The following is a 57,671-nucleotide window of genomic DNA, read 5'->3' as shown; positions in this document are numbered from 1 at the left end:
GAGTGGTTGCCGTATTTAAAACAATTAGATTTGCCAGCCGAATGCCTGATTATAGAGATTACGGAAAAGCTCTTATTGGAAATGGGAGAGATTGGTACTAGTAAATTACTGGCTCTCCGCGATGCAGGTATTCAAATTGCGATTGATGACTTTGGGACGGGTTATTTTTCGCTGTCTTATTTTAAAAAATTTGATATTAATTTTCTGAAAATAGATCAATCTTTTGTGCAGAATTCAGTCGATTGCTTAAATGATATGGTGCTATGCGAAGCCATTATTACCCTAGCTCATAAGTTAGGTCTAAAAGTAATTGCGGAAGGAGTGGAAACGATAGAACAACATAAGTTGCTAAGCGCAGCCGGTTGTGATTATGGACAGGGGCATTTTTTCTCGCAACCCGTAACGGCTGATATTCTGAGAAGAATGTAAACTTATTGTTATTTCAGCTTTATAAGTGATTGTGGCGTGAAATGAGTGTGCGTTTGAAAACAATTCCGGAGCCATTTCTCAAGTTGCCATGTGGCTGTGACATCATCACGGTTATAGTCCAGGATTTCCGTCTTCAACTTGCCCTTTTTTTTAGGGTCGGTTTCGATTAGAAAGCGATTGAATTGTACTACAGACCACTGCGATCCTGAATGCTTGTTCTTCCACTGAAAATTCACCAAATCCTTATGTTTGCAGATATCTTTCAGACCATAGCCCTGTAAGGGCAAGATCAGTTGCTCTTGTACGGGTTTTTGTAGGTCAAACAAAGGACTGTTATCTCCCAGTAACCATAAAACAGTTGTATGATCTTCCATATCGTAACGTTCGGCATATTTCCTGATGGTCGCTTTTTCGTGATTGGAATAATGAGCCAATATCAAAGATGAATATTGTTTACGATATTGTTCAATTTTCTCCAGAAAATGGATCCAGCCTGTGTAGTCTTGAGTCTCGTCATCAGTCCAGATATATTCAAAATCTTTACTGGAGTAGGAGGGTGTGAGTAATCCCCAGAGATAGACATGGCGCCTGCGAGAGGATGTCAGAGGGTTGTCTTCAATGTCAAAATGTACCCAAGTGCCCTTAGGTAAGGTAATGGAATCAAGCTGAAATACTTGGCCTGTCAGAAAGGATCTGGCCTGTAGAATGGCTCGCTGCTTTCTTTTGTGTCCTTTGAGATAAGGTGTATCTGGTATCGTTTCAGCACTGCTGTTCGAGAACTGGGTAATAGTCGAGATGCCGGCCGCTGCAAGGTTGCTCGCTGTGCGACCATGAATCCCATGCAGCAGCGACAGGTCTTCTTTTGCCTCAAACTCGGGGCGACAGTGAGTATAGTAGGGGCAGATACGACATTTGCTATGACTATAATGCGCCATTGGTTGTTCATGCATGGTGAATAGCTGCTTCATATTCATGACGAAGGTGTCTACCAATGGATTGATTTCATCGCCGAGGGTAGCTGTTCTGCCATTGCCGAGAAATACCATCGCAGGCAGATGATTAGCGAGTATACGTCGATATAAGCCCAGCTGTATCTGGATTCCTTTTTTGTTTTCACTATGCGATAGCTTGGCATCCGCTGGCTGATATTGGCCACTTTCATGCCGGATGAGAAAATCAGGATATCCGATAATGCCTTCTTGTTCATCCAGGAGTTGACCTTGATAAATGACTGGAGTACCTCGCTGCATGAGTGTGCGTGTATGTTTTACTGAATCGGCCTGATGTACCTCGTATTGTTGTTGTAGTTTGGTGAGTATGGCTATTTTGTGTGCCAGCCCGATATCGAGTAAAAGTTTTTCGAAGCCGCCGATCTCAATCTCGATATTTTTGCTTTGATGTTTATTGAGCCAGGTACGACGGATACATGAGATCCAGGATGTGGCATCGCTGGGTTTAATGAGATTCTGAGCAGATTTATTGAGGATCACCGGTTTTCTTATCCTTGTTCTAAGCGTATAAGCATCACAGCGTATACTATCAGACACGATAACTGAGAATGATGTTCTGGTGGGCTGTATTCAAGCGCTTATTACGTATTGGCTCCATATCGGATAAAGTTATAGAAAAAATTTGTTTTTTTGTGGAGACTAATGGCAGAGAATAATCTCATAATCGTAGACTTCACAGGAAAAGCCTTCTATTCTATGGATAGTCAAATAACTATTTAGTTAGAAACGGTATCGATTAATTAGTGCAATAGGTTCAATACCTAATAGCTATTTGTATTAGAAACCTGGAGAATTGGTATGTCAGGACAAAACTCTAGCGGAAACGTACTCGCAGCAATTTGTAGTTTTTTTATCCCTGGCCTAGGTCAATTAGTTCAGGGTCGTATATTAGCTGCTTTGCTATTTTTTGTAATGGTGGGGATTAATTATTTTTTTGCGGTATTAATTATTCCTGCGATTATCGGGGGTATTTTTCATCTTTGGTCTATTATTGATGCAGCTCGGTTTGATTCATCAGTTTGATAAACAGGAGAAGATATCATGCTTTCAATGAATGAGAATATTACGCTATATGATTCTGAGATACGAAAAATAAAGGTCATTTTACAGAAGAGTGTGATACTGGCAGTGTACTTGATGCTAGTGGCTTGCGGATCGACACCAGTCAGCGAGAATTTCTATTCAAGTGTACAAGTACGGATTGATGATGCCAAAAAGATAAAGGCTGATGAGTTGGCGGGCGCGGAGCTTTATGCGGCCCAGAAAAAATTCGAGGATGCCCGCAGGGCGGATAAAGCTGGCGATCGTGAAAAGGCGTTGCGGTTACTTAAAGAAGCAGAACTGCATGCGCAGCTAGCAGAATCTCGCGCACTAAGCGCGCGTTCACAAAAAGCGCTTGATGCAATTAATGCGGGGCTGAATACATTACAAGAAGAATTAGATCATTAGTGCTTCGGTACGGGCATTTGAATCAACTATTTTATGAAAGAACCGGATGCAACAGTGTCAACATATGTAATGTCAGGAGGTTACCATGAAGATCAAGTCTATTATCATTATTTCATTGCTATTTTTACTGATTTCCTGTGCCAGTAATCAACCCAGTCTGATATTAAATGAAGCTGAGAATCAATATGAATCGGCACGCATGATCAAGGGTATTTTTAACACGGACGCTCAAAAAATGGGCGAGGCAAAAGAGGCGCTTGGTAAAGCAAAGCAGTTGCAGGAAAATAATAAGGATAAATATCTGGTTGATCATTACGCAACTATTTCAATTAAAAATACGGAGATAGCACAAGAGCGTCACCGTTTGAAGCAAACAGAACTAGAAATTGAGGAGGCAAATAAAAAACGCCAACAGTTACTTTTGCAAGCCAGATCGCAAGAAGTAAAATCGGCCAGAATGGAGGCAATGAAACTGGCTGCTGAGCTGGATGCACTTCAGGCCGAGCAAACTGAACGAGGGATTATTCTGACGTTGGAGAATATTGTTTTTGCGTTTAACAGCGCGATGCTACAACCTAACGGAGATAGAACGGTTGCACGGATTGCTCAGTATCTGAACGATTATCCTCAGCGCCATATATTGGTTGAAGGCTTTACGGATAATATTGGAAGCGAAGCATATAATCTTGAGCTATCTAGGCAGCGTGCTGAAGCGGTTGAGCAATCTCTGATTAGGCATGGCGTTGATTCCAGACGGGTTGGTATAGTTGGTTTGGGAGAGGCTTATCCAATTGCTTCGAATGAAACGAATGCGGGTAGGCAGAAAAACCGGCGTGTGGAGATAGTTATTGCTAATCAGGATGGTAGAAATATATTAGGGCGATAGCTGTGTTATCTGATGGTCATCGCATAATTGATGTTTATTGAATCTACAGGGCATGGCGATGTCGGCTTTTAAATTCCGACTGGCAAGCGGGAGATAAATGCTATAGCCGGCCTTGGAGTTATTGACGATGTGCTGGTATACTGCACGTATGCTTTCTGCTATAAGATTTTTGTATGGTATCGTGGCATTAATGAAATAGATTGTTGATGGCGCTGGACGTTGATACCAACTCAGTGCACAATAAGGCCTGTATCAGTGAATAGCAGAAACCGGGTTTTATTGATATCGAATTAGTAGATTGATTTGTAATAGTTTTTATGGCGGGCCTCCCCGCATTGTAAGATAGTGAATCTGGTCAGATCCGGAAGGAAGCAGCCACAGCTGTTTTTACAAGTGCCGGGGGTCTGGCTCGCCACCCTACTTCTTTCTTTGCATCTATTGGGTTTCAGTAGTATTTGCTGGCTTGAAATATTCTTATTTGTTTTTCCTACTTATTCAAGAAATATCGTGCTCCAAATCCAAGCCCTTGCTCGCAAATGGCGTCCCAAAAACTTTTCAGAGCTCTCTGGACAAGATCATGTAGTTAGGGCGCTTACTAATGCGCTTGAACAAAACAGGCTGCATCATGCCTATTTGCTCACTGGTACACGGGGTGTAGGCAAAACAACAATTGCACGTATTCTGGCCAAGGCGCTTAATTGCGAAGCAGGTATTACGTCTATGCCATGTGGAATATGCACGGCCTGCACTAGCATAGATGGTGGCCATTTTGTTGATATGATCGAGCTGGACGCGGCTTCCAATACCCAGGTGGACAGTATGCGGGAGCTGCTTGAAAATGCACTTTATGCACCGACCAGCTCTCGCTATAAGATTTATATTATTGATGAAGTACATATGCTTTCCAAGTCAGCTTTTAATGCAATGCTGAAAACTTTGGAAGAACCACCTGCACATGTTAAATTTGTACTGGCCACAACTGACCCGCAGAAGATCCCCATCACCGTCTTGTCTCGTTGTTTACAATTTAATCTGAAACAAATCCCGGTCACGCAGATTGTTACTCATCTTAAATATATACTGACACAAGAGGGGATTAGCTGTGATGATGAGGCATCATTGCAGTTATTGGCGCGCGCGGCACAGGGTAGTATGAGAGATGCCTTAAGTATGCTTGATCAAGCAATTGCTTTTGGTCAGGGAAAAGTTGGAGAGGCTATTGTACGCGAGATGCTCGGTATTATTGATCAGCATTATCTCTATGATTTACTGGATGCGCTGGCACAAAAGAGCGGTTCCCAAATAATACGTTTGGCGGATGAAATGGAAGCGTGCTGTCTTTCATTCGATAATGCTTTACAGGAGTTAGCTGCATTGCTGCATCGCATCACTCTGGCTCAGACGGTGCCAGAAGCGATTGATGAAAGTATTCCAGATCATAAGCGTCTTTTTACGCTTGCGAAAACTTTTACTCCAGACGACATTCAGTTATTTTATCAGATTTGTTTACATGGGCGCACCGATTTGAGTCTAGCGCCTGATGAGTATGCGGGCTTTACCATGACATTAATGCGCATGCTGATCTTTATGCCGGAAAGTATGTCACAACATAGTCATTCACCTGTGACTGACAGGGGCGTAGAACATAGGGTAGCACCTGTGAACTTAACAACAAAGCCGGATGCAGATGCAGGTAGGTCAGTAAACAAAAGTGTTGATGATTGGCCGACGTTGGCAAATCAATTGAAACTGACGGGCATGACAAAAATGTTGGCACAACATAGTGAAGCAAAGTTTTTTTCTGCGAATAGAATTGAATTATGCGTACCGGAAATACATAAATATCTACTGGAGAAAGCATACCAGGATAAAATCCAGGCGGCGCTGGACACATACTTTGGCCAATCCGTCGCATTACAGTTTTCTGTGGGAAATATCACAGGCATGACACCCGCAGCATTACAAGATCGTGAGAAGGAAACAAAACAGCTGCAAGCTGTCGCAGCGATTGAGCAAGACCCCATTGTGCAGGAGCTAATGGAAGATTTTGATGCACGATTAATTGTTTCTTCAATCAAACCTATTCAATAGTGGAGGTAATATAATGAGAGGCAACTTGGGTAACCTGATGAAACAGGCGCAACAGATGCAAGAAAATATGAAGGAAATGCAGGATAAATTAGCAACAGTAGAAATTGAAGGCCAATCCGGAGCAGGGATGGTCAAAGTTGTCATGACTTGCCGTCACGATGTGAAAAACATCAGTATTGACGACAGTTTGATTGGTGATGATAAGGATATGCTGGAAGATCTGATTGCGGCGGCTGTCAATGATGCGGTACGGCGCGTTGAGTCGACGACACAGGAAAAGATGGCAGAGATTACCACTGGATTGGGTTTGCCACCAGGAATGAAATTACCATTTTAAATTCGTATAAGTGGTTACTATACTAATAGTTAACTGTAGTAAGACAGCACCATCGTTTTTCAGATCAGGAGATTAATCAATAGATGAGCGCAAGCAGACCGATCAGACCGGTAAAAAAGAAATCGCCGGCATCATCGGGCGCCAATGCGGCAGATGTATCGGTACTCGCTATTACCCATAAGCTGCATAAGTTACTGGCACAGAAAGGACTCGGTTCGCGACGCGAAATGGAGGCATTGATTGCTGCTGGCCAAGTGAGCATCAATGGGAAAGTGGCAGTGACTGGTGATCGGGTTGGGCCAGAAGATATTGTGCGACTTGGCAAACGTATCATTCGTTTCAGTTTAAGTGAACCATCGCTTCCGCGGGTAATGTTATATCACAAGCCAGAAGGCGAGATTGTGAGTCGCAATGATCCGGAAGGACGTCCGTCGGTATTTGATAAACTGCCACATCTTAAATCATCTAAATGGATAGCGATTGGCCGATTGGACTTTAATACTAGCGGACTATTGATATTTACTACGGATGGCGTTTTGGCAAACCGATTAATGCATCCCCGGTTTGAAGTAGAAAGAGAATATGCGGTGCGCTTGATTGGGAGGTTGACGGCAGAACAGATCTTGCTATTGACTACTGGTATCGAGTTAGAGGATGGCTTTGCAAAATTCAATCGCTTATCAGATCAGGGTGGTGAAGGCTCTAATCATTGGTATCACGTCGTCTTAAAAGAAGGAAAGAACCGTGAGGTGCGTCGTATGTTTGCAGCCGTGGGTTTGTCAGTGAGTCGTTTGATGCGTGTACGTTTTGGTCCCATTAACTTACCGCCGCGTATCAAGCGAGGAAAGTGGCTAGAGCTGGATGAAAAAGAGACGAGGCGTTTATTAAATCTGGTGGCGTAGTCGTATAAATATTTCGATAAGAAACATTGTTTTATAAACCACGAGACCTTTGCAAAACCCCAATAATTGAAAAATTAACCCTTTATAATCAATAGCCAGAAAACTTCTGACGAGGGCTTTTGCAAAAGCCTCTGCCTATATCATTGTTTATGCGTCAGCTATTGATCTATTAATCTACCTTATGCGTGCACTAGTTTACTTAATTTAAGGGGGATGTTCGATAATTCATAAAAACTGCTTTTAAATCGACGCTCTGAATTATGGTGTTATCTTTGATTGATTTCTAATAGTTTTTATGGAATTTGATCGCGTTTTAACAAGAAAACGAATTCATCACCCGCGTTGGTTTCAAGCCAGGTAAAGGGCACCCTGGGAAAGATTTGTTCCAGGGCGGATCGGTTATGACCAATTTCAACGATTAATAATCCTTCTTCGGTTAGATAATCTGTTGCCTGCTGGAGTATTGTCCGGATTGCATCCAGTCCGTCTTCGCCACTTGCGAGCGCGTGGCGTGGTTCATGGCGATATTCCTCAGGCAATCTCGCCATAGATTCAGCGTTGACATAAGGCGGATTACTGATGATAAGATCATAGCGGCGTTTCGGTAACTGGTTCAATAAATCGGATTGAATGAGATGAATTTTTTCTGCTAAGTCATAATCCGTTACATTTTTACGTGCAACTTCCAATGCATCCGCCGAGATATCTGAGGCATCTATGATGGCATTGTTAAAACTGTGTGCCAATAATATGGCAAGACAGCCTGATCCGGTACAAAGATCCAATGCTGAATAGATGTTATCTGGATCGATTATCCAGGGAGCAAGCTGTGTTTGTAATAACTCTGCGATAAATGAGCGCGGTACGATGACACGCTGGTCGACATAAAAACGATAGTCTCCGAGCCAGGCCTCATTGGTAAGATAAGCGGCAGGAATTTTCTCGATTACCCGGCGTTTAATCAGATTCAATACTTGTTCTCGTTCGTTGTCGATGAGGCGTGCATCCAGGAATGGTTCGAGTTGATCAAGTGGCAAATGTAATGCACTCAGAATAAGATAGGCCGCTTCATCATAGGCGGTAGCAGATCCATGACCAAAAAAAATATCTGATTTATTAAATTGACTGACTGCGAAGCGTAATAGATCACGAATTGTGTAAAGCTGAGACTGAGCCTGGGTAATCATGAGATTTTGAGGAGTCAATAATAATTTAGGGTTTGAAAAAGAGTATCCACCTGTTTTATACAAAAGACCTCTGCATAACTATGTTTTTGAGCTTTTCTGATTACTTGCAGCATTGATAAATCAAACACTTAAAAACCTTGCCAGCCCGAGATAACCAGTTATGCAGCGGTCTTTACAATGTAGTTAAAACAAATTGGAATCGATATAGCTTTAATGGATAACGCTGTAGTTGGAATGTAGCATAAAAATCTATACCCTATCGATCTACGATTATAGATAAAAATAAAAGAAAGGTGATCTGACAATTAATCCGAATAAATTAGAAGAAAGCACGCCATGCTGTGATATTGATTTTATGTATGCAGCATTCGAACTGGCGCAACAAGCACAGCATATGGATGAAGTGCCTGTTGGTGCAGTGGTAGTGAAAGATGGGGCGATAATCGGACGTGGTTACAATCATTCCATTACGGCTGCTGATCCTACCGCTCACGCCGAAGTGATGGCATTGCGGGATGCTGGGTGTAATTTAACCAACTATCGTTTAATGGGTTGTACACTTTATGTAACACTGGAGCCATGTGCCATGTGCATGGGAGCACTTTTTCATGCACGAATTGCGCATTTAGTCTATGCTGCGCCAGATCCTAAAACAGGTGCTTGCGGTAGTGTGATTGATTTATCTTCGGAAACACGGCTGAATCACCATATGCGGATAACCCGAGGTATTCTGGCAGAAGAATCCAGTGCGTTGCTGAAACAATTTTTTTCAGAACGACGCAAGATGGCAGCAAAAAAGAGAGCGTCATGAAAATTAATATTAATATTGCTTCGCAACAACTCGACTTGCTGGATGATAACGGAAACATCATTAGACAGTGCCTGATTTCTTCAGCCAGGAATGGGGTAGGGCAGAAGAAGGACAGTTTTTGTACACCGTTGGGAATGCATGTGATACGCGCCAAGGTTGGTCAGGATCAGCCGATCAATACGGTATTTATCAGGCGACGGCCAACGGGCGAAATCTACACATCTGAACTGGGTGAACGTTATCCCAAGCGTGACTGGATTTTGACTCGTATTTTATGGCTTTCTGGTTGTGAGCACGGTTTTAATCGATTAGGTTTGGTTGATACCATGCGGCGATATATTTATATCCATGGTAGTCCAGATAGTGTAAAGATGGGCAAGCCTGGCTCTATTGGGTGTATACGTATGCACAATCATGATTTGTTAACTTTGTTTGATGAGGTCGATGTAGGTACGCGCGTGGAAATTAGATGTTAGACTAATAGCTAATAGGGTGGTGGTTTTTTGTGTCAAATGATTTGCTTTTATTGGCGCGAAATTAATTAAGCCAATTTAGTTTGGAACTTTTTCCTGTGATTTAAGGTCTTTTATCGATAAATAATTAGCCTGATTAATTATATTCGTTGTTGTATTCTGGCTTTGAATTCATGTGTCATTCTTCTTTAGCTCTATCTGAATAGCTTAAGCCTTCATGGTTTTTATTTGTTTGTAGAGGTGATACAGTTCGATCATAGAGATGATGAAGGTAATTGCTAACATCGCTTGAATTGTAATGGTAAATTCAGTGAGATAATATCTCATCAATAGGAGAGTGCATCAATGACTAGTTTTGCAAGAATGCTGAAGCGTACAGGATATGCTATGTTGGTTTTGACGTTACTGTTTCCTACGCTGATTATGGCGGAGGAAATTGGCAGTGTCTCAACGAAATTCAAAATGTTGGGAGCTAATGACAAGATTATTATTGAAGCTTTTGATGATCCGGATATCCGCGGGGCGACCTGTTATTTAAGTCGAGCCAAGACAGGGGGAGTCAGTGGGGCTGTGGGCATTGCTGAAGATACTTCTGATGCTTCCATTGCATGCCGTCAGGTTGGGCCTATTACGTTACCGAAGAACATTAAAAATGGCAAAGCGGATGGTGAAGAGGTATTTAAGAAAAGCACCTCACTGTTATTCAAATCGCTACAGGTCGTTCGTTTTTATGATCCCAAGCGTAATGTGCTGATTTATTTAACGTATAGCGATAGAATTATTGAAGGATCACCAAAAAACAGTATCTCAACGATTCCGATTATGCCATGGCCCTGATGTATCAAAAATAAATAAGTGAAAAACGGAGGGCATGGATTTTCAAGTAGAAATTATTTATTGATTAGTAAATAGTTTCTTTGTTTAATCCCGCCTGTCAGAAAACGTGATATAAAATTGCTTACATTGATGGTATTTGAATTCTTAAAGTATTATAATCACAGGCTTTTCTGATCTCTTACCAATTGCCTACATTATCTTCCATGCAGCTATTTGCCTTTGGTATCAACCATCATACTGCGCCGTTGGGTGTGCGTGAGTTGGTTACATTTCCTGAAAATACAATGGAACATGCTCTGCATGATCTGGTTGGACGTAATCCAATAAAAGAAGCAGCGATTGTTTCTACTTGTAATCGTACAGAAGTTTACTGTAGTACCGACAAACCTGAAATAGCAATGCATTGGTTGGCAGATTTTCATCATATGCCTGTGCATGAGCTGGATCCGTATCTTTATAAATTGTCGCGGGAGCAAGCTGTTAAACATGCTTTTCGGGTAGCGAGCGGGCTGGATTCCATGGTGCTGGGTGAGCCACAAATCCTGGGACAATTAAAAAATGCGGTGAAATCGGCGGAACATGCGGGCACGCTTGGTCTGTTATTGCACAAATTGTTCCAGCGTACTTTTTTTGTTGCCAAGGAAGTGCGCACTTCTACTGAGATCGGTACCAATTCGATTTCTATGGCTGCAGCTGCAGCCCGTTTGGCAGAACGGATTTTTGGTGATATTGGTGAGCAACGTGTATTATTCATTGGTGCGGGTGAAATGATTGAACTATGTGCCAGTCATTTTGCGGCACGACACCCAAAGTGCATTACAGTTGCGAACCGTACGGCTGAGCGCGCAGAATTACTGTCTAATCGTTTTAATGCACGAGCAATTACATTGGGCGATTTGCCAGAAGAATTAGCATTGCATGATATTGTGGTGACATGTACTGCAAGCCCGCTTCCGATACTTGGGAAAGGTATGGTGGAACGTGCTATCAAAATACGTAAACATCGCCCTATTTTTATTGTTGATTTGGCTGTGCCGCGCGATGTTGAATTAGAAGTGGCAGAATTGGATGATGTGTTTCTTTATTATGTAGATGATCTGGCCGATATTGTTAAAGAGGGATTGGATTCGCGTCAGAGTGCCGTGGCGCAGGCAGAAACAATTATTGACTCCAATGTGGTCAATTTTATGCGTTGGATGGCGTCGCGCGAGTTAGTTCCTACTATCCGTGCACTGCGTGACCAGGCCGAGCGCTATCGTCGCCATGAATTGGCGCGTGCTGGCAAGTTGCTGGCGCAGGGTAAGGATCCACAAGAAGTCATTGAATCACTGAGTAATGGTCTAACCAATAAGTTTTTGCACGCACCCTCTAGTGCATTGAATCATGCGCCTGCTGAGGAACGTGATGATTTGGTGGAGTTAGTGAATCGATTGTATCAGTTGCATCGTCCGCAATGAATAAGAGTATTGCCAGCAGGCTCACGCAGTTAAGTGTGCGTTTGGAGGAATTAAACCAATTGCTGAGCAGTGAGGCGGCGACAGTTGATCTCGATAAGTATCGTAAGCTGACGCGAGAACATGCGGAAATCATTCCCATTGTTGAGCTTTACCATGCTTATCAGCAAAGTGAGCGTGATATCCAGACAGCTCGGGAGATGAGTGCTGATCTGGAGATGCGTGAATTTGCCGAAGCTGAGATACAGGCGGGGAAAGAGAAACTCATACGGATTGAAGCAGATTTACAAAAGCAGCTATTACCCAAGGATCCGAATGATGAACGTAATATTTTCCTGGAGATTCGTGCAGGCACGGGCGGAGATGAGTCTGCATTATTCGCAGGCAACCTGTTTCGTATGTATTCTCGTTTTGCTGAACGACAGCACTGGCAAGTAGAGATTATTTCACAAAGTCTATCAGATATCGGTGGTTTCAAGGAGATTATCGTCAAAATAATTGGTCATGGTGCTTATTCGCGACTTAAATTTGAATCTGGTGGGCATCGAGTTCAACGTGTACCCGTTACCGAGACACAGGGGCGTGTTCATACTTCTACCTGTACTGTGGCCGTTATCCCGGAAGCTGATGAAATTAGTGATGTGGTGCTGAATCCGGCCGAATTACGAATTGATACCTATCGGGCTTCTGGTGCCGGTGGTCAGCATATCAACAAAACTGATTCGGCAGTACGCATTACCCATTTGCCAACAGGGATAGTGGTCGAATGTCAAGATGGCCGTTCGCAACATAAAAATAAAGCACAAGCAATGAGTGTTCTGGCTGCGCGTATCCATGATAAACAAATGAGAGCACAGCAGGCTGAACAAGCGGCAACTCGAAAATCTCTTGTAGGTACCGGTGAGCGATCAGAACGTATTCGTACTTATAATTTCCCACAAGGGCGTGTTACGGACCATCGTATTAATTTGACACTCTATAAAATGGATCAAATTATGGATGGTGATATTGATGATCTTTGCTCTGCATTGATAGCCGAGCATCAGGCTGAGCTATTGGCCGCGACGATGGCGGAATAATTAGAGTGAGATACATTGTTTGGTAATGATAAATTGCAGCTCGTTACGATCGCGCAGATACTGCGATGGGCATATCAGAATATCGATAGAATAGATGCCCGTATACTGCTAGAGTATGTGTTGCAGGTGAACCATGCTTTTTTATTGACACATCCTGATCAAGTGCTCTCGTCGACGGAATCAGAGTGTTTCTACCAGTTGGTGATACAACGTATTGAGGGCATGCCTGTTGCTTATCTGACTAATGAGCGTGCGTTTTATGATCTAGTCTTTAATGTAACAACCGCTGTTTTAATTCCTCGCCCGGAGACCGAGTTATTGGTTGATTTAGCATTAGCGAGAATTCCTATCAATGAGACCTGTAGGGTCCTGGATCTTGGAACGGGTAGCGGTATAATCGCAGTTACCATTGCTAAACATCGTCCGTGCGCGAATGTGGTTGCGATTGATTTATCAGTTGATGCGGTTTCTATAGCCAGAATAAATGCTAATAAGCTGGATATAAATAATATTAGTATTATTCAGGGGGATTGGTTTAATGGCCTTATTGGTGAAAAGTTTGATCTGGTTGTTTCTAATCCACCTTATATTGCAGTACATGATCCTCATCTTGAACAGGGCGATTTGCGTTTTGAACCGCGGATAGCGCTGACATCGGATGATGATGGCTTGGCCTGTATTCGCGATATTATTAGAGCTGCGCCGATCCATCTGCACCCGGATGCCTGGTTGTTATTAGAACATGGATACAATCAAGCGGCGGCATGCAGGCAATTGTTAATCGATGAGAGTTTTAGTAATATATTTTCCCAACCAGATTTGGCAGGCATAATACGGGTTAGTGGCGGACAATATAATTGTTCTCCATAGGAAGGTTGTTGGGATACAACGACTAAGAATGAATAATTTCCATACAACAAAAAGATTTTGGGGTTATTTTTATTTTAAGGGGGTTTAGATATGAGTGTAGAAGATACAATCGAGCAACAGATTACCACCCATCCGGTAGTGCTTTATATGAAAGGGACATTACAGCAGCCACAATGTGGTTTCTCTGCTAATACCGTAAATATTCTTAATGCGTGTGGTATAGAGAATATTTTTTCTGTGGATGTGCTGGTTGATCCAGAGATTCGGCAAGGTATTAAGGATTATTCAAACTGGCCAACAATTCCGCAGCTCTATGTTAATGGTGAATTTGTTGGTGGTTCTGATATTGTCACAGAAATGTATGAGAGCGGTGAACTACAGAAATTAATAAAGGAATAACAAGGTATATTAGTTATTACCTGCGGATAATTTCTGAGTCTAAGTGATTGATTTAATTAATTACGATGGCGACAACCCAGTAACGTGCAAGTTTTCCGGCAGCCATGAATAACATGGTCCAGAACCAATTAATCCGGAGCCACCCTGCTGCAACGCACAGCGCATCGCCGATTAGCGGTGTCCACGATAATAATAATATCGGGGCACCATGACGGCTAACCCATTCCAGTTCGCGTATACGATTACCCGATATTTTGAGAAGTGCTCGCTCATTAGGTAGAAATCGACCAATAAGGTAAGAGCTCATGCCACCTAGCGTGTTTCCCACTGTGGCCAGCACAAGTGCAGACCATTGAAGTTCAGGATAGGCTATTAAAACGGCTATCAAGACTGCCTCAGAACCGCCAGGTAATAAGGTTGCGGCCAAAAAACTACTGATAAATAATGCCAACAGGCTTGATTGTTCATCCATATAACGAAGTTGCTTAGAATCTAAAGTGCGCTAGTTTAACCCGGATGTTTTATGATTTTGTGCATGCTTGCGAGTAATTTTTTGAAATATTGAGATAAATTGTTTTTTTAGGGTTGGATGTGAGCAGTTCTATCAATACCGATCGTGTCCGAAAATATTTTTAAGTAATTAATTAGTTTGGTATTTAGATGGGTATATGAATGGATTTCATGCGTTGAAATTTGACTTGGGAACGTTATTTAGCGATGATAGCCGAGCTTTTTATCCATCTCTGCTTAAGAGGAAAGAATGATGACAATGAACATAACACTTAAACAAAAAATTAACGCCATTATTGGTGCCAGAAGTTTACTCAAGCACCCTTTTTATGTTGCGTGGACGGAAGGCAAGCTGTCCAAAGAACAATTACGGTATTATGCAGAACAATATTTTCATAATGTATTGGCTGAGCCAACTTACTTGAGTGCGGTACATTTCAATACACCCCACATGCACTCTGAAACTGATAGCGGTAATATCAGTGTACGACAAGAAGTACTGCAGAATCTGATTGACGAAGAACATGGTGAAAAGAATCACCCTGCCTTATGGAAAGCCTTTGCTTTTGCTTTAGGTTCAAATGATAAGAGTCTGGCTAATGCGACTGCATTGCCAGATACCCAGAATTTGGTTGAAACATTCCGGGATATTTGCCTGAATCAGCCATTTTATGCGGGTCTGGCGGCATTGCATGCTTTTGAGTCTCAAGTTCCTGAGATTGCAGCAGTTAAAATTGATGGCTTGGCGAAATTCTATGGTATGCATAATCCAAATGATTATGAATTCTTTACGGTTCACCAGAAGGCGGATGTGTATCATTCTCAAACAGAATGGGCGCTCATAGAACGCTTTGCTGATACACCAGAAAAGCAAGAAGAAGTGCTGGCTGCTACCCAAAAGGCATGTGATGCACTTTGGGGTTTCCTGGATGGCATTCACAATAAATATTGTCAGAATCTTATTTGTGAGCAGGAGACTGCCGCTACATTACATTAGCATTTGATATTGACTAGTGGCAGATAAGCGAAATCCCGCTTATTTGCCACTAGTCTCAGAGACTGAACAGTACTGAGCTATATGAGCATGACTTTTATCATCTCAACTCCCGGCAAATTTCGGCCTTTAGGCCGGAGATGGATAGGGAGTCAGCTTCGCTGATACTAAAGCCTGTGTTTTCACCTGTTTCTGTTAAAGCGTGTGAATATAAATTAAGCGCGCATACAAATTCAGGTTTTACCCAACTTTTGGGCAAGAAACTATTCTGGCTCAAACATTCGGGTGCACTAGATCTGTCTATAATCGCAGGTTGCGCGTTCGCTCTGATGCTGGGTATAGCGAGAAAAAAGGAATCGGGTATCATGCTAGCTCCTATTTGTTGATTGCGTTAAAAAAAGAGCCCGAATTTGAATGGCTGAACAAAGTTTCCAGTGTTTCTGTGCTGCAATCTCTCCGCCACCTGCAAACGACATTCGACAATTTCTTTGCCAAACGAATCCAATATCCGTCATTCAAGCGTAAGAAGCATGACAGGCAATCGGCTGAATACACATCCAGCGCCTTCAAGTGGGGCGGCAAGTCTCTGAAGCTGGCAAAGATGAAAGATCCGCTGAATATCAGATAGTTACGCACCCTTCCTAAGGCAACAAAACTAACCACTGCGACGGTCTCTAAAGACTCAGCGGATCGATACCACATTTCCATGCTTTGCGACGACTCTATTGCGTTAAAGTCAAAGGTTAGCGGTAAAGTCGGCATTGACTTAGGATTGACGCATTTCACCGTTCTTTCTACGGGTGAGAGCTTGTGGGGGTATTGAGCGATGGTATCCAAGCGGCAAATGCTGTTTAGGATGTGGGCATACCGTAAACAAGATGCCTTTGAATGTGCGCGAATGGACTTGTCTGGAATGCGGATTAATCCATGATCGAGGCATCAACGCAGCGCGTAATGTTTTGTCCGCTGGACTGGCGGTGCCAGCCCTTGGAGAATCTGTAAGTCCTGTTTACATCTAGGTGCGTCCGGATTGGATTCGTTGAATTGGGAATCCCCTTCGTTTGCGGAGGGGAGCAGTCAATTGAATTCGCTAATTTTCTCTCGGCAAATGTGGATAAGACCTTTGCACAACTGCGTAAATTTACTGTGACAATGGAAAAAATGCCCAAATGACATTTTTTATGCGTGCTATCTTGGAAAAAAATGAGGTTTTTCCTCTTTTTAAAGGGAGTTTTCCCCTTTATGTAGCATTTGGACGGACTACTCCCCTTGGTGGCTTGTCCACGAAAATTTTGTTGGCAGCTTTTTTTAGATTCATGCAGATGCTTTTCAGCATAACTTGGGCGTTGACTTTCGCCGTGCCGAAGTAACTGGCGCGGCCCATTCCGAATAGGCGTTTGGCCGTGCCGAAACACTGTTCAACAATATAGCGTTTTTTGCTGATCAATTTATTCGCCAGCTTCTGGCGTGCCGAGAGCGGTTTGTTCTTGTACGCGCGATGCATGATTGCGCTCTTGATTTTGTGATTTCTTAGAAACTGCCGATTGGCGTTGCTGGCTGATCCTTTGTCGGCATATACCCGATTCGCCTCGATGTGCGCACCCTTGATAGCTGCTTCGAAATGTATCATTTCGCTCTGGTTGGCAGGGGCCGTGTGAACCCCGCGCACATAGCCGTTTTGCGCGTCTACTACCAGGTAACTGCGGTAGCCAAATTGCGACTTCTTGCCTTTTTTTAGCCAGGTCGCATCTAGATCCGCGCTTTGTTCTTCAATACAGGTGATTCCTGGTTGGCTGCCATCCTCAAATTGAACAGCCTTACCTTCGGTATCCACCTCAAGCAGGATAGCCTTTTTAGGGCGTGCCGCTGACTCAATCAGCGTGGCATCAATTACCGCTCCCGTTGCGCCCTTGATCATCAATCCGTGTGATTGAAGCTGTTCATTGATCGAAGCTAGCAGATCGTCTAACCGATTGCCGGACACCAATCGATTGCGAAACCGACACAGAGTGGTTTCGTCCGGTATCGCATCCGACAAGGACAAACCACAAAATTGTAGAAAATCAATCCGAACATACAGTGCTTGCTCCAACGCAGCATCCGACAAACTATGCCACTGTCCCAGCAGGATCGCCTTGAACATCATCAACCTATCAAATGGTTCCTGTCCTCCACCATGTGATAACTCGCGCTTGTATAAGCCTGTAAGCTTCGAACGTAACTCCTCCCAGTCAATCAGGACATCAATCTTCATTAGCACACTGTCTCGTCTCAATCGCTGTGCCAATTCCAGTGTTCCAAAACTCATCTGCATCTCTTGCTCCAAATGTCTTCTGCTTGTCACTATTTTAGTCGGTTATTGCGCTGACGGGGGAGTTGTGCAGTAGTCTTTGGATTGGAACTGTTGATTGATCGTAGATTAGCGAATAATCTCTTATTGTTGATCTAAAATGAGCCATTATTCATGTATCGTAAGATGCTGCATTACCTTTTTATCATAATAAGTTTTGTTTTGATTAATTTCAGTGCGTATGCCGAAATAACTTATCCGCTTAATACAGACCGGGGAATTGGTTCTTTAGGGCGTATTGAGCCGCGCTCTCGAGTTATTAAGGTTTCCCATAACGCCGGTCCGGAAGGCGCTAGAGTGGCTCAGTTATTTTTTCGGGAAGCAGATCTGGTGAAATCAGGTGGAAAATTAGCCGTCCTTTCGGACTATGTTAAGAGAAAGGCAGAGGTTGAAGCTGCTAAGGCACGTGTTAATGTGTTGAAAGCACAGCGGGTCGTGGAACAGGTGACTCTGGCTTTTAATAAGAAAGAACATCTCCGTTTTGAATCCTTAAAACAGAATTCTGTCGCCAGTATTTCATTGGCCGATACGAAACGTTTAGCGTTTGAGCAATCTGAGGCAAATTTGAAACGCTTATCTGCCGAAATAGCCAGCGCTGAATTGGAACTGCGAATATCAGAAGCGGAATTGGAGAATACGTTCATTTATGCACCGATTACAGGCACCATTCTGAAAATATTAGCCTGGCCAGGAGAGCGGATCCGAGATAGTGGTCTTTTAGAAATGGCTGACCTAACGCAACTTGATGTCGTCGCAGAGATCTATGAATCTGATTTGCCACGAGTCAAGGTAGGACAGAAAGCCTACATCACTGCTCCGGGTTTCAGACACCCTTATCATGCTCGAGTCAGAGAATTAGGGTTTCAGGTCAGGAAGAATGATTTAAATGATACCGATCCGTTGGCAGATAGGGATAATCGCATCATAGAAGTCCGCCTGACTCTAGAACCTAAAGCAGTTGTTGATCTGCGACACCAGATTTTTCGGCAGGTCCAGGTACGAATTGAGCCATGAATATAATTACTTGGTTCTATTTTCCAGCACGGCTTGCCTGGCGACAACTGATTGATGATCGGGCCAAATTGATTGCGGCTATTTGTGGTGTTTTATTTGCTTGTGTACTGGTATTCATGCAGTTAGGGTTTAAAGATTCACTTTATGCCAGTGCTGCTTCTGCGCCTTTAAAACTGGATGGTGATCTATTCCTGATGCATAAACAAAGTGAAGCGATGTGGCGTTCGACTCACTTTGAACGCAATGAACTGATGCGCGCATTAGGGCACCCGGCTGTTGCTGAAGTTGCACCGCTTTATTTGGCCCTGGCTTCCTTTAAAAACATAAAAACCAAAGTCAAAAGAACATTAATGGTTTATGGCTTTGATCCGGATGTTCAATTATTCGATATCACGGCTGTTAAAAACAAACGGCGTGAGCTGCGACAAAAAGATACGGTTTTGTTCGATGAAGCTTCCCGTCCAGAATTTGGACAGATGCCTCAGTTGCTAGCAACAGGTCGCAATACCACTGAGATTAATGATTATACGGTGACAATTCTGGATCTTTTTCGACTGGGCGTCTCATTTGCAGCTGATGGCAATGTGGTGACAAGTGATTTAAATTTTATGCGGATATTCCCAGATAGAAATCGGAATGGGATTGATTTAGGTGTGATTAGACTGTATCCCGGCGCAGCCATTGAGCAGGTACAAGCTGATCTAGCCAGTCAGTTAAATGAATTTGTCAATATTTTTACTTATGAAGAGCTGCTTCAATATGAGAAGCGCTATTGGGAAAATACGGCACCAATCGGTTTTATCTTTGGCTTTGGTACAGTAATGGGATTAGTGGTTGGATTGGTTATTGTATATCAGATCCTTTTTACGGATATTGCGAATCATCGTTATGAATTTGCGACACTGAAAGCCATGGGCTATCAGCATGACTACTTTATTCGCGTGGTATTTGCATCGGCTTTTTTTCTAGCACTTCTGGGTTTTATTCCCGGCTATATACTTTCAATTGGTTTATATCATTTAGCAGAATCCCAGATATTTATGCCGATGCCCATGTCGCTTAGTAAGGCCGTCACTGTTTTCTTTTTTATTCTGTTCATGTGCGCTATGGCAGGGTTTTTGGCTATACATAAATTAAAATCGGCCAACCCGGCAGATATGTTTTGATGTCGATATTAATTGATGTGTCTAATCTAAGCTTTAGCTTTGGCAAGGGAGAACTGACCCAGTCTGTTCTGAAGAATATTACGATCTCCATCTATAAAGGTGAAATCGTCTTGATGACGGGACCTTCCGGTTCGGGTAAAACTACCTTTCTAACCATTATTGGTGGTTTGCGTCAGGCCTCTACAGGTAGTGTTAAAGTGCTTGACGAACAATTGATCAATAGCAGCGAACAAGTTAAAGTTAAAGTGCGTAAGCAGATTGGTTATATTTTCCAGCAACATAACCTGATTAGATCACTGACCGCCTTACAGAATGTCAGCATGACCCTGGAAATGCATCAGGGACTGTCTGAGCGGGAAAGACTGAACCGTGCAGCGAAGATGCTGCAGGATGTGAAGCTTGGTGACAGATTACACTATAAACCGGAACAACTTTCAGGCGGGCAGCGTCAGCGTGTCTCGATTGCCCGCGCTTTAGTAGGGCAACCGAAGATTATTTTAGCTGATGAGCCAACTGCTTCGCTAGACAAACAAAGTGGACAAGAGGCGGTCAATATTCTTAAACAATTAGCTAAAGAATCCGGAGTGACGATACTTCTGGTGACGCATGACTATCGTATTCTGGATATTGCTGACCGAATCGTGGCATTAGAAGATGGTGTCATCAAGCCTGCATGATGCTGTTTTAATACGCTATTTTATGGTGTAGCAAGGCCAGCTGAATATAATCATTTTCTTCGTGTTGCACAGAGCCTGTTGAGTAGTGTTATAGCAGAAAATTGTGGTGCTTCTTTACGTCCTTTTCCTGCTTGATCATAAATCTCATTGATCTGTAATCTATCTGTCCGTATGTTTGCCTGCACAGTGTAGGCATCGTAACCGAAGTTATGATTGAAATTGATCCAATTGAGCGGTATTGAGAACTCGATTCCGTGATGTACACGCCTGGCACTAAAACCTGCCTGCTGATCTAATGGTCTAAATATTTGAGGTGAAGCGATGAGCAGATCGTGTGCAGATTGCAGATCGCGGGTATAAATCAGCAGCTGATCTTCGTTTGTCTTATTCATAGGAACCAGGAGAATATAAGATTTCTCATGGAGAATATGCAAGAGCAGGTAATCATTGGTGTTGTCTGAGCGGATCTCACCTCTGGTTTTAACTTCAAACACCAGGTTATTATTCGGTGAGGCATTTGCCGTGATGCGTAAGATATCATATTCAGGCGTGAGAAACTTATCCATGTAAGACGGCAGCATACGTGGATCATGATAAATATTCATGGCAAGGACAGGCGACAGGTTGCCTGTCAGCAAGAAAAATATGAGGCACGTAATTCTATTCATGACCTAAAGAATGCCGGATTTTCATGTAACATTTTTGCGATATCATCGGCATCTTCCAATGCGTCGAACAATATTCTGATTTTTCCTTCAGGATCAACTAAGAAGGCGGTGCTGCTGTGATCAACCTGGTAGTTTTTCATATTGCCTGTATTTTTAGTATAGAAGTTGGCTTCTACGCCAAATGCGGACTTAAAGCGTTCCAGTGTTTCGTCTTCCAGACGCAGATGGGCGATATCTGTGCCAAAATTTTCCGTATAACTGGTTAAGGCGGCATCGCTGTCTCTATCGGGGTCGACGGTAACAAAAATACCTTTAAGCTTAATTTGTTTCGCGGCGCCTGCTGCCATGAGAAGGGAAAAATTAGCCAGTGACAGAGGGCAAACATCCTTGCAATGGGTGAACCCAAAGACAATTAGCTGCCATGATTCACTATCGTTCGCATGAGCCTGTCTTAAGTATCCCAGTGATTCTTTTTCTAGAATGACCGGTTGTGTCAGTACCAGAGTCAGGGCAGAGGCATGTGTTTGGGTAAATAGAAGAAGAATCATGATTACAGTCAGGATGTGACGATTACGCAACAGACTGCGCTTCATTTTTATATATTCCTTTCTTTTCAATGTATGTCGTTGTGTTACCTGGTTTCAGGCAACCGGCCAGATTACCCATTTGCGGGTATGAATTGTGATGCACAGAAAGCTACCCGGCCGGTTATATAGCAAAAATACGATGATAATTAAAAATTACCGCAGGCCACCTGCTGCATGGATGCCATGTGGCTTGACGAGACCTTCGTTGGGTCCGAATACCTTCACAACGGTGTCGGTTAAGGTATCGATTTTAATCACGTATCCTGAAGCCCAGCTAGCCAGCATCAGATACCGGTTGTCAGGGGTGGGGCTGAGGGTATGTGCAACAGCAAAGCCTTGAGGCAGTTCGACACCCGGTTTGAGTCTTTTTATGAAGCGTGGTTTATAACGATCGCTGATATCGAAAATGGAAATATACCCGTCATCCGCAAAGGTATGATCAATCGTATCCTCTTCTGCAATATAGAGTTTATCTCCGATAACAGCCAGATCGGATGCGGAACGAAAGATACCTTTACCATTAACCTTTTTGGTATCTTTGATAATCTGCGTAGCTGTTCCTTCCCAGGCATCAATGAGCCAAACGCTCGGTGGAATGATTTTATGTGTCGTAGGTGGCGTTAAGGAGGTTTTATCAAATTGCATTGTCGCGGTGAGCGCATAGCGTTCATCCAGCCAGGATATGAAATGAGAAAATGCGGCATGTTTCTTCTCGTTACCGAGCATGATTTGACTCAGTGTTTCCAATTGACCGGTGACTCTATCTACTTTATATAGATCGATGATACTGTTATCAAAGAAATAGCCGGTTCCCAGTCCAAGCGTTCCCGATTTGTTGAACATGATACCGTGTGTTTGCTCTGTATAACCGGGTATGCTGATTGGATCAACCGAAGCAAACTGATTTGTTTTGGTATTGATCACCCGAACTCTGTCGTTGGTCCATTCGGTGAAATAAATAAAATCAGAATAAGGCAGTATCGTGGGGCCGTGAATCTGGGTTGCGCCTGCCAGGATCCAATTTGGTACAGCCTGCTTGCCATTAATTGATTCTACAAAAGGCAGTTCGGCCGGTGTACCTGGAACATCTACAGCTAATACATTATCCAGAACGAGTTCTGCTGCGCCTGTATCCCAATTAATATTGTTGACACTCAAGGCAATCACATAAGCAGGATGATCAGCTGTATTGTCTGTCGTTATATAAAGCCGGTTGCCCTCCGGTAGAGTCAGAGTATGCTGCAATGGAACGTCGCCGGGCCAGCCGCTGATATTAAAAGGATCAATAGTAATTACCTTGTCTTCTTCGTGGTTGAAGAGATAAATCATGCGAGTGTGATAATCAATGGCCGTTGCTAGAGGCTGCAGGTATTGATTATAAGTATTTGCATTTACCGAGCTTAGCGGCAATATGAACAGGCATATTAAGGTTAATAGATAAATATGGACGCGTTTATTCATTGAAAAAAAGATCTCCTATTTGGGTTGTTGATACTAATGCGCTGAAAAAATTGATTTTCTCAGCTTGTAAGAACCTCGGTTAAAAATACCGATTACTTTAGTTTTGATCGATAGTTGGATTGGAATGTCTGATTGAACTTGTATTGCTTTATGCTCAATCCTGAATTACAACGCAACGATCAAGCTGTTGTTTTATAGTAAATGATGTGAATGATGGTTTTCTGTGAGAAAACACACACATTCATCTCGATAAAAAAATCGGAAGACTCTATAACAATTAAAGACTATATTCAAGGAATAAATACATCGCGGTACATTACAATAAGATTGATGCTTTGAAGAGAACATCGGCAGATGGCCGGGTTTGTTCTGCATTCAATGATTAAACTGTTTGTTTGGAGAAGGTAAGGAAAACAGACTGCAGCTATTCATCTGCTTAACTTCATGGATGTGTCTGGATGGATGGACGTGTCCGTGCAATCAGGATGTATCCGGTACATTGGGTGTGATTTGATAAATCCGGAGTGAATTTATTATAAGCAATCAAAAAATATTTTGACGGGATGTGAATACACTGCAATGGGGTTTTTTTGTTTTAGATGAGCACTTGTGTGGAGGTAAAGCTTTATGACGGAACCACTGCGAGAGAGAAGCTATGTGCCCGCATTGGGATATCATTGGCTAACACCCTATTATGATCGCGTAGTTAACTTAACTACCCGTGATAGCGTTATTAAGCAAGCATTGATTCAGCAAGCCCGTTTCGAAGCAGGACAGAACGTTTTGGATCTCGCATGCGGGACGGGTACACTGGCTATTCTTATCAAGCGTGATGTATCCGATATCAGTGTAACTGCGGTTGATTGTGATCGAACTGTTTTATCGCTTGCTGAGCATAAGGCCAACCGAGCCGGGGTTGAGATCCAGTTTGATTGTGCGTTTTCGGATCATTTACCCTATATTGATGCGTACTATGATCGGGTTGTATCCAGTTTATTTTTTCACCATTTAACGTGGGAAGATAAAAGACGTGCCGTGAGCGAGGTTTATCGAGTGTTGAAACCCGGTGGCGAATTTCATATTGCGGATTGGGGGCGCGCTGATAATGGGTTAATGCGGAGTGTGTTTCTTGCTGTACAGTTATTCGATGGCTTCAAAAATACACAAGACAATGTTACCGGAAAGCTGGTGGACTTATTGGAACAAGCGAGCTTCAGCCAGGTTGAAACGTCACGATCTTTTAATACAATTTTGGGCACAATGGCGCTCTATCGCGCAGTTAAGAACCATTAGAACAGCCTTTGAATACGGCAGTCTTTTAGCTATCCTAATGGAAAACGGGGATGTAATGCTTCTGTTTACTGAATCATCTCTTTTTGGGCTGTTTCGAAATTATTGACAATGATTTTACCGCCCGAAATAACCAGGTCGGGATACTCCAGGTTTTTTAATTGGTGGTGAAGGTCGCCCTGCACGGCAATGATATCGGCCGGTGCGCCGGGTTGTAAGGTGCCCAGTAACGGAATATCCAGTTGTTGACCGGCTTTAGATGTGGCCGCACGCAAAACTGCTGCCAGCTCCATTCCTGCCATTTTCATCATATAGATCAGTTCCTGAGCGTCGATTCCTCGCGGGATGTCAGGATGTGCAATTTCAGCACCGTATAGCAATTCCCCACCCAAAGCTGACCAGGTGCGGGTATTATGTTCGATACCCGTGCATTTGGATAACGTATCCAGTGTAGTAACGATTTTTACATGCTGTGATACGGCTTTTTCTAATAATTGCCTGGGGATCTGGTTACAAGGCATGTGTGCCCACTCATCAACCCCTGCGTTAATTGCAATCTGTGCGCCCCTGACTTCTGCAATATGTGCGGTTACTTTCCGGTTATGCTGATGCGCTTCACTCACAATCGCTCTGACTATTTCTTCTGATAATAGCGGCCATTCCTGCTTGACGTTGGAAGCAGGATGATCAGTGAGTGCTTGATGTGAATGAATTTGTTTCTTATCCGAGTGCGCAGGATGTTGATGCCCATGATGTGGATGATCATGATGAGCAGACCAGGGTGCACCAATCTCGCCCCCGGGTTCCAAGGCGATTTTGATGATGACGGCACCCTGATTAATGAGGTTGCGAACAGTACGTCGCGCTTCTTCTTCAGTTGAAACAGCGATGGCAATATCGCTAGCACCAAGGATGGGAATGGGGTAGCCATGGGCTGCCGTGATAATCGGTCCGGAGGTGAGAACGCGCAGGCTACCATTACCGCCATATGGCTGATGTACGGGACCACCTAAATCTCGAATGGTTGTGATGCCGTGTTTTAAAACAGTGTCTGCTGGCACATTTTGAAATGAAAGGTGTGCATGTAGTTCGATCAAGCCGGGCAGTATGGTTGCTTCACCCAGATCGATAATTTTTACGGCAGCCGTGGTTTTAAATGACTCGCGTGTGCCTATGCGTGAAATCTGTCCATTTTCTATCAGTACTGAGGTGTTCGTTTTGATTTGCTCTCCATCAAAAATACGGGCAGCATGCAGCAGAATGGGTATGGATTTTATGTCCTGCGCCACGGCAAAGATGGGAAAAAAGACGAGCAAAATCAGTATCCAACCAGATCTAATTTGTTTGAGCAGTATTAAAATTTTTATAAAAATATGTTTGATCATTTAATTCTCCATAGGTTAATAAAAGCGTCACAGGGATTGATTCGAATTGGCCTGGAATCTTAAGTAATGGTTTGCCTGTTTTTAAATCTGGCCGATGATTTTTAGAGCGGGCGTAAGCCCAAGTATGCCCGGGCTTATTTCCCGTTATATCTGATCAGGTTCAATGCGATGAACCAAAATGCAAAGTGCTGCCATCAGAAGAAAGCTACCCCAAGTTGTTTCAACCAATGCTTCCTTATCTGGATGAGTTTTGTAGCAGCTTCCCCAGAATATTCCGGAATCCATGTTAGCTTTATGTTTTTTTGAATGATTGCTGGATCGGATACCCGTAAAGTATTGACTACGTATGATCGCGGTAATCTGTTGATGCGCGTATCTATGCCATTGCTGGCCATTCGGTACGAGATTGGCCAGGGAAAGCATGGCAAGAGACGCAATGACAGAGGCGGAGGGATCGTAGAGTCCATTGGGATTATCCAGTCTGTTCAGTGGCAGGAGTTCGGAGCGTGAATTTTTCCAGTATTCACAAGCAGACTGAGCATATGTAAGGTAAGGTTCTCCCCATTGTATGGCTGCTCGACTCAGTCCCAACATGCCCCAGGCTTGACCGCGAGACCATGCACCCGCTTGACCAATCGGTTGAAAGCTTCCGTGGTTAAAATGAGCGGTTGCGTGGAATGCACCCTGGGTATCGCAGCAGGCCGCTATTAAGGTATCGGTGTGAGATCGCAGGATATCTTCATATTCCCTGGATTTGTCTTGCCTGAAAAGTTGTATTAACGCGGCAAGGCTGTCTATCGAGATCAGTTGCTTTCCTTTTTCTCCACCTCCCATATCTATACCGAGAGGGATGCAATGCGTTTTCGGGTCATAGGCAGCTGCGAGTGCGATCATCGATTGCTGTGCAAGCCTGCGTGCAGGTACATCCTGAAACCAGATATTTCCAAGCGAAGCGCCATACCAGAAAACAAGGCTACGATTAACAGAATCCGTATCTATTTTGGGTAATAAGCGTTGACAGAGTTCCGATGCCTTACACTGGTCAGATACTGACTTTGTGATGTGTGCCCGCAGCCACCACCATGCACTCCAGAATCCGCCAACCCAGGAACCACCGGGTGAAATGGTCCACTGATTACTTGTGCTCGGTGAGTAAAGTGGAAAACCATCGGTACAGAGGCTGTCAATATGTATCATATGGCAAATCATGACTTCAATCGCTGATTCTATTTCTGCATGGCTTGATTGCTGCTGATTAGTTTTATGAATCGTATGCATAAGAAATATCCTTTTCAGAAAACCAGATTAAAATCTGCCCAGAATGAATGCGCGTGCTTATTCCCCTGGAAATTATTTTTAATCACACTGCCAGCGAAAGCATGACCATAGTAAAGTCGCCATGAGAAATGTTTGCTGACAGCATGCGTGAAACTGATATCAATTAACTGACCCACATTTTTACTCCCACCAGAAGATTTGCCTGAATAGCCAAATGCGCCTGAGTTTGTGGTTGCGCCCAGGCCTCGGTAAGCAAGGTCATTTGAGTTAGTGAGCGACAGGTGATGAAAATTTATGTTTATCTGAGTCTTTGGGGTAGGCGATACAATCATTTCTATGAAAGAATCCCGAATATTCATTTGATTGTAAAATGGAAATTTGGAATAGAGCCGTCCGCTCGGAAGCAGTGTGAGAAAGGTTTGATGTTTATTGTCCTGGGCGTTGTTGTCGCCTGAACTTTGATAATAAATAGCGCGTAACCATGGTTTGAAACGTATCTGAGTCCATTGATAACCTAATTCAGCTGAGATCGCCCAGGCCTGGTGCTTCTGATCAGTCCAATCACCGAACTGATAGGCTCCCCACAATAAACTATCGATACTGCCTGATTTCAATGGGTGCAAGGATAAGAAATGGGCGCCCAGTGTATGAATAGCCAGATTCTGGTTGTTTAGCCGTGGTCTTGCATCCGGTGGGCGGTTATCGATAATCTGTGTATCGCGTTTGTCATTGTAATGTATATAGAAAAGACGGCTCTCTGTTCCAGGTAGCCAGGTATTCTGCTTACTGGTGAGCGCGGTATAAAGTAGATTGATATCGCTGATTTGTTTTTGCCCCTGAACTGTAAAACCTCCTTGTGTTGGGCGCATGCCACTGATAGTCAAATTAAGCTCTGGTCGGTCGTAGACAGCGGAAAAACCATCAAAACTTCGCCCGATATAAATGACATTAAATCCGCCGATGAGGCGTTGTGAAATGCGTCTTTTCTTTAATGTGTCGAGTTTGGTAATGCCGGTACGATATTCCATTCCATCCATGAATTCGAAACGGCCTGCTTTTAAAGACAGCCCGGGTATACCTAATGAGTTGAATTTGAAATCAAGATAGCCTTGTTTTAGAAAAATGTTGGCGGAATTAGTAGACTGATTAGCCAGAAAATAACCGCCTCCCAAACCCAAAGGTCCGCCGGGAACAGCAACCGAATTATCCGGGAGTCCAAAGAGGCCGATATATTGTCCCTGTATGTAACCATCGACATAGGGAGTTGTCAGCTGTGCACCGAGCCTGGCACGTAATACTGATAAATCATAGGTATGGTTATTATTGATGGCAGGTTCAGGCCGGAAAAAATGCCATCGCTCGTAACTACCCATTAATTCGCCGTTAATTCGCAGATATTGATTAATCTGACCCACATCTTTGGCTTCCTTTGCGCTGAGCGCGCCACTGATGAGTAGGAGAGTACTTATAACACTCAAAATGATTAAGCATTTCAGGTTTCGGATTACAAATAAAAGGATGCCTCTGGGGATGGGTATGGTTAAAAAAGTCATTGCAATTTCATGCCTTTACTTCATATAAATAGTCGTTCAGTGATGCCTGACAGGTAACCTGATTGTTCACAGGGTTGTACTTGAGTTTTTTTATTCGTATGATTTTGTTTTTAACTCAGTAAACTGAAATACATAGAATCATGGAGTTGATAACATCAAGGGATGGCACGCCGATTGCCAGCTGGCAGCGTGGGGCGGGAGATCCCTTATTACTTGTGCACGGTACGACCAGTGATCATCTTGTCTGGACATCGGTGCTGGCTGCGCTGGAACACCATTTTAGTGTATGGACCCTGGATCGCAGGGGACGGGGCTATAGCGGTGATTCCGGCAGCTATGCGTTTGAGCGTGAGTGTGAAGATATCGCGACTATCATTGATGTGATTGGCGGTCGCGTACATCTTCTGGGACATTCCTTTGGAGGGCTCTGTGCCCTGGAGGCAATATTGCTAACTTCAAACATCGGCAAACTCATGCTTTATGAGGCTCCTATTTCTCTGGCCGGCAGCGGTTGGTCGGAAATGCGTGAAGCGACCTTGCAGAACCTGCTGATCTCTGGAAATTGGGAAGAAGCAGTGCTTCTTTTCTTTCGTGACATTCTCAAAGCAGCGCCTCATGAGATTGCGGCCATGCAAGCCGGATCGAACTGGCCAGGGCGTGTTGCAACTGCGCATACTATTTTGAGAGAATTGCAATCCGTTGATAAATATGATTTTAATCCACATCGATTTGATTCCCTTCGAATTCCGATCATGCTCCTGTTGGGAGAGGATAGTCCCGCGCGTCGCTATCAGGCTGCTGAAGTATTGTGTCGGAGTCTTTGTGGTAGCCAAATCAAAATTCTCCCAGGACAACAACATGGTGCGATGAGGACAGCACCTGATTTGTTCGCTCATGAAGTGATCGAATTTTTTCGATAGTCAGCATCGTGATAGGTTAACTAGAGTGGCTTATTCTTGCTGATAATTGCGCCGTCTCTTGTTGGCGGCGCGCTGATGCCAAAGCCCATGTCAAGATACAGGCGGTCATCAATATGCCTATTAAGGTGCTCCAGCCGAGTAGAAAACTGCCAGAATAATTAGCAAGGGAAGCATAGAGCGGCGGACCTAACGCGAAACCGGCAAAAAAAGAGACTGAAACAAAGCCGGATGTGGTGGTTACAGGACCGAAAGCTGAATCACGTATGAGCATGCTCATTGCGATTGCATTGGTGCCCACTGCGCTCAGTCCAACACCGATGGCACCGACCCATAGACACCAATGATGCTCTGGATCTGCAAACATTGTGAAGGCGATTGCGCCAGCGGCAATAGCCGAAAGAATAAATAAAAGCCGGGATTCATCTGCAAGTTTTGATCCCAGTGGGGTTAATACGATTCTGGAGAGCATGCCCGTGATGCCAAAGATGCCAATTAAGCTGTCGGCCAGAGAGAGTGACATGCCTTGCTGCATTGCAAAAGTGGGTAGAAAAGTGACAAATGCAGAAAGTGATAGGCCCACACAAAATTGAATACTCATCAGCCACTGTGTCAGTGAATTAGGAAAAGACCGGGTGGGTGCCTGGCTGCTTTTGGTTGGTTGTTTCGGCGTAACATAAAGGGTTGCGATGCAAAATAACAGGGCGACAGGAACAATTACGCCGAATGCCACGCGCCAGCCATATTGAAAGGCGATACCGGGGAGCACTAGACCTGCGAAAAGTGCTGCCAGCTGAACGCCGGATTGTTTGAGCCCCACCATAAAGGCTCTTTTTTCTGCTGGAATTTGCTGTGTGATTAATAAGTTTGTAACCGGATTTGCAAGGGCTTGTGCAATGCCGCAAATGGCAGCAGCAATCATCAAACCATAAAAATCCTGAGTATTTGCAATGAGTGTAAAAGCAAGGGTGATAGCAAAGAAAATGATGAGCAGTGCGTATCGTGTTCCAATGGTGTTCACGATAGCACCGGCCCACAGCGACAAAATGGCGGCCAGACCGAAAGCACTCATGATGAGATAACCCAACCATGTAATATCAAATTTTAAATCCAGACTAAGAACGGGTCCAAGTGTGCTGGTTGCATATAAAATCAGCATGGGTAAGGTCATTGCAAATACCAGAACAATTCGGAGCAGATTGTTAACCATAGCCGTATGGTAAGCGGGACTAGTTAATGTCGACATAATTAAGACACCCGATTGATAAGAAATCGTCGTATGGACTGTAATGGATAGAAATAAAACACACGCATAAAGCCGAATGGATAAGAATTTGATTAATCAAAGGAGTAGGTGCTTTTTTGTTGATAAAAATGGATCAATTGGCGACCTATCGAACTGATCAATGAATCTTCCGTGCCGTCGAGGATGCGTGATGCTCGCGCAATTTTACTGATACCGGAAAGGGGAGTGAGATCACTGATGCCTTCGGCACCATAAAGTTGTATGGCTGAGTCAGAGGCGATACATAAAGCCCGAGATGCCGCCATCTTGGCAGTATTGATTTCAATATGGCTAGAACACTGGGTATCGACGCCGCGTGCAGCAATACGGATGAGTGCGCGCGCGCTTGCGATTGCTTGATAGGTATTGCCAATGTGCTGGCGTACCAGTTGCTTTTCAGGCAATCGTGCTGATCTTCCATGTGCTGAATTAATGCGTGCACCCATTAAATCCAGACATCTTTGGGCTAATCCCACCCAGCTCATGGCGCGCAATAATCGACCGATTCCGAGCCGTTGATTCATTAACTCGAGACCTTTCCCACAGCCGCCTAACAGGTAATGTTCAGGTACTTGCACGGCATTGAATGAAATTTCACTCTGATCAAGAGAGCTGCCTGCGATCGGGATAGGTCGCTCCACTTTGAGCCCTGTCGTATTGGCTGGAACAATGATCATTGAGAGTGCGCTGCTGAGGAGAGCATCTTTTTCCCCAGTGCGGGCTAAAACAGTAATAAAGGTTGCTTTGTGTGCATTCGAGACGAACCATTTTCTTCCGTTGATATGCCAGTTCCCATTGGATAAATGAGCTGAGGTGGTGATTAAATCAGGAATTGAGCCACTGTGTTCCGGTTCGGTCATGCCATAGCTGGGAATGGTTTTTCCGGAAATCATGGGCTCTAGAAATTGCTTGCGAATCTCATGATTACCAAATTTAAGCAGCATATGTGCATCCAGCGCTGAATGACTGCCGAAGATATCTGATGAAAATTCGGTGCGCGCCTCTTGCTCAGCAACTAATAGATAATCCTCCAGAGCGGTTATTTTTCCACCATAAGAGGCAGGGTAAAATAAGCCCCATAGTCCTGCCGAGCGTGCCTTTTCAGCCAGTTCGGATTGTAATTGGGCTGATTGATTCTCCTTACACGCTAATTGTGGCTCGTTTGGGATAATCAGCTCATCAACAAATCTTCTAACCTCGTTTGCAAGCGATTGGGCCAGAATGGTGTGTGTTGATCTTCTATTGATTGTTAACATAAGGAAAAGCTGGGTCTCGGATTAATTACTAATGTGCATGGGAATGGCTAATTCGGCTGCGAGCTTTTTTTTGTCTATTTTTCCTGCTGGACTCAGTGGTAATTGCCGGAAATGGCGTAGATATTCGGGCAGTTTGTTGATTTCCAAGCCTTGTTCATGCAAGTAGCGGGTCATTTGAGATAATGATGGATGTTCAACACCCTCCCGTAGAACCAGACACAGACAAATCCGATGCCCTAGATCGGGGTCGGCAATCGGTATGCAGGCGGCGCTGACGACAGCCGGATGCGAGACTGCAATACTTTCTATTTGTGCGGGGCTAATGTTGACACCACCGCGAATAATGATTTCTTTCTTGCGCCCGGTTAGTATTAGATAGCCATCATTATCGATGTATCCCAGATCTCCAGTGTAGACCCAGCCATTCTGATCCCGGTACAGTTCGTCCAGATCGGGTGCATTAACATATTGCATAGGACTCATGGGACCTCTTGCGGCGATTTCACCGATTTGACCCGGTGTTATTTCCTGCTTTCGGTCATCAACAATTTTAATGCTGCAAATATCCGGGTTAGGCCGTCCGGCTGTATGTAAAATGGTCTCTGGACTGTCATCGAGTGAAGTATGGCAATTCACACCGTCTGCGGAACCGTATAAGCTGATAAAACCGCAGCGAAATGCGTGGGTGCATCGTTGTATGGACGCGACATCAATTTTGGCTCCTCCGTTGATGATTGCGATCAGACTGCTGGTGTCAATCTGCGATAAAGCCGGGTCAGCGGCAATGCGCTGGAACATGGTAGGGACACCAAAAATATAATTCGGTTGGTGTTCGTTAATAGCCTGAATGGCTGCTGTAACATCGAATTGTCGTAAAATGAGAACTGATCCACCCAGCCAGGATAAAACACCGAATGTTGCCGTTGAACCAAAGGCTGTGCCAAGTGGCATCAGATAAAGTCCTTTAAAGGTGTGGCCATCTGGATGTATGTGTTGTAGAAAACGTCCTCGTCCACCTATCAGTGCATTGTGAGAATAGGCAACCCATTTTGGATCAGATTCTGTTCCCGACGAAATGAGGAAACGAACGGGTGCGTTGGGACAAATTGTCATTAACTGGCCAGGTTCAATTGGCCGGGCTTGGGATAAATTATCCAGTGTGTGCCAGTTATCTCGTGCTGTCCCGTTCACAATCAATATACGAAGTGACAGCAGAGTGGGCCTTATGGATTCGATGAGCTCGCACTGATCAATGCCCATCGATTCCTGTTCCACAATGATGACACGCGCGTCACATTTTCTTAGCAAGGATTGAATATCCAGTCGTCCACGTCCGGGCGGAAAAGGAGCCACAATAGCGCCCAGTGCAGCAGTCGCAAGATCAATAGCACAGCTCCTCCAGCTATTATGGAGTTGATATGCAATCACATCACCTGGGACAACGCCTAATGCGCTGAAGCTGGCCGCCAGGCGCTGCACTTTATCGAATAAATCCGCATAGGTCATTGTTTCATCCAGAGCGATCACGGCTGGCTTGTCCGGTGTTTTCTGCACATGCTCGTGGAATAGCGTATAAACAGATTTATTCGGATAGATGCCATTTTGAATCCACTGATTTCGGATTTCAGGCGGGACTAAATCGATAATGCCTGCATGATTCATTTAAAACTCCAGGGAGATTTAACCCGGGTATAAGAACCCGGATTGAAATGTGATTTCAGTCGAGCTTGGGTTTGCAGTTCTGTCAGGTCTTCAATGACAACAGCAGCGGGTATGCCGGCTTGTTCGAAGATTGTGACCCATTCATCCGCTGTTTTAGAAAAAAGGTATTTTGTCAGGGATTGTTGAAAATCAATTTCTTCAGTATCGATTGCAATATCGAGTGCCTGGATTAATCGTGTCGTTGTGGGATAATCACGACACTCAATGGCAATTTTTCCGTGCCGGGTAGGATAAATGTTATTAATGACAGGCTTCGAGCTTGAACGTGTATCAGGTAATTGTTTTGGGTCCTGAAAATCATCGTTACATAATAACGTTGCACTACTCATGAGTGATGAAGTCACCCTTACACCCATATTGTTAAGGTGGCGACTGAGTAATGCGATTGTGATTCCTTGTGCTGCGACCACGCCGCCTAATATATCCAGTACTGTAAATAACGAACCGCCATTGGTGCCAGATGAATGGGCAATTTTTTTTGCAACTCCGGAATAAGCCTGCGCCATAAAATCTGTCCCCGGTGTTGCATGCAGGGCGGCAGGCGTTTTTTCATGGGTTGACCAGCCAGCAGCATAGCCGTAGACCAAGGCCGGATTCAAATCGGTAAGATCGCTGTAGTCAAGACCGAGTTGGGCTGCTTTGCCGGGTGCCCAATTATGTAAGAAGACATCTGCTGTTCGAACTATATTTTTTATCTCGGCTTTACCCGCCGAAGATTTGATATCGATCTCTCGAATAATTTTGCCTTGATTGAGTGCATCAAAGCGCGCAGAACAGCCGTCTGCCATGGGCGGCATTCCACGTAGAGGATCTCCGCCAGGCGGCTCTATCCTGATTACCCTAGCACCCAGAAATGTAAGTAAATGTCCGGCTAGCGGTCCTTGAATGCGTCGACAAGACTCAATGACGGTAAGGCCGCTCAGTGGCAGAGTATGCCTGCCTTGTTTGGGGAAAGCCGGACTACTAAGGCCAGGGCCAGCTTGAAATGCCCAGGGACCTTGCCGCCATTCCTGTGCGAAGTGTTTGTCCAGGATTCTTTCATCAATAGTGCGTATGGAACAAATGGACATCCCTGTATTGATGGCTATTTCTGAAATCTGACGAAAAGTATGTTTTGAAAGTGCACTGATGAGTGCATCGGGAATAGGCGCGATGGCTTTGGCATAACGCAACAGGAAAGCGGTCCACCCATTGCCGGCCAGCGTTGGGTGGATGCCAATCTGGGCCCAGAACTGTTGCCAGGGTTCGACATTTAACGTTTCGAGTTCAAAAATAATGCCATCGGATGAAATAAAAGGCGGCGCGGCTGGATGTGATATGCTGCCCGGAAACAAAGTTTCTGGTGATTCTGTTGCGGTTGCGCCGGCGATATATTGCCCCATACTTAATAGAGCGGCGGCGGCCATTGAAACATGGTTGCTGGTTGCTGAAAGGCCTCGCAGTTGTCCTAACGCGGTCGCGGCACCCCCTTGCAAAGCAAGCGTTGCAGTTAAAGTCGACACATAATCTAATCCGAGCGACTGAGGTTTCCCGCTAACGCGTCCATGTACTGACATCAATCCACAAGCGGCCTGAATAATGTTTTCAGTCACGGCCGTCTGCTTGGCAGATTTATCCCATTTGGTTATCTTGCAGATAACGGGTTTGGTATGGGGCGTTTTAAATTCAAAGGACAAGGATGCAGTAGCGGAATCATCGTTATCTTCAGTTGACTGGATCATCGCACCCAATGCCCTGGATTGGTAGCGTAGTGAAGAGGCGACTGCTGAGAAATCCGGAATGGAATTTCTCAGAGAACCAGTGATCGTGCATCCAGCCAATGGTTGATGGATATTCATATTTTTCATATATAAAAAAAGATTGAGTCGGGGCTATCCTCCAGCAACGGCAGGTAAAATGGTTAATAAATCACCGTCCTGAAGGCTTGTTGAAAGGCCATCATGAAAGCGAATATCGTTATCATTAATATATATATTGATAAAACGGTGAGCTTGTTCCTTGGAGATCAATTTTTCTTTAATACCAGGATATGCTTGTTCCATCTGATTGATCGCATCCAGCACATTGATGCCATGCGTTTCAACCCTCTTTTGGTTATTCGTTAAGGGTCTTAAAATAGTTGGAATACTGACGGTGATTGGCATGCTTGCTCCTTTTTCAAAAAATAGGCGTAATGTAGCGTTTTAATAAAACAAAAAGAGTGGTGTGGAATGGCCTGTTTAGTCTGTCGTAAGCATCAGGCCAACATCAATTCCAGATCAGACTGATATGTTTTGACTATTCTGACCCGTTCTTCAATCACCATTTTCTCTACAATACGAAAACTGCGTATTTCGTCTTCATAAGTTTGATCAGTCGAAATAATGATGTAGTGGGCTTGAGGCTCAGTGGCATATTGAACATCGGTATGACTGGGGTATGCCTGTGAATGCGTATGGGAATGGTAGATAACGATTGGCTCTTCATCGCGCTGTTCCATTTCTCTCCAGACTTGTAGCTGCTGCTGCGAATCGAATTCAAAGAAATCTTCCGATTGTGCAATATTGCGCATGGGAATCAGTCGTAGTGGAAGATTGGATTTGACGGGACCGGCAATAATCCCGCAGGTTTCGATGGGATGATCCTGCCGTGCCTGAGCGATCATTGCATTCACTAGTTTCGTATGTATTGTCAGCATATTTCTGATCTCCTGGAAGTTAAATAGCTAAAGATTTTCTTACTCAAACAAACCATTGCTATTGGTTTAAAAGGGCGCATTCAAAAGTGTCGTTTTAAAAAATTCAAGAACCTGATGAAACATAAATGCGGGTTATAAGAATCAATCGGCCGCATTATTCGTTCAGTAGCTGGGCAGTGAGGGATCAACGTCTTTTATCCATGCCAGAATTCCGCCTTCCAGGCTTTTGACATTCGTAAAGCCTTGTTTTTGCATTTCGATCAGAACATCTCGAGAGCGTGCCCCCATTTTGCATTGGAGGACAATGAGACCTTCCTGATTCATATTCGCTAATATTGCTTCAGACATTATTTTATGCTTTGGAATATGGGTGGCGCCTTCGATATGGACGATGTTCCATTCTTCGATTCCGCGTACATCAATAAGCTGTAGATTCGTGCCGCTTTCTTGCATAGTCTTAAGTTCTCGCGCACTAATCACCGGCACATCAGAGTGGGGTGGTGATGGCTGTAATCCACAGAATGCTTGATAGTCAATTAATTGAGTGATAGGCGTTCTCACCGGTGCCGGACGAAGCGGAATAAATCGGTAGTTCATATCAAGCGCGTCATAGACAGCCAGTCGACCCAGCAGTGTTTCGCCTAATCCGGTGATTAATTTGATAGCTTCTGTTGCCATCATGGCTCCGATTGAAGCGCAAAGAATGCCCAGTACACCGCCTTCCGCACAAGAAGGGGCCATTCCTGCTGGAGGGGGCTCAGGATATAAATCGCGATAATTCAATCCCACGCCACCTGGCGCATTCTCCCAGAAGACAGAAACCTGTCCCTCGAACCGGAAAATAGAACCCCAGACATAAGGTTTTCCTGCTAATACACAGGCATCATTAACAAGATAACGTGTTGCAAAATTATCTGTTCCATCCACTATCAGGTCATAGCCCGATATGATGGCTGCGGCATTGGCCGCTTCAAGTCGCTCACTGTGTAGTTGTACGAGAACATAGGGATTTAATGCCTTAATCGTATCCCGTGCACTTTCTGACTTTAATCTGCCAATATCGGATTGCCCGTGAATAATCTGTCTTTGCAGATTTGATTCATCGACCCTATCGAAATCAATAATTCCCAGCGTACCGACACCGGCCGCAGCCAGATATAAGAGGGCTGGCGAGCCCAGGCCACCGGCACCGATGACTAGAACCTTACTGTTCTTAAGACGCTTCTGTCCTTCCAGACCGACTTCAGGAATCAATAAATGGCGACTGTACCGTACAATTTCATTTTTACTTAAATCTGCTGCTGGATCGACTAATGGGGGTAATTGCATCAGATACTCCATTTTTAAATTAAATGATTACTTCACTTCAATTGGCAACTTGACTTGCGAGTGATGCTGGGACTGACAAAACAAACAGGATAAATCCTATGTGTATCGAAATACATGCGAAGAGAATCAGGCATCATGTCCGTATCAATTCCGCTTTTTATATAAGATTCAAACTGACAGAGAAGCCGATTTGACCCCAGCGTCCGGGCATGGGATATCCGGAACGATAAGCATAGTGCTCGTTAAGCAGGTTTTCCGCGGCCACAAAGACTTCTCCCTGTTTGCCTAGCATGGCTAATGGGTAAGCAACCCGTGCATTCATGATGACGAATGAATCTACCTTTTCTGTATTGGAAAAGGCCGGATTGCGTGCGCGACTCAATGCCAATACGCTGGATTGATATTGTGTGTCTACTGTCAAGCGAAGGGGGCCAACCTGGCCATTAATCCCCGCTGTAACCGCTCTACTTGGCGCATAAGGTAAATTATCGATACTGGGGTCAAGCAAGGTCAGGCTGCCAAACAGGGACCAGTTCCGGGTAATATCCTGTCTGAGTGAGAACTCGGCACCCCGAACGGTATAAGCGCCCAGATTTAAGAATTGAGGTGGCGGTGGAATATTCGGAGGAAAACCAAAAATATATCGATTTTTCACATGATCAATAAATAGACTCACATCAATTTGCGTTGTATTAAAAGGCGTCAGCTTTATGCCGACTTCGGCATGACTGAGCTCTTCTGCGGAAAGCTGTTTCCACGTATCCCTCAGTGGCGGCATTAAATGTGCAAGCAGCGGTGCTTCGAGTCCTGGATAGTGAATGCCGCGCGATACATTACTGAATAGTGTGATGTGTTCGGAAATCAATGACAGGCCAAAATGGGGTGCAGTCTTGGTTGCGAACTCACTGTGATTGTAGACGCGGACACCGAACGAAGGCACCAGCAGCCAATCCTCATGGACGGCGTACTGCTGGCTCAAAGAAAAATAGGGTGACGTTACCCGAAAAGTAGGCAGATTAACCTTATCCTGCGGAGCCGGCGCGATACGGTTAAATCGCGAATCACCGGAAACCCGATCACTGTCCAGTCCGGCAGTAATGGTGCCACCTTGCCAGGGCGAGAATACTTCTTTCCAGCGCACGCCGGTTGTTTGAAAATTGTTGAAGTGATTGCCTTCGATGCCGCCTTGTCTTAACCAGTTACCTTCACCTCGATTATGGTAGACACGTAGATCACCCTGCCACCGGTCGTGGTTATGTGATACAAAAGCGTATGACATACCGGATTGTGTTTCATATTTCGGGGCAACCGCTACGCTGGGTAGTCGATTATCACCTGGATCAAGAGCTTTGTTGTCGACAAAAATAAAACCGGTGCCAATTGACCAATGCGGGTCTAATTGCATGCTGACACGCCCCATTACATTATTCAATTCACCATCCGCATTCCGCCGATGTCCATTCGATTGCGCATGACCCTGTGCCAGCATATACGATATATTTCCGCTGCGGCCGACCAAGTCTGCTTGTTCGATAAAGGTTCCGAAATAGCCACCTGAGACTCTGGCATTGATCAGTGTGCCCTCTTGATAAGCCTGTTTTGTTTCGAGATTAATTGAAGCAAAATTATTGCCATTAATATGAGGCTGTGGGCTTTTGTATACAGTGATGGATTGCATGCCGTTAACAGGCAGTAAATCCAGTAAGGGGTGATTCCACACACCCATAAAGATGGGAATACCATCTACATAAGTCATAATTTCGCTGCCTGGCCGACCTGCGCCCATGCCACGAATATAAACAGCCCCACCTTGATCACCGCCAAAGCCGCCAACTGGGTTGTAACGGGATATCTGCACACCAGGCGTGCGCCGCAGTGCGGTAGCCAGATCAAATGCATTCTGATCGCGTAGTTGATCTGCCTTGACCACTGCTGATGTAGCTGAGAACGGATCAACCTGAATTTGATCGATAATGGGATTGGCTGTTATCTCCATCGGAGCGAGGTGAATCGACGGGGTTGTTGGTGACTGCTTGCTCTTTATAACGGATTCGCTGGTAGCCGTGTTGCCCTCTTCAATAGTTGAACGAGGTGTTGTTGTTGGAGGTAACTCAGTAGCAAGCAAAGGAGACGTAGTCGCAGCGATTATTGTCAATACTACATATTCTTTTACACTGTATCTTCTTACGTTCATTTCAATACTATGTGCCTTATTCTCAAGCTTTAGATCGTTTGCTGACTTTGATAGAACAGGGTGGGTATGTTCTTCCATCAGATTCGGACGTACATAAAACTTGTATCGTTATTGGATGGCGTGAAATTTAAATCAAATTAACCTGATTGGGAATGTGACAAATTGTCGCGCGACAAATTGTCGCAGGGGCATGCGCATGGGCTGACAGCGCATTGGATCATGAAATATTGAATGAGGCAGGGAAGAAAAAACTGGTTGATGTAATGTGAGCTGGAATGGGTGGACAAGCTGGGAAAATGCAGGCTGCCGTTCAGAAGGGGTGACAGGCTATTACCTTATTTCTGTTGCCTGACTCATTCATTTTTGGCGGAAAAGGTATCCATACACTGAGGAGAAAATGGAAATATGAAATTTGATAGCGAAGCTGAAGACAGCGTCTTTGACATCCTCCCTCGCCTAAAGACAGCGGTGCGTTCCTGTTGCTAACGACATTGTTGCATCGTTCACTTGGCAGGCGAGCTGGGCATGCCCTGCCCTTGGAATATTGATGGCCGCGTTGAGGTCTGCATTTTCTGCGTACCCACATTCGATACACGCGAATTTGAATTGCGTTGTGCGATTCTTGGCGGATACATGGTCGTGAGAATAATGGGGTCAAGTCTTGTCTTTTGATAGTAAAACACAAGACCTTACCCTAATGTTCGCGCATCCTGCCCCCGCCAAGCGAAACCTTGGTTAATAGATAAATACCCTGCTATGACTGGGAATTGTCTCTTTTGTTCAGAGGGTCTTCATGAATTCAATAATTGCCATTGCGCCCTCTTTATCGTTAGACCAATCTAGTTTATAGGTAACCCCTTTAATAGTGATGTCCTTATCATGACCTGCATTCGAGAATACTTTAACGGCCCTGGTATCATATCGATAACCCTCTTCTTCCGTCTGCGCTGCTTCGCTGTTAATTCTCCAGGAGAAGCCGAGTAATTCCTGGTCATAATCCAGGCGACTTTTCATGAAAGCAGCCGGGCGCTCATTTGGAACCAGCAAGTGATACATGGTGGGAACTGATCCATTGTGTAAATAGGGTGCCTGAGCCCAGATACCGCCCAAGGGCAGGGCATTATAACCATCATGCAGCGCCGGATCCATCATGGCAAATTCTGCTTTACCAACTAAAGATACCCCCTCAAACTCGGCACAAGGCGTGACTGTACCCTGTGGCATGTCGATAGCTGTGTCTGGCGAACAGATTGCCGTAAATCCCTCTCGACCGCTGGCAGTAATAGCTTCACTGGCAACTTGAGCCCGGCCTTTATCTGTGCCCAATGTTTCATAGACCGTGCCATTATGTGATCGGTGACAGTCAGCGCAGTGCTGTTGATACAAGCCTTTGCCTTTTTCGGCTTGATTCATATCGACCGCGAAAGGATAAGCCGGCGCAGGTAAGTTTTCCAATAATTCTTGAGCGAAAGCTGCTACGCGCACATCCGTTTCTGGGCCAAAACCCATTGTTAATTCAGCCGCCAGGTTTCTGAACATGGGAATGGGTATATTGCCGTTCCATTGTCCACCACCATTGATTAATTGCTTGTGATCATCGGACCAGCTAACTTTGCGTTTACCTTGCTCCCAAACCGCCATGAAATCAGTTATGCCTTGCGTTGGGGGAAGATCGGTTTCGGGGTTGGCAGCAGGATCTTTTTTAACATCACGCTTAACCACATAGCCAAAAGAAGTGCTAATACCGGTTGCATCAGCCATCCCGCCAAAACCATTCAGCATTTCTGCTTCAAACCCGTTGTAATTCTTCTCCAGTAAGGCCGCAAATGCCTGAAATTCCAGTTCAGTGCGCCCCATGAATTTCGCAATGATGGCGGGGGCATTTTGTTTGAATAATGCGACCTGGTTGGCTTCGTATTCTGCATCAAATACTTTGTCACCTAATTGATAATTTCGATAAAAATAGTTTTTATCATTCGTGTGAACTTGATCTAATGCGGCAATAACCGCTTTGGTCATGCGCTTAATCTTTTCTTCCTGGTCATTCGCATCGCCGACAATTTTTGCTATCGTCTCACTGGCTCTAACCCGATATTGTGGCAAATTAAAATGTGCGTTCACGCCGCCATCGATATAAGCCATGCCTTCGTCCGTTCTTACTCTGCCAATGTGACATGCGCCGCAGGTAAACGAAGCATAGTCAACAGCCCCATTGGGTTCGTCGCGCGCCAGGCCGCTCCAACCAATGCCGCGGGCAATTGGGTAATCCGGTATACGTTCATCCAGATGCAGACCGATAACATCCAGAAAATTTTCGTTACTGCCCCATAATTCGGGTGCTATCTTGGGTAAGAGTTTAAGGATGATAAAAGGAACGCCATCGTTAATTCCAAGTGGAAAATCAGCAAACCAGCGGTAGGCCACCTGCTGTTGTACCAGGTATTGATCGAGTTGTTGTTGCCGCTGTTGCTGCAACTTATGCCAGGCATTTTCTGATGCCACCGGCGTCGTTACGACGGTGGTTTTAGATGAGGATTCCTTTTCGGCTTTGTCCCCATCGCAGGCACTAATCATCAGCACCAGGACTATAAGAATACCGTGTAATTTATTCATGATTAAACCCTACGATTTGTTTTTATTCAGGAAAAACAAATGGTGACTTTAGTCATCACCATTTGTTCTCAACAGCAAAATTTATAGCGTTTTCATATACTCGATTAGCTGATAGCGCTCCTCACTCGTATAATCCCGCCATTCACCACCTTCCTGAGTTTGGGTATAATTTGGTCCGCTATGGCCTAGATTACTATTACCGGGAATTGGTTTACCCTGTTTGTCAACGGTATTAAACAAGAAGCTGTTGCCGTCTTGATTTGGCTCAAACCCCACTTGTTTGGTATCTAGTTCTCTACTACCGACATAAAAGGATTTTTCACGTTCAGTATCTGACAATAGCAGTTGATATAAACTGGATACGGATCCATTATGCAAATAAGGTGCTGTCGCCCAAACGCCGTTTAATGGCCTTGCTTTATAAGCTAGCAATTCTTCTGGTTTAATAGTTTCAGTATAAAAGCCGCCCAGTTCGAGGATCAGACTCATTATCTCAGCGTGGCTAAGTTTCGGATTAGACGCGGCCAATCTATTATAGATAACATTACCGACAACGGCTGATAGCACTTTAGCTCGCGCTACCTTGGGTTTATCCTGATCTTCAGGGGGGAGATACTCGCGCATAACACCTGGATCAACATTAAAAACCGGATTTACAAAGTTCCCCGCCATCAGCGGATCAGTACCAATTTTAGGCAGGCCCACTCTGGTTATCTTGATGAACTGTTTATCATACTGGTTAGGAGCAGTCATCGGGAATTCGCCATTTTTATCACGGATGCTATGACACATCACACAATTCGCCGCAAATAATGCCTCACCTTTTGCTGCCTTGGTAGCATCAATTGCAGGGAGTGGCGCGCCCCATTTTGGCGAATCCAGTTTGCTCATTAACTGTTCTAACTGATCCAGATTAACGATCTTTGCGGAGGAATAAAAGCGTTCGTCATCATTAGGGGTATCCACAATCGTATGAGCAAAAACACCGGAAACCTCACCGACATTACGGCTAATATGATTATTGGCTGATCCGTTCCATTGCACCCAACTGAGTTGGGAAGTATTCCATAGGAAAGGGTAGCTGACTGGTGCATTGGACGGTGTGGCATTGTCCTCAATGCCGGTAAAGCTTGCTGTCACGCGATTTAAGATAGCCCCAAATGCGTCTAGTCGCCCATAGCCATAAGGCATTGCGCCGTGGTAATTGATCTGAATATAATTGTTTAACCAGGCAGTGTAAGCGATAACTTCCGCTTTTAAGCGTTGCTGCTCGGTTTCGTTATAGCCTCCGTCAGCCAGTACATTCTTTGCGAACCGAGCTAGTTTATCGCCATCAGAGGTTGTTGCGGTCAATGCCTTGGACATCATTTTAATCATGGTCTGAAAATCCGCCATTGGCGGTCCACCATCAATTCTCAGCGTTTGCTTATTATGGGTAATTTCGGAAGTATGGCAAGCTGCGCAAGTCAGACCCAGCCACTCTCTGTATTCTTTATAAATAGCTTCGTCACTGGATGACAAGCGAGATGCGTATAAGGCAGAAGAAAGGAAATCCTCCTTAATGTCATCTTTAACAAACCCAATAGGCAGTCCGTCTGGATTTCTACCCGGAATTTTTTGTTGAGGGATATAACCCAGCTGTTCAATATTTTCTTTGGCACGGAACAAATTTTCAGTATCTGATTGTTCCAGAGCCATAAACCAGGAATAGGGAATTAATTGCGAACCTTGTGACGTATTGTAAAAATCCAACCTTTGATCCTGGGTCCAACCTTGTTCAAAAGTAATCACATCAACCTGCTGAGAAGCTTCTTTTTCAGGGGCTATTTCCTTCTCACCTTCGCAACCTATTAAGAGCAAAAGGGGTAGTATGTAAAATATAGATGACCTTTTAATAAAATTAGACGTATTTTGGTATCTTATGCCTTTATTTAAGTTTAATTTTTTCATGACATTAACTTCCTTTTTAAAGTCAATGTGGTGTCTGCTTCCTCAACCACCTGATTCTTTTCTGTGGTTCCGGTTCTGTCGTCGCTACCTGTCTGATAGATCGATACAATCTTGTCTGCCCCGCTGGAGTTGATATTGGCGGCGTTACCGGTGCTGTTATTGGTTGTGGCAGCGTCAAAGATGACCGCGTTATCGGCTGCGCTTGCACTGCCGTAAGCCAGTGTCAGCACGATGGTAGTTGTAATCGTGACTATTTTCTTAAATGGTGTTTGCATTCCTGCTCTCCAAATATGTTGTTAACCCATCTTATTATGGTCTTGCTCGCGAATTGTGGGGTTAGCACACTTCATCTTCATATAAGCAAATATCGCGCCACATAATCTGATCGCAGGATGTTAATATATAACATATTGTTTATTATGAAAGTTTTATCCTAGCTGAGATATCGGTGAAGACTTGAAAAGAATCTAGGTGGGTAACTGTGATGAAATGATTCCCTGTCTATGGAATGTATGCAATAGGGTGTCAAGGCTGCCAGATGTCCGCATTATCTTCTCAGCTGGCAGACTAAGTGTTGAGGAAAGGTGGCAATCAGTATTGAAAAACGGGAGCAGTCTATAGGGAAAATGACAGTATGGGTTTGTCGTTTAATTTAATAAAAAATTCTCAGGTCGCTGCGTGACCATAAATCAGAGTATGAACTTGGCTCACATGAATGCGTCCTGAGAATAATGAATTTTGCGTTACACAGCGTTATTCAAGGGCGGCTTACGATAGGCATTTTGGCGTTCATTTTGGAAAGCCAGAAGGCTCGTTTGCCTGAGCCCGATATTGCGCCGAAGCGTTGTAAACCCCAAGGCGCAATCGATTGATGCCGCCCAGCGGTTGATGTTCGGCCAATCCGTGCCACGGAGTGAACACCAAATGTTCGCATTCTGTTATGCGTAACGGGTTATCGAAATCCTGTTTGTCGATAGTGATCGTGGCAACATTTTGGAATGGAGCAATATCTTCTCCCCAGTGCGAAGATGCGTTTTCGATAGGTAACGAATCAGTGGTTCTAATCTGCACCTGGAAGTCAAAAATAGCCTGCTTGCCGTTAGTTGGATCTAGGCTCTTCTTAAGCGCTTCGCGCAAATAATCAGATGAGGGATTGGATGGCATCGAAGTATTGACAGGGTCTCTGGGGGTGACAGCAAACTTGGCAACGGTATCCTTGCCGAACAAGAAGGGTGAAGCAGAGAAATAACGACCTTCGAGTGGGTTGCTCAATTGAGTTTTTCTGATTTCTTGAATGATATCTAAAGATTCCTTTTTTCTCGCGGTCAAAGGAGGCGCGAAAAACGAATCGACAGCGTCTTGGTTGGCTAACTGAATCTTAGTTAATTCCAAATATTCCGTCACATTGGCAAAGGCAAACCTGGCTTGATTAATTAACAGGAAATCCTGGGTTTTGGCTCCGGGTTTGCCGAGTAGTGTGGTGCCGTCCACCCCCATCAATTTAATCGCCATGCCTCTACTTTCATTTGCACCATCTTTAGCAATGTCAGGGCTAACCGTGGCTGTAGCATTGGAGAAACGAATCCATGTTTCATAGGTTTTTCCCGCAGAAGCCAGCACTCCGGCCTGGAGTTCTTTTGGTAGATCAGGATTGACTGTAAACTTCGCTTGTACGCAACCATGATCTTTGGGATGCACCCCTCTCCTGGCCATGCTACCGGGATAACGTTGTTGTTGTAGTTGGGTGATGAGAGTGATAATTTCTGCGATTTGTTCTGCCTCACCTTCGGGAACCATTTCGAATTTCGTAGGGGAAATCGAGGAATTTGCTTTCGCAGCGCTTCCGCTATATTTTTTAAGTACTTCCGGCGACTGCTTGATGTTCTCTGCGAGAAACATTTCGTCCTGGGCATGGACGGTCAATGAGATTAAGAACAAAATGGAAAATATAGATAATCTTTTCATGATATTAACTTTCTTCTAATAATTAATTTTTTGATAAAATACCAAAGCTACTATGCATATTCGTGCGAAAACACTCGCTAAAATATGTCACAGGTGTTTTTCTGAGTGAAACCACTTTCTTTTTCTGTATTTCTCTGCGTCACGATTTTACAAGCTTTGTTAAAAAAATGGTTTTAGACAAAATAATATTAAAAAACCGAAGCTTATAGAAGTGAAGGGGATTGTTTTTTGAAGCATAAATATTATATTTCTATATAGGTTAAATTCCAACAATTTGAAATCAAGCTGAATTTGCCAATAGGTTTTTCAGTGTGAGCTGATAAATTTCTGATAATCGTTCAATATCCTTTACTTCAATGTTCTCATTGAGTTTATGAATTGTGGCGTTGCACGGGCCGAATTCTATGACTTGTGAACAGATATCGGCAATAAAGCGCCCATCCGAGGTTCCACCGGATGTGGATAGTTGTGCTTCGATTTTCGTCACCTGTTTGATTGCGTCACATACGGCATTGGCTAATTCTGCTCTGGGTGTCAGAAAGGGCTTACCGGAGAGTGTCCATTCCAGATCGTAATCAAGCCCATACTGGTCAAGAATTTCATGCATGCGCGTTTGTAATGATTCGACTGTGCTGGCGGTAGAGAAACGAAAGTTAAACAGTAAATTGATTTCACCTGGAATAACATTACTAGCGCCGGTTCCTCCTTTGATGTTAGAGATGTGCCAGGTAGTAGGTGGAAAATATTCATTTCCCTGATCCCATTCGGTTTGAGCGAGTACAGCAATAACCGGCGCGGCCAGGTGTATAGGATTTTTTGCCAGATGGGGATAGGCGATGTGTCCTTGCACGCCTTTAATGGTAAGGTCTCCGGACAGAGAGCCCCGTCGGCCATTTTTAATGGTATCACCGAGCTGATTTGTACAAGTAGGTTCGCCTACAATACAGTAATCAATCAATTCACCGCGTGATTTAAGGGTTTCCACAACTTTTGTTGTGCCTGCGACGGCAACGCCTTCTTCGTCTGAAGTAATCAACAGTGCAATGGAGCCACTGTGTTCTTGATGTGCTGTGACGAAGGCTTCGATCGCAGTAATAAAAGCCGCCAGTGAAGTTTTCATATCCGCTGCGCCGCGGCCGTAAAGTCGATTATCGCGGATAACAGGAGTAAAAGGTTCACTGTCCCACTGTGTGAGCGGACCGGCAGGGACCACATCGGTATGGCCGGCAAAACAAAGTATGGGTGCCGTCGTACCACGTCGTGCCCATAGATTATCCACCTCGCCAAAGCGCATTCTTTCAATATTGAATCCCAGTTTTTCTAAGCGCTCAATCAGGATTTCCTGGCAGCCGTCATCATCAGGCGTTATTGAGCGGCGTGCGATCAGTGTTTGAGCGAGAGTCAGCGTGTCATGAGGCATGTGCAATTCCTATATAAGTCAGGTTGATCAAGTGGATAAATAAAAGATAAGCTTGAGATATGGCGATTCGAGATAAACTGAAGTAAGCTGTTGATATCGCTGCTCAGCGCAGAAAAATACGTGGATCTTACTATGGCAGATCAACAAAATCTTACCGTTTGAGTAGGGATTTACGTAATATTGATGTAAATTTACGTTATGCCCAGTTTTATCGTTGGTAATGAATTCTACCTATTCAAATGAGATCTTGCACTGTAGTTTTATTATATTTGAAATCGTTGGGTGCCTAGTTGAGGCTGATAGATGAGCAATCTAGATTGTTGTGATCTGGTTATTTCAATGTATACGGAGAAAATATGATGCTCCTGTCTTTCTTTTATGTGTTTTTGTCACTGATTGCCATTGTTAGTGTAATTCTGGTGGTGCCTTTTCTGCGACGTTTTATTATTTCTAATTCGATACTTCGAATTTTTCGCAAAATGCTGCCGCAGATTTCAAAGACCGAACAGGAGGCGCTGGATGCAGGCACCGTTTGGTGGGATGGCGATCTGTTCAGTGGCAGGCCGGACTGGAATAAATTACTGGCCTATTCGAAACCAGAGCTGAGTACGGAGGAAGCTGCTTTTCTCGCCGGGCCTGTTGAAGAGTTATGTGCCATGCTGGATGAATGGACAATTACACACGAATTACGAGATCTGCCGCCGGATGCTTGGCAATTCATCAAGGATAAGGGTTTTTTTGGGCTTATTATCCCTAAACAGTATGGTGGCTATGGTTTCTCAGCATTAGCGCACTCTGAAGTGGTCATGAAGATTGGCTCGCGTAGCGGTACTGCAGCGGTGACAGTTATGGTTCCCAATTCATTGGGGCCGGCAGAATTACTCTTGCATTACGGTACCGATGAACAAAAAAATTACTATCTGCCTCGTCTTGCCAAGGGTATGGAAGTGCCTTGCTTTGCTCTGACCTCGCCAGATGCAGGATCGGATGCGGGCGCAATGCCTGATTTTGGTATTGTATGCCGTGCTGAGCACGATGGTAAGCAAGATGTATTGGGCATGCGGGTTACCTGGGAAAAGCGTTATATTACCTTGGGTCCGGTTGCAACTTTACTGGGGTTGGCATTCAAGCTTCGTGATCCGGATAAGATATTAGGTGATGTAGTGGATCTGGGAATTACCCTGGCATTAATTCCCACGAATACGCCCGGTGTTCATATTGGACGCCGCCATTTTCCACTTAATGCGGTATTTCAGAACGGCCCTAATTCCGGTACCGACGTATTTATTCCGATGGAATGGGTAATCGGTGGACAGGAAGGCGTTGGAAACGGCTGGCCTATGCTGATGAATTGTCTTGCTGCCGGGCGTTCCATATCGTTACCGGCAACCAGTTTGGGCGCAGCTAAGCTGGCCGCACGTACTGTTGGTGCTTATAGTAGAGTACGGGTACAGTTCAAGACACCAATTGGCTATTTTGAAGGTGTCGAAGAAGCATTGGCGCGTATCGGTGGCAATACCTATATGATGGATGCTGCCCGCGTGATGACGGCGGGTGCAGTTGATTTGGGTGAGAAACCGGCGGTGATTTCAGCGATTGTAAAATACCATTTGACTGAACGCGCTCGACAGGTAGTAAACGATGGGATGGATATACAAGGTGGTAAGGGCATTTGTCTCGGTCCGAGTAATTATCTGGGACGAACTTATCAACATATGCCCGTGAGTATTACGGTAGAAGGTGCGAATATTCTGACGCGTAGCATGATTATTTTTGGCCAGGGCGCGATCCGGAGTCATCCTTATATCCTGCAAGAAATTAATGCGGTACAGGATGAAAATAAAGCACATGCTTCCCGGGCGTTTGATCAAGCGCTGGTTGGGCATGTTGCTTTTAGTATGCGTAACAGTATGATGAGTCTGATCTATGGTTTGTTTGGTAAGTATATGAATGGCTGTGTTCCTGCTGGAATAATGCCTGAAACAGCCCATTACTATCGTCAGTTGACACGATTTTCGGCCAGCTTTGCAATGCTGGCAGATGTGGCGCTTTTAAAACTGGGTGGATCGCTGAAACGTAAAGAACGTCTTTCTGCCAGGCTGGGTGATATCCTCAGTATGCTTTATTTATGTTCAGCGACACTCAAGCGTTTTGAAGGCGATCATCGGCCGGAAGCAGATTTGCCGTTATTACATTGGTCCATGCAGGATGCGATTTACCGTATGCAGCAAGCCTTTGATGAACTCTTAAATAATTTTCCGGGTAATGCCGCATTATCATGGTGGCTGCGATTACTTGTTTTTCCGCTGGGCAAATGTCACGTGCCACCAGCAGATACCCTGTCGCATCAGGTGGCCAGATTGCTGCTGGAGCCCAGCGAGGCCCGCGATCGCCTGACCACAGGTATTTATGTGCCAGAAACGGCTAATGAGCCGCTGGCCGATCTGGAGCAGGCGTTACAGTGTGCGGTAGCGTGTGAAGCAGTAGAAGTCAAATTGCGACAAGCTGTTAAGGCCGGGCGAATTGCTGCGCGAGGTGAACAGAAGATTGCAGAAGCCTTGACACAAAATATTATAACGCCTTCTGAAGCGACATTACTTAAAAGCATGAAAGAATTGCGGCGGCGTGTCATTATGGTAGATGATTTTCCGCCCGATCTTGGCCAGGGTTAATGCTTTTTCGTGTAATAAGAAATAAAGCAAGACCTTTTTGAACCTGGAAGGGAAATGTGAGCCGATTGTTTTCAAGTATGATGATCAGGCAAGCATTGATATAGAAAAACTGTATGACAACTATGCAAATTAGGCAAAATACGATGAGCAACGTTATTTCAGCAGAACAAGCGAAGACGCTGGATGGTTTATTTAGTGAACGAGTGAAACTGTCACCGCATTCCGTGGCTTACCGGTATTACAATCAGTTGCATGAACAGTGGTGTGATTATACATGGACGCAAATGGACCAGGCTGTTGCACGCTGGCAAGCCGCACTTTCCAGAGAAGCACTGGTTCCAGGTGATCGTATTGCGGTAATGCTGAAAAACTGCCCGGAGTGGGTTATGTTTGAGCAGGCAGCATTAGGCCTGGGACTCGTCGTTGTGCCACTTTATACAGATGATCGTGCTGAGAATGCAGCTTATATATTGAATCATGCCGGTGTTAAATTACTGTTATTGGAGACACCACAGCAGTGGCAAGGTTTTTCCGGAGTATATGATCAACTTAAAAGCCTGCAACGTGTGGTGATGATGAGTAATCTGGATGGCAATGTTTTTGATCAACCGGATGAGGGTCTGCTTATTTTATTGGCCGACTGGTTACCAGGCAGGGCTGGTGAAGTTCAGCATATGAATACTGATTCCCATAGTCTGGCTACGATCATCTATACTTCTGGTACCACAGGCCGACCGAAAGGTGTCATGCTCAGTCACCATAATATATTAAGTAATGCCTATAGCTGCTTACAGGTAATACAAATCTCACCTGAAGATAAGCTGCTTTCATTTCTGCCCCTATCCCATACATTTGAGCGTACCACGGGTTACTATGTTCCGATGATGTGTGGGGCGACCATTGCTTATGCCCGCTCAATTCCGTTATTACAGGAAGATTTGCTGACGATTCGTCCAACGACGCTTATCTCAGTGCCCCGTATTTATGAAAGGGTCTATGCCGGTATGAACGCTAAGCTGGCGGAAAGTCCGAAATTGAGCCAGTGGTTATTTACTCTTGCGGTGGCGGTCGGTTACAGTCAATTTGAATATCAACAGGGGCGTGGCCCTTGGCGCCTTTCCCACTTGCTGTGGCCAATGCTCAACAAACTGGTGGCAAGTAAAGTGATGGCTAAACTGGGAGGTCGGTTACGGCATGTGATGAGTGGCGGGGCACCTCTGTCAGCAGCTGTTTCGCGTGTATTTATTGGCCTGGGTTTACCGATTCTACAGGGTTATGGAATGACTGAAAGTAGTCCGGTCGTGTGTGCGAACAGGTTAGAGAATAATCTGCCTACCAGTGTCGGTCCGCCTATTCCTGGTGTGGAAGTGAAGCTGGGTGAAAATGATGCGCTGCTGATTCGTGGTCCGAATGTGATGTTGGGCTATTGGAATAATCCCGAAGCGACCAAGGCAGTGTTAACATCGGATGGTTGGCTGAATTCTGGCGATATAGCGCATCTCGATGCGGAAGGTCGGGTGACGATTACCGGTCGTTTGAAAGAAATTATTGTTCTGTCTACAGGCGAAAAAGTGCCACCTGCAGACATTGAATCAGCCATTTTGCGTGATGCGTTATTTGAGCAGGCTTTATTAATTGGTGAAGCACGTTCTTATTTAAGCGTATTGGTTGTTTTGAACGCGACCCAGTGGGCTCATATTGTTCAGCAATATCAGCTTGATTTGAATTCGAGTAATCAGGCAAATGAACAACGAATAGAAGAGATCTTATTAGATAGAATTACTTGTCAGACCCGTGAGTTTCCAGGCTATGCCAGAATACGCCGCGTAGCCTTCATTCATGAACCCTGGACGATTGAAAATGAGATGCTGACGCCTACTATGAAGCTCAAACGAGCCACGATTCTAGATCATTATAAAGTTGAGATAGCCAGACTTTATGAAGGTCGTTAGCAATGAATACACATTCAGAAATATCAGTATCACTACCCGCAAGATGTGAACCCGTATTGCGTATCGTGGCAACACCATCTAATACAAATTATGCTGGCGATATATTTGGTGGCTGGATTATGGCACACGTTGATACGGCAGGGAGTCTGCCGGCAATCCGACGTGCTCATGGACGAGTAGTAACAGTGGCTGTCAATTCTTTTGTATTCAAACAGCCGGTATTTGTGGGTGATTTGGTTAGCTTTTACGCTGAGGTCATTAAAGTAGGTCGTACTTCAGTCACGGTCAGTGTAGCGGTGTATGCACAACGCGGTTTGCGCGAAGGAAGCGAGGAAATCTGTATCAAGGTGACGGAAGCCGTACTAACTTATGTGGCGGTAGATCGGAATAGAAAGCCCAGAATAGTCCCATCTGAATAGTCGACGAATATTCTGGTATCCGAATTTTTATACTTTTAGCCCGCTGGATTGATTTCAGATAAATCCGTCTGATTATCAACTTAATTTAGGAATTTTTATTCGGAAAACGTTCATGGTAAAAGAAATCAATAAGCTTGACAAAGTGGTGCTTGAAGCGAGGAGAAATGCAGACAAGCGTGCGATGGGATATCGTGAACGAGCGCTTAAACTATTTCCCTGGGTTTGTGGCCGCTGCGCGCGTACCTTTGATCACAGAACGCTTCAACTGCTGGAAGTACATCACAAAAATCACAATCATGACGACAATCCTTCTGACGGCAGCAACTGGGAGCTATTGTGTACCTACTGCCATGAGAATGAGCATGCCAAGATCAAGGATTCAATGGGCCGTACCTCTGGTGGAAATATGGAAACAGCCGCTACTTTCAACCCGTTTGCTGATCTCAAAAGCCGGTTAAAAAACAAATAAAGTATTTTATTTTTCCTGGACCGTTTTTTGCCGTTTATTTATTAGAACGCATATTATTCGATCATGGCGAGCTCATGTTCATCTAAAAGTAGTTGAGCATCGTCTATCACTGTATTTTTCTGAAACTGATCCTTAGATACTGTTTTGTAGTGAGCTAATAAATCAATAATCTCGATGGGCAAGATGGCTTCGGAGCCAATGTAATCATCATAATCCTTTTCCATTTCTACACTCATTGCTATTAGAAACGAATGCATTATCTGATATCCATATGTCATTCTTGTGACAATAGATCCTATGAGACCTTTGCAAAACCCCAGCAGTTTAAAAATTAATTATTTATAATCAATGGCCTAAAACTTCTGGCGAGGGCTTTTGCAAAAGTCTGCCCATATTTTTCATGCTGGTTAACTAATTCGAGTACCGAAATACTTTGAATCCATAGGATTTTTCTTAGGTAATGGGCCTGTCTCGAAATATCCCGAAATCAAGGTATGCGATGCATTGATTTGTTAAAATAGAGGTAGGACTATTACTGGAAAAACAGCCATGTCCCGTCAAGTTAAAATGATTTCACTGGAGGATTTAGTTCCTCCTGATCACCCTTACCGTTATTTTAAGCAGATACTTAATGAAATATTTATCAAATAGCGCGTAAAACTTCGTCCTTCAGGGCGGAGATATAAGCGCACAGGCGAAGCCTGTTTAATGCGGTCTTTGCTGTTGTTCAATATATTGCTTAATAATCGAGAGTGGTGCTCCACCACAACTACCCGCAAAATAGCTTGGACTCCAAAGCATATTACCCCAAAGCTTATTCTTAATTTCGGGATAATTCTTTTTGCGAATAAGTCGGCTTGAAACGCCTTTCAAACTATTTACCAAGTTAGAAATAGCAATTTTTGGTGGATAGTTAACTAAAAGGTGAATATGATCATGCTCACCGTTAAATTCCACCAATTCTGCTTCAAAATCCAAACACACGTTTTTAAATATTTCTTCCAAATCAATTAAAAGACCTCTGCACAACTGCGTAAATTTACTGTGACAATGGAAAAAATGCCCAAATGACATTTTTTATGCGTGCTATCTTGGAAAAAAATGAGGTTTTTCCTCTTTTTAAAGGGAGTTTCCCCCTTTATGTAGCATTTGGACGGACTACTCCCCTTGGTGGCTTGTCCACGAAAATTTTGTTGGCCGCTTTTTTTAGATTTATGCAGATGCTTTTCAGCATAACTTGGGCGTTGACTTTCGCCGTGCCGAAGTAACTGGCGCGGCCCATTCCGAATAGGCGTTTGGCCGTGCCAAAACACTGTTCAACAATATAGCGTTTTTTGCTGATCAATCTATTCGCCAGCTTCTGGCGTGCCGAGAGTGGTTTGTTCTTGTACGCGCGATGCATAATTGCGCTCTTGATTTTGTACTTTCTTAGAAACTGCCGATTGGCGTTGCTGGCTGATCCTTTGTCGGCATATACCCGATTTGCCTTGATGTGCGCACCCTTGATAGCTGCTTCGAAATGTATCATTTCGCTCTGGTTGGCAGGGGCCGTGTGAACTCCGCGCACATAGCCGTTTTGCGCATCTACTACCAGGTAACTGCGGTAGCCAAATTGCGACTTCTTGCCTTTTTTTAGCCAGGTCGCATCCCGATCCGCGCTTTGTTCTTCAATACAGGTGATTCCTGGTTGGCTGCCATCCTCAAACTGAACAGCCTTACCTTCGGTATCCACTTCAAGCAGGATAGCCTTTTTGGGGCGTGCCGCTGACTCAATCAGCGTGGCATCAATTACCGCTCCCGTTGCGCCCTTGATCATCAATCCGTGTGATTGAAGCTGTTCATTGATCGAGGCTAGCAGATCGTCTAACCGATCGCCGGACACCAATCGGTTGCGAAACCGACACAGGGTGGTTTCGTCCGGTATCGCATCCGACAAGGACAAACCACAAAATTGTAGAAAATCAATCCGAACATACAGTGCTTGCTCCAACGCAGCATCCGACAAACTATGCCACTGTCCCAGCAGAATCGCCTTAAACATCATCAACCTATCAAATGGTTCCTGTCCTCCACCATGCGATAACTCGCGCTTGTATAAACCTGTAAGCTTCGAACGTAACTCCTCCCAGTCAATCAGGACATCAATCTTCATTAGCACACTGTCTCGTCTCAATCGCTGTGCCAATTCCAGTGTTCCAAAACTCATCTGCATCTCTTGCTCCAAATGTCTTCTGCTTGTCACTATTTTAGTCGGTTATTGCGCTGACGGGGGAGTTGTGCAGTAGTCTTATTAATACCCTTCCGGAGAAAACATTTCTACGGTATTTTGTTACAAAGACCAAATGAACATGAAGATTAAAAATTCAATGTCTTCCTGTTCTTACATCGTTATTAACTTGCATAGATCAATTCCTTTTTTGTATAATTATAACCATGAAGCAGATTATACGCAAAGCCTTTAAATCTCGACTCAATCCAAATTCTGACCAAGTACAGAAGATGGTTGAGTTTGCGGGTGCTAATCGGTTTGTTTGGAATAAAGCCTTAGCAATGAATCTGTTCAGATTAGAGCAGAAACAGCCATTGCTTTGGTACAACGAGTTGTCATTTTGGCTAAAGCTATGGAAATCCTCAGAAGATTATGGATTTCTAAAAACCGTTCATTCTCAACCGTTGCAACAAGCCTTAAAAAACTTAGAAAAAGCGTTCAAAGACGGTTTTGATAAAAAACAGCCTTTAAAACGGATTCCAAAATTCAAGAAAAAAGGTTTGAGTGACAGCTTTCGTTATCCACAAGGATTTAAGCTGGAGCAAGAGTCTAGCAAAGTGTTCTTGCCTAAAATCGGTTGGGTGAAATATCGCAATTCACGCCAAGTCATTGGTGACGTTAAAAATATGACGATTTCCCGTAAAGGCAGTTATTGGTACGTGTCGATTCAGACTGAGTACGAGACCGAGCTAAAGCGTCATAGCTCAACCAGTATGATTGGTGTTGATATGGGCGTTACCCGCTTTGCAACCTTGTCAGACGGCTCATACGTAGAACCTTTAAACAGTTTCAGAAAGTTATCAAAGAAACTGGCTTTTGAACAGCGTAAGCTGTCTAAAAAAGTCCGTTTCTCTGCTAACTGGAAAAAGCAGAAACAAATCATTACCCGACTGCATGAGCGTATTGCCAATGCTCGTTTAGACTTCTTACACAAAACCTCAACCGAAATCAGCAAAAATCACGCAATGGTCGTAGTTGAGAATTTAAAGATAGGAAACATGTCTAAGAGTGCCAAGGGCAGTGTTGAAAAGCATGGTAAAAACGTCAAAGCGAAATCGGGTCTAAACAAATCCATTCTTGACCAAGGATGGGGAATGTTCGTTTCGTTCTTGGAGTATAAACAGGCTTGTTCAGGCGGGGATGTATTGAAGGTAAACCCTCAATACACCTCTCAAACCTGCCCTAGATGTCAACATGTTAGTCGTGACAATCGCAAAAGCCAAAGTGCTTTTGAATGTACAGAATGTGGATTTAAAGCCAATGCCGACTTGGTAGGTGCCTTGAATGTACTTGAGCGAGGACATCGCTTGTTAGCCTGTGGAGTTGAAACGTTAGTTTCGTCTAAGAAGCAGGAACCAGTAGGCAGTAGCAATACAAACCTACTCTTAACGGCTTAATAAGTCGCTAGGAATCCC

At 44.4% G+C, this 57,671-nt stretch carries 54 protein-coding genes, 1 other RNA gene and 1 pseudogene (1 of these 56 only partly in view); 28 read left to right on the top strand and 28 right to left on the bottom strand.

Translation table 11 applies throughout. From position 1 onward, the window contains the following. Positions 1-429, top strand: the 3' end of a protein-coding gene (locus BUQ89_RS10275) for a putative bifunctional diguanylate cyclase/phosphodiesterase (protein ID WP_036573816.1). The gene continues 804 nt to the left of window position 1, outside the view; 429 of the gene's 1,233 nt are visible here — the last part of the coding sequence; its start codon lies beyond the left edge, outside the window; the stop codon is at positions 427-429. Between the two features lie 8 nt (positions 430-437). On the opposite strand, the gene BUQ89_RS10270 is transcribed toward BUQ89_RS10275, so the two are convergent. Next, entirely contained in the window at positions 438-1,919 is a 1,482-nt protein-coding gene (locus tag BUQ89_RS10270; protein WP_245812992.1) for a TM0106 family RecB-like putative nuclease, read from the bottom strand. A gap of 318 nt (positions 1,920-2,237) precedes the next feature. On the opposite strand from BUQ89_RS10270, the gene BUQ89_RS10265 reads away from it, so the two are divergent. The 7 genes from BUQ89_RS10265 (at position 2,238) to rluB (ending at position 7,104) form a co-directional block, all read left to right on the top strand. Continuing rightward, a complete protein-coding gene (locus tag BUQ89_RS10265; RefSeq protein WP_028462273.1) occupies positions 2,238-2,462 on the top strand; it encodes a hypothetical protein in 225 nt (74 codons plus the stop codon). An 18-nt stretch (positions 2,463-2,480) separates the two neighbouring features. Continuing rightward, entirely contained in the window at positions 2,481-2,888 is a 408-nt protein-coding gene (locus BUQ89_RS10260; RefSeq protein ID WP_051537706.1) for a DUF4398 domain-containing protein, read from the top strand. A gap of 85 nt (positions 2,889-2,973) precedes the next feature. Then, positions 2,974-3,774 carry an OmpA family protein gene (locus tag BUQ89_RS10255; RefSeq protein ID WP_028462274.1) on the top strand — a complete coding sequence of 267 codons (801 nt, stop codon included), beginning with the start codon at positions 2,974-2,976 and terminating at the stop codon, positions 3,772-3,774. Positions 3,775-4,093: 319 nt separating this feature from the next. Beyond that, positions 4,094-4,191: signal recognition particle sRNA small type (gene ffs, locus BUQ89_RS10250), an RNA gene on the top strand. Positions 4,192-4,281: 90 nt separating this feature from the next. Continuing rightward, positions 4,282-5,865, top strand: coding sequence for a DNA polymerase III subunit gamma/tau (gene dnaX / locus BUQ89_RS10245; RefSeq protein ID WP_028462275.1), 1,584 nt, complete (start codon positions 4,282-4,284; stop codon positions 5,863-5,865). A 13-nt stretch (positions 5,866-5,878) separates the two neighbouring features. Beyond that, complete coding sequence (locus tag BUQ89_RS10240; RefSeq protein WP_177183613.1) at positions 5,879-6,202, top strand: YbaB/EbfC family nucleoid-associated protein; 324 nt, start codon at positions 5,879-5,881, stop codon at positions 6,200-6,202. An 83-nt stretch (positions 6,203-6,285) separates the two neighbouring features. Further along, positions 6,286-7,104: a 23S rRNA pseudouridine(2605) synthase RluB gene (gene rluB / locus BUQ89_RS10235; RefSeq protein WP_028462277.1), complete on the top strand. Its 819-nt coding sequence runs from the start codon at positions 6,286-6,288 to the stop codon at positions 7,102-7,104. A gap of 293 nt (positions 7,105-7,397) precedes the next feature. Here rluB and prmB read toward each other — a convergent pair whose 3' ends face one another. Further along, positions 7,398-8,291, bottom strand: coding sequence for a 50S ribosomal protein L3 N(5)-glutamine methyltransferase (gene prmB / locus BUQ89_RS10230; RefSeq protein WP_028462278.1), 894 nt, complete (start codon positions 8,289-8,291; stop codon positions 7,398-7,400). Between the two features lie 355 nt (positions 8,292-8,646). On the opposite strand from prmB, the gene tadA reads away from it, so the two are divergent. The 7 genes from tadA (at position 8,647) to grxD (ending at position 14,214) form a co-directional block, all read left to right on the top strand. Then, positions 8,647-9,102 carry a tRNA adenosine(34) deaminase TadA gene (tadA, locus tag BUQ89_RS10225; RefSeq protein WP_051537710.1) on the top strand — a complete coding sequence of 152 codons (456 nt, stop codon included), beginning with the start codon at positions 8,647-8,649 and terminating at the stop codon, positions 9,100-9,102. After that, positions 9,099-9,578, top strand: coding sequence for a L,D-transpeptidase (locus BUQ89_RS10220; RefSeq protein ID WP_028462279.1), 480 nt, complete (start codon positions 9,099-9,101; stop codon positions 9,576-9,578). Before tadA ends, BUQ89_RS10220 begins: the two co-directional genes overlap by 4 nt. A gap of 342 nt (positions 9,579-9,920) precedes the next feature. After that, on the top strand, positions 9,921-10,412 hold the full coding sequence (gene creA, locus BUQ89_RS10215) for a protein CreA (RefSeq protein ID WP_083399558.1): 492 nt from the start codon (positions 9,921-9,923) through the stop codon (positions 10,410-10,412). A 203-nt stretch (positions 10,413-10,615) separates the two neighbouring features. Continuing rightward, a complete protein-coding gene (gene hemA / locus BUQ89_RS10210; protein ID WP_028462281.1) occupies positions 10,616-11,869 on the top strand; it encodes a glutamyl-tRNA reductase in 1,254 nt (417 codons plus the stop codon). Further along, positions 11,866-12,945 carry a peptide chain release factor 1 gene (gene prfA / locus BUQ89_RS10205; RefSeq protein ID WP_028462282.1) on the top strand — a complete coding sequence of 360 codons (1,080 nt, stop codon included), beginning with the start codon at positions 11,866-11,868 and terminating at the stop codon, positions 12,943-12,945. The genes hemA and prfA overlap by 4 nt, the downstream gene beginning before the upstream one ends. A 15-nt stretch (positions 12,946-12,960) precedes the next feature. After that, positions 12,961-13,815, top strand: coding sequence for a peptide chain release factor N(5)-glutamine methyltransferase (gene prmC / locus BUQ89_RS10200; RefSeq protein WP_245812990.1), 855 nt, complete (start codon positions 12,961-12,963; stop codon positions 13,813-13,815). A gap of 90 nt (positions 13,816-13,905) precedes the next feature. Next, on the top strand, positions 13,906-14,214 hold the full coding sequence (gene grxD, locus BUQ89_RS10195) for a Grx4 family monothiol glutaredoxin (RefSeq protein ID WP_028462284.1): 309 nt from the start codon (positions 13,906-13,908) through the stop codon (positions 14,212-14,214). Between the two features lie 52 nt (positions 14,215-14,266). Here the strand turns inward: grxD and BUQ89_RS10190 are convergent, their stop codons facing one another. Further along, positions 14,267-14,686 (bottom strand): YqaA family protein, encoded by a 420-nt coding sequence (locus tag BUQ89_RS10190; RefSeq protein WP_028462285.1) that lies wholly within the window; start codon positions 14,684-14,686, stop codon positions 14,267-14,269. A gap of 297 nt (positions 14,687-14,983) precedes the next feature. On the opposite strand from BUQ89_RS10190, the gene BUQ89_RS10185 reads away from it, so the two are divergent. The 3 genes from BUQ89_RS10185 (at position 14,984) to BUQ89_RS13950 (ending at position 16,737) form a co-directional block, all read left to right on the top strand. Next, complete coding sequence (locus tag BUQ89_RS10185; protein ID WP_245812988.1) at positions 14,984-15,721, top strand: 4-aminobenzoate synthase; 738 nt, start codon at positions 14,984-14,986, stop codon at positions 15,719-15,721. Between the two features lie 211 nt (positions 15,722-15,932). Then, positions 15,933-16,346 carry a helix-turn-helix domain-containing protein gene (locus BUQ89_RS13955; protein WP_218146774.1) on the top strand — a complete coding sequence of 138 codons (414 nt, stop codon included), beginning with the start codon at positions 15,933-15,935 and terminating at the stop codon, positions 16,344-16,346. A 172-nt stretch (positions 16,347-16,518) separates the two neighbouring features. Next, positions 16,519-16,737, top strand: a complete 219-nt coding sequence (locus BUQ89_RS13950) for a zinc ribbon domain-containing protein (RefSeq protein ID WP_218146773.1) — start codon at positions 16,519-16,521, stop codon at positions 16,735-16,737. A 221-nt stretch (positions 16,738-16,958) separates the two neighbouring features. On the opposite strand, the gene BUQ89_RS10175 is transcribed toward BUQ89_RS13950, so the two are convergent. After that, a complete protein-coding gene (locus BUQ89_RS10175; RefSeq protein ID WP_083605154.1) occupies positions 16,959-18,032 on the bottom strand; it encodes an IS5 family transposase in 1,074 nt (357 codons plus the stop codon). 150 nt (positions 18,033-18,182) lie between these two features. Between BUQ89_RS10175 and BUQ89_RS10170 the strand changes: the two genes are divergently transcribed. Genes BUQ89_RS10170 through BUQ89_RS10160 form a run of 3 tightly spaced genes read left to right on the top strand, consistent with a single transcriptional unit; the run spans position 18,183 to position 20,925 of the window. Next, positions 18,183-19,082 carry an efflux RND transporter periplasmic adaptor subunit gene (locus BUQ89_RS10170; RefSeq protein ID WP_051537622.1) on the top strand — a complete coding sequence of 300 codons (900 nt, stop codon included), beginning with the start codon at positions 18,183-18,185 and terminating at the stop codon, positions 19,080-19,082. Beyond that, positions 19,079-20,248 carry an ABC transporter permease DevC gene (gene devC / locus BUQ89_RS10165; RefSeq protein WP_051537623.1) on the top strand — a complete coding sequence of 390 codons (1,170 nt, stop codon included), beginning with the start codon at positions 19,079-19,081 and terminating at the stop codon, positions 20,246-20,248. The genes BUQ89_RS10170 and devC overlap by 4 nt, the downstream gene beginning before the upstream one ends. Further along, complete coding sequence (locus BUQ89_RS10160) at positions 20,248-20,925, top strand: ATP-binding cassette domain-containing protein (protein WP_028461831.1); 678 nt, start codon at positions 20,248-20,250, stop codon at positions 20,923-20,925. Before devC ends, BUQ89_RS10160 begins: the two co-directional genes overlap by 1 nt. 50 nt (positions 20,926-20,975) lie before the next feature. Here BUQ89_RS10160 and BUQ89_RS10155 read toward each other — a convergent pair whose 3' ends face one another. The 3 genes from BUQ89_RS10155 to BUQ89_RS10145 form a co-directional block, all read right to left on the bottom strand. After that, positions 20,976-21,593 carry a hypothetical protein gene (locus tag BUQ89_RS10155; RefSeq protein WP_028461832.1) on the bottom strand — a complete coding sequence of 206 codons (618 nt, stop codon included), beginning with the start codon at positions 21,591-21,593 and terminating at the stop codon, positions 20,976-20,978. Then, entirely contained in the window at positions 21,590-22,186 is a 597-nt protein-coding gene (locus tag BUQ89_RS10150) for an SCO family protein (RefSeq protein ID WP_218146749.1), read from the bottom strand. Before BUQ89_RS10150 ends, BUQ89_RS10155 begins: the two co-directional genes overlap by 4 nt. A gap of 147 nt (positions 22,187-22,333) precedes the next feature. Next, complete coding sequence (locus BUQ89_RS10145) at positions 22,334-23,641, bottom strand: hypothetical protein (RefSeq protein WP_028461834.1); 1,308 nt, start codon at positions 23,639-23,641, stop codon at positions 22,334-22,336. A 627-nt stretch (positions 23,642-24,268) separates the two neighbouring features. Between BUQ89_RS10145 and BUQ89_RS10140 the strand changes: the two genes are divergently transcribed. Further along, positions 24,269-24,934, top strand: a complete 666-nt coding sequence (locus tag BUQ89_RS10140; RefSeq protein WP_028461835.1) for a class I SAM-dependent methyltransferase — start codon at positions 24,269-24,271, stop codon at positions 24,932-24,934. 65 nt (positions 24,935-24,999) lie between these two features. On the opposite strand, the gene BUQ89_RS10135 is transcribed toward BUQ89_RS10140, so the two are convergent. From BUQ89_RS10135 to BUQ89_RS10125, 3 genes are all read right to left on the bottom strand, one after another. Continuing rightward, positions 25,000-26,316, bottom strand: coding sequence for an amidohydrolase family protein (locus BUQ89_RS10135; RefSeq protein WP_036573316.1), 1,317 nt, complete (start codon positions 26,314-26,316; stop codon positions 25,000-25,002). Positions 26,317-26,460: 144 nt separating this feature from the next. Further along, the gene (locus BUQ89_RS10130) at positions 26,461-27,594 is read right to left on the bottom strand and encodes a hypothetical protein (protein ID WP_028461837.1); all 1,134 of its coding nucleotides are present in this window, start codon (positions 27,592-27,594) and stop codon (positions 26,461-26,463) included. A 14-nt stretch (positions 27,595-27,608) separates the two neighbouring features. Continuing rightward, positions 27,609-29,072: an alginate export family protein gene (locus tag BUQ89_RS10125; RefSeq protein ID WP_245812984.1), complete on the bottom strand. Its 1,464-nt coding sequence runs from the start codon at positions 29,070-29,072 to the stop codon at positions 27,609-27,611. Positions 29,073-29,287: 215 nt separating this feature from the next. On the opposite strand from BUQ89_RS10125, the gene BUQ89_RS10120 reads away from it, so the two are divergent. Next, a complete protein-coding gene (locus BUQ89_RS10120) occupies positions 29,288-30,067 on the top strand; it encodes an alpha/beta fold hydrolase (RefSeq protein WP_036573318.1) in 780 nt (259 codons plus the stop codon). A 16-nt stretch (positions 30,068-30,083) separates the two neighbouring features. Here the strand turns inward: BUQ89_RS10120 and BUQ89_RS10115 are convergent, their stop codons facing one another. From BUQ89_RS10115 to dapE, 14 genes and pseudogenes are all read right to left on the bottom strand, one after another. Further along, a complete protein-coding gene (locus BUQ89_RS10115) occupies positions 30,084-31,310 on the bottom strand; it encodes an MFS transporter (RefSeq protein WP_051537624.1) in 1,227 nt (408 codons plus the stop codon). A gap of 92 nt (positions 31,311-31,402) precedes the next feature. After that, a complete protein-coding gene (locus BUQ89_RS10110; protein ID WP_028461841.1) occupies positions 31,403-32,605 on the bottom strand; it encodes an acyl-CoA dehydrogenase family protein in 1,203 nt (400 codons plus the stop codon). 21 nt (positions 32,606-32,626) lie between these two features. Beyond that, a complete protein-coding gene (locus BUQ89_RS10105) occupies positions 32,627-34,267 on the bottom strand; it encodes a class I adenylate-forming enzyme family protein (RefSeq protein ID WP_028461842.1) in 1,641 nt (546 codons plus the stop codon). Beyond that, entirely contained in the window at positions 34,264-36,165 is a 1,902-nt protein-coding gene (locus tag BUQ89_RS10100) for a CoA transferase (RefSeq protein WP_036573326.1), read from the bottom strand. The genes BUQ89_RS10105 and BUQ89_RS10100 overlap by 4 nt, the downstream gene beginning before the upstream one ends. A 33-nt stretch (positions 36,166-36,198) precedes the next feature. After that, complete coding sequence (locus BUQ89_RS10095; RefSeq protein WP_028461844.1) at positions 36,199-36,471, bottom strand: MoaD/ThiS family protein; 273 nt, start codon at positions 36,469-36,471, stop codon at positions 36,199-36,201. Positions 36,472-36,563: 92 nt separating this feature from the next. Beyond that, complete coding sequence (locus BUQ89_RS10090; RefSeq protein WP_028461845.1) at positions 36,564-37,004, bottom strand: M67 family metallopeptidase; 441 nt, start codon at positions 37,002-37,004, stop codon at positions 36,564-36,566. A gap of 162 nt (positions 37,005-37,166) precedes the next feature. Beyond that, a complete protein-coding gene (gene moeB / locus BUQ89_RS10085) occupies positions 37,167-38,333 on the bottom strand; it encodes a molybdopterin-synthase adenylyltransferase MoeB (protein ID WP_028461846.1) in 1,167 nt (388 codons plus the stop codon). A gap of 157 nt (positions 38,334-38,490) precedes the next feature. Next, positions 38,491-40,488, bottom strand: a complete 1,998-nt coding sequence (locus tag BUQ89_RS10080) for a TonB-dependent receptor (RefSeq protein WP_245812982.1) — start codon at positions 40,486-40,488, stop codon at positions 38,491-38,493. Positions 40,489-40,983: 495 nt separating this feature from the next. Next, positions 40,984-41,142 (bottom strand): annotated as a pseudogene (locus BUQ89_RS13575) (hypothetical protein); the annotation flags it as partial. 165 nt (positions 41,143-41,307) lie between these two features. Then, a complete protein-coding gene (locus BUQ89_RS10070; RefSeq protein ID WP_074202593.1) occupies positions 41,308-43,140 on the bottom strand; it encodes a c-type cytochrome in 1,833 nt (610 codons plus the stop codon). An 81-nt stretch (positions 43,141-43,221) separates the two neighbouring features. After that, the gene (locus BUQ89_RS10065; protein ID WP_051537625.1) at positions 43,222-45,090 is read right to left on the bottom strand and encodes a c-type cytochrome; all 1,869 of its coding nucleotides are present in this window, start codon (positions 45,088-45,090) and stop codon (positions 43,222-43,224) included. Further along, positions 45,087-45,365: a hypothetical protein gene (locus BUQ89_RS10060; protein WP_028461850.1), complete on the bottom strand. Its 279-nt coding sequence runs from the start codon at positions 45,363-45,365 to the stop codon at positions 45,087-45,089. The genes BUQ89_RS10065 and BUQ89_RS10060 overlap by 4 nt, the downstream gene beginning before the upstream one ends. 514 nt (positions 45,366-45,879) lie before the next feature. Then, on the bottom strand, positions 45,880-47,055 hold the full coding sequence (locus tag BUQ89_RS10055; protein WP_051537626.1) for a catalase family protein: 1,176 nt from the start codon (positions 47,053-47,055) through the stop codon (positions 45,880-45,882). Between the two features lie 280 nt (positions 47,056-47,335). Beyond that, positions 47,336-48,475 carry a succinyl-diaminopimelate desuccinylase gene (gene dapE, locus BUQ89_RS10050; RefSeq protein ID WP_028461851.1) on the bottom strand — a complete coding sequence of 380 codons (1,140 nt, stop codon included), beginning with the start codon at positions 48,473-48,475 and terminating at the stop codon, positions 47,336-47,338. Between the two features lie 359 nt (positions 48,476-48,834). Here dapE and BUQ89_RS10045 point away from each other — a divergent pair, with 359 nt between their 5' ends. From BUQ89_RS10045 to BUQ89_RS10030, 4 genes are all read left to right on the top strand, one after another. Beyond that, on the top strand, positions 48,835-51,147 hold the full coding sequence (locus BUQ89_RS10045) for an acyl-CoA dehydrogenase (RefSeq protein WP_028461852.1): 2,313 nt from the start codon (positions 48,835-48,837) through the stop codon (positions 51,145-51,147). Positions 51,148-51,290: 143 nt separating this feature from the next. Next, positions 51,291-53,099 carry an AMP-dependent synthetase/ligase gene (locus tag BUQ89_RS10040; protein ID WP_245812980.1) on the top strand — a complete coding sequence of 603 codons (1,809 nt, stop codon included), beginning with the start codon at positions 51,291-51,293 and terminating at the stop codon, positions 53,097-53,099. A 2-nt stretch (positions 53,100-53,101) separates the two neighbouring features. Then, positions 53,102-53,518 (top strand): acyl-CoA thioesterase, encoded by a 417-nt coding sequence (locus tag BUQ89_RS10035; protein ID WP_028461854.1) that lies wholly within the window; start codon positions 53,102-53,104, stop codon positions 53,516-53,518. A gap of 112 nt (positions 53,519-53,630) precedes the next feature. Then, complete coding sequence (locus tag BUQ89_RS10030) at positions 53,631-53,987, top strand: YajD family HNH nuclease (RefSeq protein ID WP_143071258.1); 357 nt, start codon at positions 53,631-53,633, stop codon at positions 53,985-53,987. Positions 53,988-54,040: 53 nt separating this feature from the next. Here the strand turns inward: BUQ89_RS10030 and BUQ89_RS10025 are convergent, their stop codons facing one another. From BUQ89_RS10025 to BUQ89_RS14265, 4 genes are all read right to left on the bottom strand, one after another. After that, entirely contained in the window at positions 54,041-54,244 is a 204-nt protein-coding gene (locus tag BUQ89_RS10025) for a hypothetical protein (protein ID WP_074202592.1), read from the bottom strand. A gap of 448 nt (positions 54,245-54,692) precedes the next feature. Further along, a complete protein-coding gene (gene tnpA / locus BUQ89_RS10020; protein WP_074202591.1) occupies positions 54,693-55,061 on the bottom strand; it encodes an IS200/IS605 family transposase in 369 nt (122 codons plus the stop codon). Between the two features lie 64 nt (positions 55,062-55,125). After that, complete coding sequence (locus BUQ89_RS10015) at positions 55,126-56,199, bottom strand: IS5 family transposase (RefSeq protein WP_083399575.1); 1,074 nt, start codon at positions 56,197-56,199, stop codon at positions 55,126-55,128. Between the two features lie 34 nt (positions 56,200-56,233). Then, on the bottom strand, positions 56,234-56,350 hold the full coding sequence (locus BUQ89_RS14265; protein ID WP_143071298.1) for a transposase: 117 nt from the start codon (positions 56,348-56,350) through the stop codon (positions 56,234-56,236). Between the two features lie 70 nt (positions 56,351-56,420). On the opposite strand from BUQ89_RS14265, the gene BUQ89_RS10010 reads away from it, so the two are divergent. After that, entirely contained in the window at positions 56,421-57,653 is a 1,233-nt protein-coding gene (locus BUQ89_RS10010; protein WP_074202524.1) for an RNA-guided endonuclease InsQ/TnpB family protein, read from the top strand. Positions 57,654-57,671: the final 18 nt, after the last annotated feature.

It is taken from the genome of Nitrosomonas cryotolerans ATCC 49181 (genome assembly GCF_900143275.1).
Lineage (GTDB): Bacteria > Pseudomonadota > Gammaproteobacteria > Burkholderiales > Nitrosomonadaceae > Nitrosomonas > Nitrosomonas cryotolerans.
The sequence above is the reverse complement of the archived record's forward strand: the minus strand, read 5'-3'. Positions and strand labels throughout refer to the sequence as shown.

What these genes read in the sequence shown, in the direction of transcription:
- BUQ89_RS10265 (WP_028462273.1), top strand. Translation starts at nt 2,238, where the DNA reads ATGTCAGGACAAAACTCTAGCGGAAACGTACTCGCAGCAATTTGTAGT.
- BUQ89_RS10260 (WP_051537706.1), top strand. Translation starts at nt 2,481, where the DNA reads ATGCTTTCAATGAATGAGAATATTACGCTATATGATTCTGAGATACGA.
- BUQ89_RS10255 (WP_028462274.1), top strand. Translation starts at nt 2,974, where the DNA reads ATGAAGATCAAGTCTATTATCATTATTTCATTGCTATTTTTACTGATT.
- BUQ89_RS10240 (WP_177183613.1), top strand. Translation starts at nt 5,879, where the DNA reads ATGAGAGGCAACTTGGGTAACCTGATGAAACAGGCGCAACAGATGCAA.
- rluB (WP_028462277.1), top strand. Translation starts at nt 6,286, where the DNA reads ATGAGCGCAAGCAGACCGATCAGACCGGTAAAAAAGAAATCGCCGGCA.
- prmB (WP_028462278.1), bottom strand. Translation starts at nt 8,291, where the DNA reads ATGATTACCCAGGCTCAGTCTCAGCTTTACACAATTCGTGATCTATTA.
- tadA (WP_051537710.1), top strand. Translation starts at nt 8,647, where the DNA reads ATGTATGCAGCATTCGAACTGGCGCAACAAGCACAGCATATGGATGAA.
- BUQ89_RS10220 (WP_028462279.1), top strand. Translation starts at nt 9,099, where the DNA reads ATGAAAATTAATATTAATATTGCTTCGCAACAACTCGACTTGCTGGAT.
- creA (WP_083399558.1), top strand. Translation starts at nt 9,921, where the DNA reads ATGACTAGTTTTGCAAGAATGCTGAAGCGTACAGGATATGCTATGTTG.
- hemA (WP_028462281.1), top strand. Translation starts at nt 10,616, where the DNA reads ATGCAGCTATTTGCCTTTGGTATCAACCATCATACTGCGCCGTTGGGT.
- prfA (WP_028462282.1), top strand. Translation starts at nt 11,866, where the DNA reads ATGAATAAGAGTATTGCCAGCAGGCTCACGCAGTTAAGTGTGCGTTTG.
- grxD (WP_028462284.1), top strand. Translation starts at nt 13,906, where the DNA reads ATGAGTGTAGAAGATACAATCGAGCAACAGATTACCACCCATCCGGTA.
- BUQ89_RS10190 (WP_028462285.1), bottom strand. Translation starts at nt 14,686, where the DNA reads ATGGATGAACAATCAAGCCTGTTGGCATTATTTATCAGTAGTTTTTTG.
- BUQ89_RS10185 (WP_245812988.1), top strand. Translation starts at nt 14,984, where the DNA reads ATGAACATAACACTTAAACAAAAAATTAACGCCATTATTGGTGCCAGA.
- BUQ89_RS10175 (WP_083605154.1), bottom strand. Translation starts at nt 18,032, where the DNA reads ATGCAGATGAGTTTTGGAACACTGGAATTGGCACAGCGATTGAGACGA.
- BUQ89_RS10170 (WP_051537622.1), top strand. Translation starts at nt 18,183, where the DNA reads ATGTATCGTAAGATGCTGCATTACCTTTTTATCATAATAAGTTTTGTT.
- devC (WP_051537623.1), top strand. Translation starts at nt 19,079, where the DNA reads ATGAATATAATTACTTGGTTCTATTTTCCAGCACGGCTTGCCTGGCGA.
- BUQ89_RS10160 (WP_028461831.1), top strand. Translation starts at nt 20,248, where the DNA reads ATGTCGATATTAATTGATGTGTCTAATCTAAGCTTTAGCTTTGGCAAG.
- BUQ89_RS10155 (WP_028461832.1), bottom strand. Translation starts at nt 21,593, where the DNA reads ATGAATAGAATTACGTGCCTCATATTTTTCTTGCTGACAGGCAACCTG.
- BUQ89_RS10150 (WP_218146749.1), bottom strand. Translation starts at nt 22,186, where the DNA reads ATGAAGCGCAGTCTGTTGCGTAATCGTCACATCCTGACTGTAATCATG.
- BUQ89_RS10145 (WP_028461834.1), bottom strand. Translation starts at nt 23,641, where the DNA reads ATGAATAAACGCGTCCATATTTATCTATTAACCTTAATATGCCTGTTC.
- BUQ89_RS10140 (WP_028461835.1), top strand. Translation starts at nt 24,269, where the DNA reads ATGACGGAACCACTGCGAGAGAGAAGCTATGTGCCCGCATTGGGATAT.
- BUQ89_RS10135 (WP_036573316.1), bottom strand. Translation starts at nt 26,316, where the DNA reads ATGATCAAACATATTTTTATAAAAATTTTAATACTGCTCAAACAAATT.
- BUQ89_RS10130 (WP_028461837.1), bottom strand. Translation starts at nt 27,594, where the DNA reads ATGCATACGATTCATAAAACTAATCAGCAGCAATCAAGCCATGCAGAA.
- BUQ89_RS10120 (WP_036573318.1), top strand. Translation starts at nt 29,288, where the DNA reads ATGGAGTTGATAACATCAAGGGATGGCACGCCGATTGCCAGCTGGCAG.
- BUQ89_RS10115 (WP_051537624.1), bottom strand. Translation starts at nt 31,310, where the DNA reads ATGTCGACATTAACTAGTCCCGCTTACCATACGGCTATGGTTAACAAT.
- BUQ89_RS10110 (WP_028461841.1), bottom strand. Translation starts at nt 32,605, where the DNA reads ATGTTAACAATCAATAGAAGATCAACACACACCATTCTGGCCCAATCG.
- BUQ89_RS10105 (WP_028461842.1), bottom strand. Translation starts at nt 34,267, where the DNA reads ATGAATCATGCAGGCATTATCGATTTAGTCCCGCCTGAAATCCGAAAT.
- BUQ89_RS10100 (WP_036573326.1), bottom strand. Translation starts at nt 36,165, where the DNA reads ATGAATATCCATCAACCATTGGCTGGATGCACGATCACTGGTTCTCTG.
- BUQ89_RS10095 (WP_028461844.1), bottom strand. Translation starts at nt 36,471, where the DNA reads ATGCCAATCACCGTCAGTATTCCAACTATTTTAAGACCCTTAACGAAT.
- BUQ89_RS10090 (WP_028461845.1), bottom strand. Translation starts at nt 37,004, where the DNA reads ATGCTGACAATACATACGAAACTAGTGAATGCAATGATCGCTCAGGCA.
- moeB (WP_028461846.1), bottom strand. Translation starts at nt 38,333, where the DNA reads ATGCAATTACCCCCATTAGTCGATCCAGCAGCAGATTTAAGTAAAAAT.
- BUQ89_RS10070 (WP_074202593.1), bottom strand. Translation starts at nt 43,140, where the DNA reads ATGAATAAATTACACGGTATTCTTATAGTCCTGGTGCTGATGATTAGT.
- BUQ89_RS10065 (WP_051537625.1), bottom strand. Translation starts at nt 45,090, where the DNA reads ATGAAAAAATTAAACTTAAATAAAGGCATAAGATACCAAAATACGTCT.
- BUQ89_RS10060 (WP_028461850.1), bottom strand. Translation starts at nt 45,365, where the DNA reads ATGCAAACACCATTTAAGAAAATAGTCACGATTACAACTACCATCGTG.
- BUQ89_RS10055 (WP_051537626.1), bottom strand. Translation starts at nt 47,055, where the DNA reads ATGAAAAGATTATCTATATTTTCCATTTTGTTCTTAATCTCATTGACC.
- dapE (WP_028461851.1), bottom strand. Translation starts at nt 48,475, where the DNA reads ATGCCTCATGACACGCTGACTCTCGCTCAAACACTGATCGCACGCCGC.
- BUQ89_RS10045 (WP_028461852.1), top strand. Translation starts at nt 48,835, where the DNA reads ATGCTCCTGTCTTTCTTTTATGTGTTTTTGTCACTGATTGCCATTGTT.
- BUQ89_RS10040 (WP_245812980.1), top strand. Translation starts at nt 51,291, where the DNA reads ATGAGCAACGTTATTTCAGCAGAACAAGCGAAGACGCTGGATGGTTTA.
- BUQ89_RS10035 (WP_028461854.1), top strand. Translation starts at nt 53,102, where the DNA reads ATGAATACACATTCAGAAATATCAGTATCACTACCCGCAAGATGTGAA.
- BUQ89_RS10030 (WP_143071258.1), top strand. Translation starts at nt 53,631, where the DNA reads ATGGTAAAAGAAATCAATAAGCTTGACAAAGTGGTGCTTGAAGCGAGG.
- BUQ89_RS10025 (WP_074202592.1), bottom strand. Translation starts at nt 54,244, where the DNA reads ATGCATTCGTTTCTAATAGCAATGAGTGTAGAAATGGAAAAGGATTAT.
- tnpA (WP_074202591.1), bottom strand. Translation starts at nt 55,061, where the DNA reads ATGTCATTTGGGCATTTTTTCCATTGTCACAGTAAATTTACGCAGTTG.
- BUQ89_RS10015 (WP_083399575.1), bottom strand. Translation starts at nt 56,199, where the DNA reads ATGCAGATGAGTTTTGGAACACTGGAATTGGCACAGCGATTGAGACGA.
- BUQ89_RS10010 (WP_074202524.1), top strand. Translation starts at nt 56,421, where the DNA reads ATGAAGCAGATTATACGCAAAGCCTTTAAATCTCGACTCAATCCAAAT.